Annotated in this window: 41 protein-coding genes and 3 pseudogenes; 18 read left to right on the forward strand and 26 right to left on the reverse strand. The window is 67.8% G+C overall.

Translation table 11 applies throughout. The annotated features are described in order from the left end of the window. The first annotated feature begins 120 nt into the window (after nt 1–120). The 3 genes from AZG88_RS41315 to AZG88_RS41325 are packed head-to-tail and all read left to right on the forward strand — an operon-like array spanning nt 121 to nt 2839. Nucleotides 121–1131 (forward strand): alpha/beta hydrolase, encoded by a 1011-nt coding sequence (locus tag AZG88_RS41315; RefSeq protein WP_005240600.1) that lies wholly within the window; start codon nt 121–123, stop codon nt 1129–1131. Beyond that, entirely contained in the window at nt 1128–2513 is a 1386-nt protein-coding gene (gene mtr, locus AZG88_RS41320; protein ID WP_061046016.1) for a mycothione reductase, read from the forward strand. Before AZG88_RS41315 ends, mtr begins: the two co-directional genes overlap by 4 nt. Further along, entirely contained in the window at nt 2510–2839 is a 330-nt protein-coding gene (locus AZG88_RS41325) for a YnfA family protein (RefSeq protein WP_061046015.1), read from the forward strand. The genes mtr and AZG88_RS41325 overlap by 4 nt, the downstream gene beginning before the upstream one ends. A gap of 30 nt (nt 2840–2869) precedes the next feature. On the opposite strand, the gene AZG88_RS41330 is transcribed toward AZG88_RS41325, so the two are convergent. Beyond that, nucleotides 2870–3436 carry an alpha/beta fold hydrolase gene (locus AZG88_RS41330; RefSeq protein WP_025432360.1) on the reverse strand — a complete coding sequence of 189 codons (567 nt, stop codon included), beginning with the start codon at nt 3434–3436 and terminating at the stop codon, nt 2870–2872. 103 nt (nt 3437–3539) lie between these two features. On the opposite strand from AZG88_RS41330, the gene AZG88_RS41335 reads away from it, so the two are divergent. From AZG88_RS41335 to AZG88_RS41345, 3 genes are read left to right on the forward strand one after another with little or no spacing between them, the layout of a single operon-like run. Continuing rightward, nucleotides 3540–3902 carry a GntR family transcriptional regulator gene (locus AZG88_RS41335; protein ID WP_005240593.1) on the forward strand — a complete coding sequence of 121 codons (363 nt, stop codon included), beginning with the start codon at nt 3540–3542 and terminating at the stop codon, nt 3900–3902. Next, entirely contained in the window at nt 3899–4804 is a 906-nt protein-coding gene (locus AZG88_RS41340; RefSeq protein WP_061700998.1) for an ABC transporter ATP-binding protein, read from the forward strand. Before AZG88_RS41335 ends, AZG88_RS41340 begins: the two co-directional genes overlap by 4 nt. Beyond that, nucleotides 4801–5499 (forward strand): hypothetical protein, encoded by a 699-nt coding sequence (locus AZG88_RS41345; RefSeq protein ID WP_061046013.1) that lies wholly within the window; start codon nt 4801–4803, stop codon nt 5497–5499. Before AZG88_RS41340 ends, AZG88_RS41345 begins: the two co-directional genes overlap by 4 nt. On the opposite strand, the gene AZG88_RS41350 is transcribed toward AZG88_RS41345, so the two are convergent. From AZG88_RS41350 to AZG88_RS41365, 4 genes are all read right to left on the reverse strand, one after another. After that, nucleotides 5496–7034, reverse strand: coding sequence for a cobyric acid synthase (locus tag AZG88_RS41350; protein WP_061700999.1), 1539 nt, complete (start codon nt 7032–7034; stop codon nt 5496–5498). The two genes, AZG88_RS41345 and AZG88_RS41350, sit on opposite strands and share 4 nt — an antisense overlap. Further along, nucleotides 7031–7888 carry a type I methionyl aminopeptidase gene (gene map, locus AZG88_RS41355; protein ID WP_005240585.1) on the reverse strand — a complete coding sequence of 286 codons (858 nt, stop codon included), beginning with the start codon at nt 7886–7888 and terminating at the stop codon, nt 7031–7033. The genes AZG88_RS41350 and map overlap by 4 nt, the downstream gene beginning before the upstream one ends. Nucleotides 7889–7949: 61 nt before the next feature. Then, the gene (locus AZG88_RS41360) at nt 7950–8657 is read right to left on the reverse strand and encodes a GntR family transcriptional regulator (protein WP_005240583.1); all 708 of its coding nucleotides are present in this window, start codon (nt 8655–8657) and stop codon (nt 7950–7952) included. Continuing rightward, nucleotides 8654–9211: a hypothetical protein gene (locus AZG88_RS41365; RefSeq protein ID WP_061701000.1), complete on the reverse strand. Its 558-nt coding sequence runs from the start codon at nt 9209–9211 to the stop codon at nt 8654–8656. The genes AZG88_RS41360 and AZG88_RS41365 overlap by 4 nt, the downstream gene beginning before the upstream one ends. Before the next feature lie 127 nt (nt 9212–9338). Here AZG88_RS41365 and AZG88_RS41370 point away from each other — a divergent pair, with 127 nt between their 5' ends. From AZG88_RS41370 to AZG88_RS41385, 4 genes are read left to right on the forward strand one after another with little or no spacing between them, the layout of a single operon-like run. Then, nucleotides 9339–10379: a 2-aminoethylphosphonate ABC transporter substrate-binding protein gene (locus AZG88_RS41370; RefSeq protein WP_005240579.1), complete on the forward strand. Its 1041-nt coding sequence runs from the start codon at nt 9339–9341 to the stop codon at nt 10377–10379. Between the two features lie 2 nt (nt 10380–10381). Then, a complete protein-coding gene (locus AZG88_RS41375; RefSeq protein ID WP_061701001.1) occupies nt 10382–11551 on the forward strand; it encodes an ABC transporter ATP-binding protein in 1170 nt (389 codons plus the stop codon). Then, on the forward strand, nt 11548–12453 hold the full coding sequence (locus tag AZG88_RS41380; RefSeq protein ID WP_005240575.1) for a 2-aminoethylphosphonate ABC transporter permease subunit: 906 nt from the start codon (nt 11548–11550) through the stop codon (nt 12451–12453). Before AZG88_RS41375 ends, AZG88_RS41380 begins: the two co-directional genes overlap by 4 nt. Next, a complete protein-coding gene (locus AZG88_RS41385) occupies nt 12428–13213 on the forward strand; it encodes an ABC transporter permease (protein WP_061046010.1) in 786 nt (261 codons plus the stop codon). The genes AZG88_RS41380 and AZG88_RS41385 overlap by 26 nt, the downstream gene beginning before the upstream one ends. A gap of 60 nt (nt 13214–13273) precedes the next feature. Here AZG88_RS41385 and AZG88_RS41390 read toward each other — a convergent pair whose 3' ends face one another. After that, complete coding sequence (locus AZG88_RS41390) at nt 13274–14896, reverse strand: AMP-binding protein (protein WP_061701002.1); 1623 nt, start codon at nt 14894–14896, stop codon at nt 13274–13276. Between the two features lie 109 nt (nt 14897–15005). On the opposite strand from AZG88_RS41390, the gene AZG88_RS41395 reads away from it, so the two are divergent. Together AZG88_RS41395 and AZG88_RS41400 are read left to right on the forward strand one after the other, a co-directional pair. Continuing rightward, on the forward strand, nt 15006–15881 hold the full coding sequence (locus AZG88_RS41395; protein ID WP_061701003.1) for a helix-turn-helix transcriptional regulator: 876 nt from the start codon (nt 15006–15008) through the stop codon (nt 15879–15881). Nucleotides 15882–15935: 54 nt separating this feature from the next. Further along, entirely contained in the window at nt 15936–17357 is a 1422-nt protein-coding gene (locus tag AZG88_RS41400; RefSeq protein ID WP_061701004.1) for an APC family permease, read from the forward strand. 16 nt (nt 17358–17373) lie between these two features. Here the strand turns inward: AZG88_RS41400 and AZG88_RS41405 are convergent, their stop codons facing one another. From AZG88_RS41405 to dxr, 8 genes are all read right to left on the reverse strand, one after another. Then, the gene (locus tag AZG88_RS41405) at nt 17374–17802 is read right to left on the reverse strand and encodes a GyrI-like domain-containing protein (protein ID WP_005240566.1); all 429 of its coding nucleotides are present in this window, start codon (nt 17800–17802) and stop codon (nt 17374–17376) included. Further along, nucleotides 17799–18281: a GyrI-like domain-containing protein gene (locus AZG88_RS41410; protein WP_061701005.1), complete on the reverse strand. Its 483-nt coding sequence runs from the start codon at nt 18279–18281 to the stop codon at nt 17799–17801. The genes AZG88_RS41405 and AZG88_RS41410 overlap by 4 nt, the downstream gene beginning before the upstream one ends. Before the next feature lies 1 nt (nt 18282). Beyond that, complete coding sequence (locus AZG88_RS41415; protein ID WP_037179142.1) at nt 18283–18588, reverse strand: hypothetical protein; 306 nt, start codon at nt 18586–18588, stop codon at nt 18283–18285. Nucleotides 18589–18747: 159 nt separating this feature from the next. Then, a complete protein-coding gene (locus AZG88_RS41420) occupies nt 18748–20562 on the reverse strand; it encodes a penicillin-binding transpeptidase domain-containing protein (RefSeq protein WP_179443162.1) in 1815 nt (604 codons plus the stop codon). A gap of 53 nt (nt 20563–20615) precedes the next feature. After that, nucleotides 20616–21452 carry a GNAT family N-acetyltransferase gene (locus tag AZG88_RS41425; RefSeq protein ID WP_005240559.1) on the reverse strand — a complete coding sequence of 279 codons (837 nt, stop codon included), beginning with the start codon at nt 21450–21452 and terminating at the stop codon, nt 20616–20618. A gap of 94 nt (nt 21453–21546) precedes the next feature. After that, nucleotides 21547–22704 carry a flavodoxin-dependent (E)-4-hydroxy-3-methylbut-2-enyl-diphosphate synthase gene (gene ispG / locus AZG88_RS41430; RefSeq protein WP_005240557.1) on the reverse strand — a complete coding sequence of 386 codons (1158 nt, stop codon included), beginning with the start codon at nt 22702–22704 and terminating at the stop codon, nt 21547–21549. Nucleotides 22705–22745: 41 nt separating this feature from the next. Further along, the gene (locus AZG88_RS41435) at nt 22746–23966 is read right to left on the reverse strand and encodes a M50 family metallopeptidase (RefSeq protein WP_005240555.1); all 1221 of its coding nucleotides are present in this window, start codon (nt 23964–23966) and stop codon (nt 22746–22748) included. A gap of 6 nt (nt 23967–23972) precedes the next feature. Next, a complete protein-coding gene (gene dxr, locus AZG88_RS41440) occupies nt 23973–25169 on the reverse strand; it encodes a 1-deoxy-D-xylulose-5-phosphate reductoisomerase (RefSeq protein ID WP_005240553.1) in 1197 nt (398 codons plus the stop codon). 81 nt (nt 25170–25250) lie between these two features. Between dxr and AZG88_RS41445 the strand changes: the two genes are divergently transcribed. Next, the gene (locus tag AZG88_RS41445) at nt 25251–25520 is read left to right on the forward strand and encodes a DUF2631 domain-containing protein (RefSeq protein WP_025432355.1); all 270 of its coding nucleotides are present in this window, start codon (nt 25251–25253) and stop codon (nt 25518–25520) included. 75 nt (nt 25521–25595) lie between these two features. Here the strand turns inward: AZG88_RS41445 and rlmN are convergent, their stop codons facing one another. Continuing rightward, nucleotides 25596–26705 (reverse strand): 23S rRNA (adenine(2503)-C(2))-methyltransferase RlmN, encoded by a 1110-nt coding sequence (rlmN, locus tag AZG88_RS41450; protein WP_061701006.1) that lies wholly within the window; start codon nt 26703–26705, stop codon nt 25596–25598. A 114-nt stretch (nt 26706–26819) separates the two neighbouring features. Here rlmN and AZG88_RS41455 point away from each other — a divergent pair, with 114 nt between their 5' ends. Next, nucleotides 26820–27233: a LapA family protein gene (locus tag AZG88_RS41455; protein ID WP_061701010.1), complete on the forward strand. Its 414-nt coding sequence runs from the start codon at nt 26820–26822 to the stop codon at nt 27231–27233. 83 nt (nt 27234–27316) lie between these two features. Next, on the forward strand, nt 27317–28168 hold the full coding sequence (locus AZG88_RS41460; RefSeq protein ID WP_005259336.1) for an HpcH/HpaI aldolase/citrate lyase family protein: 852 nt from the start codon (nt 27317–27319) through the stop codon (nt 28166–28168). A gap of 10 nt (nt 28169–28178) precedes the next feature. Here the strand turns inward: AZG88_RS41460 and AZG88_RS41465 are convergent, their stop codons facing one another. From AZG88_RS41465 to rpsB, 6 genes are all read right to left on the reverse strand, one after another. After that, nucleotides 28179–28880 (reverse strand): class I SAM-dependent methyltransferase, encoded by a 702-nt coding sequence (locus AZG88_RS41465; RefSeq protein ID WP_005240542.1) that lies wholly within the window; start codon nt 28878–28880, stop codon nt 28179–28181. A gap of 10 nt (nt 28881–28890) precedes the next feature. Next, the gene (locus AZG88_RS41470) at nt 28891–29817 is read right to left on the reverse strand and encodes a phosphatidate cytidylyltransferase (RefSeq protein ID WP_082833611.1); all 927 of its coding nucleotides are present in this window, start codon (nt 29815–29817) and stop codon (nt 28891–28893) included. A 28-nt stretch (nt 29818–29845) separates the two neighbouring features. After that, on the reverse strand, nt 29846–30403 hold the full coding sequence (frr, locus tag AZG88_RS41475) for a ribosome recycling factor (RefSeq protein ID WP_005240537.1): 558 nt from the start codon (nt 30401–30403) through the stop codon (nt 29846–29848). An 81-nt stretch (nt 30404–30484) separates the two neighbouring features. After that, complete coding sequence (gene pyrH, locus AZG88_RS41480) at nt 30485–31213, reverse strand: UMP kinase (protein ID WP_005240535.1); 729 nt, start codon at nt 31211–31213, stop codon at nt 30485–30487. 174 nt (nt 31214–31387) lie between these two features. Then, entirely contained in the window at nt 31388–32215 is an 828-nt protein-coding gene (gene tsf / locus AZG88_RS41485; protein ID WP_005240533.1) for a translation elongation factor Ts, read from the reverse strand. Between the two features lie 112 nt (nt 32216–32327). Continuing rightward, nucleotides 32328–33212, reverse strand: a complete 885-nt coding sequence (gene rpsB / locus AZG88_RS41490) for a 30S ribosomal protein S2 (RefSeq protein ID WP_005259344.1) — start codon at nt 33210–33212, stop codon at nt 32328–32330. 250 nt (nt 33213–33462) lie between these two features. Here rpsB and AZG88_RS41495 point away from each other — a divergent pair. After that, nucleotides 33463–34064: pseudogene (locus AZG88_RS41495) on the forward strand (M23 family metallopeptidase). Here the strand turns inward: AZG88_RS41495 and AZG88_RS41500 are convergent. Next, a pseudogene (locus AZG88_RS41500) lies at nt 34061–35340 on the reverse strand (tyrosine-type recombinase/integrase). The pseudogenes AZG88_RS41495 and AZG88_RS41500 overlap by 4 nt on opposite strands. Nucleotides 35341–35529: 189 nt before the next feature. Then, entirely contained in the window at nt 35530–35760 is a 231-nt protein-coding gene (locus AZG88_RS54720) for a site-specific integrase (RefSeq protein ID WP_197436410.1), read from the reverse strand. Nucleotides 35761–35809: 49 nt separating this feature from the next. Here AZG88_RS54720 and AZG88_RS41510 point away from each other — a divergent pair, with 49 nt between their 5' ends. Further along, the gene (locus tag AZG88_RS41510; protein ID WP_061701007.1) at nt 35810–36979 is read left to right on the forward strand and encodes a multidrug effflux MFS transporter; all 1170 of its coding nucleotides are present in this window, start codon (nt 35810–35812) and stop codon (nt 36977–36979) included. A gap of 18 nt (nt 36980–36997) precedes the next feature. On the opposite strand, the gene AZG88_RS41515 is transcribed toward AZG88_RS41510, so the two are convergent. After that, nucleotides 36998–37777, reverse strand: a complete 780-nt coding sequence (locus AZG88_RS41515; RefSeq protein WP_061046002.1) for a siderophore-interacting protein — start codon at nt 37775–37777, stop codon at nt 36998–37000. Nucleotides 37778–37849: 72 nt separating this feature from the next. Beyond that, on the reverse strand, nt 37850–39397 hold the full coding sequence (locus tag AZG88_RS41520; RefSeq protein ID WP_061046001.1) for an acyl-CoA carboxylase subunit beta: 1548 nt from the start codon (nt 39395–39397) through the stop codon (nt 37850–37852). Nucleotides 39398–39638: 241 nt separating this feature from the next. On the opposite strand from AZG88_RS41520, the gene AZG88_RS41525 reads away from it, so the two are divergent. Then, nucleotides 39639–41036: an IS1380 family transposase gene (locus AZG88_RS41525; protein ID WP_061701008.1), complete on the forward strand. Its 1398-nt coding sequence runs from the start codon at nt 39639–39641 to the stop codon at nt 41034–41036. Nucleotides 41037–42017: 981 nt separating this feature from the next. Here the strand turns inward: AZG88_RS41525 and AZG88_RS41530 are convergent. After that, nucleotides 42018–43141, reverse strand: a pseudogene (locus AZG88_RS41530) (zinc ribbon domain-containing protein); the annotation flags it as partial.

Below are 43141 nucleotides of genomic sequence, written 5' to 3' on the forward strand. Positions count from 1 at the left end.
GCCGTACGCGCATACGCCTGCCGTGTTCGCCGGATAGGTTACCCGCGCGTATGAGCGAGAATCACCTGCCCCAATTGTGCGCCTCCCCGCGCCCCGGAATCGCACATTAGATTGTGATCTGTGACTACATGGGCTCCCGACGTTCTCGGCGACGGTTATCAACAGCTGACCATCCCTCTCGGCACCGACCCCGACGGCGAGGGCGAGGTGAAGGCGACGCTGATCCGCTACCAGCCCGCGCAGGAGACGAAGAAGACCGGCCGCGCCGTGCTCTACGTCCACGGATTCACCGACTACTTCTTCCAGAAACACCTGGCCGAGCACTTCGCCGAACAGGGTTACGCCTTCTTCGCACTCGATCTGCGCAAGTGCGGGCGCTCGCTCGAACCCGGCCAGACGCCGCACTTCGTCTCCGATCTGACGCTGTACGACGCCGAACTGAACGAGGCGTTGCGCCAGGTCCGGGAACAGACCGGTGACGGGGAGGTTCTGCTGGTCGCGCATTCGACGGGCGGTCTGGTTCTGCCGCTGTGGCTGCACCGCCTGCAGCGCAGGCCGGGCGGCACCGCCGCGCTCGGCATCAGCGGGGTCATCCTCAACAGCCCGTGGTTCGACCTGCAGGGTCCGTCGTACCTGCGGAACGTGGGGACGGTGGCCGTCGACGCGCTCGGGCGCGTCAAACGCAAGTCGATCATCCCGAAGACCGGGCTCGACACGTACGGCGTGAGCCTGCACGTGGAGGGCAACGGCATCTGGAACTACAACCTCGACTGGAAGCCGCTGAGCGGTTTCCCGGTCACGTTCGGGTGGCTGCGCGCGGTACGCCGCGGCCATGCCCAACTACACCGTGGTCTCGACATCGGGGTTCCCGCCCTGATCCTCCGGTCCAAGGCGTCGTACTTCGCGCCGCGGTACGACCCCAGGGTCGACACGGCCGACGCCGTCCTCGACGTCCGGCAGATCGCCCGCTGGGCGGGGTGCCTCGGCGACCGCACCACGATCGTCCCCATCGCGGGCGCCCGGCACGACGTATTCCTGTCCGCCGATCAGCCGCGGGCGGAGGCGTTCGCCGAAGTGGACCTCTGGCTCGACTGGCTGCACGGCCACAACGCCGCGGAGGCCAACCGATGACACATTTCGATCTGGCGATCATCGGTTCAGGGTCCGGCAACTCGCTGCCCGACGATCGGTTCGCGGACAAGACGGTCGCGATCCTGGAGGAGGGCACGTTCGGTGGGACGTGCCTGAACGTGGGCTGCATCCCGACGAAGATGTTCGTCTACGCCGCTGAGGTGGCCCGGACGGTCGGCAATTCCGCGAAGTACGGCGTCGACGCGGAGCTCGAGGGGGTGCGCTGGCCGGACATCGTCAAACGGGTCTTCGGCCGCATCGACCCGATCTCGGCCGGCGGGGAGCGCTACCGCGCCGAGGACAGCCCGAACACCACGCTGTTCCGCGGGCACGCGACGTTCGTGGGCCCACGGACCCTCGACACCGGAACCGGGGAGGTCGTCACCGCCGACCAGGTGGTGATCGCGGCAGGGTCCCGCCCGATCATTCCCGACGTGGTCCGGGAATCCGGCGTGCGGTACTACACGAACGACGACATCATGCGGTTGCCGGAGCTGCCCGAGCGCATGGTGATCATCGGCGCGGGATACATCGCCGCCGAGTTCGCACACGTCTTCTCCGCGCTGGGCACCCGGGTGTCGCTGATCGCGCGCAGCGCTCACCTGCTGCGGCACCTCGACGAGGACGTCTCCCGCCGGTTCACGGATCTCGCTCAGAAGAAATGGGACGTGCACCGCGGCAGCGCCGTCGCAGCCGTGCGCAGCGACGGTGACGGCGTCGCGGTCGAACTCGAGGACGGCAGCGTCGTCTCGGGTGACGTTCTCCTGGTGGCGACCGGGCGGCAGTCGAACGGGGACGCCATCGGGGCCGCCGCCGGTGGCATCGACCTCGACGACGAGGGACGTGTCGTGGTCGACGACTATCAACGGACCAGTGCCGAAGGCGTTTTCGCGCTCGGTGACGTCTCCTCGCCGTACCAGCTCAAGCACGTGGCGAACCACGAGGCGCGTGTCGTTCAGCACAACCTCCTGCAGGACGCGTGGAGAGACACGTCGGGTCTGCGCGCCGCGGACCACCGGTTCGTTCCCGCCGCCGTGTTCACCGACCCGCAGATCGCGCACGTCGGGCTGACCGAGGCCGAGGCCCGGGAGGCTGGCTGGGACATCACCGTGAAGGTACAGGCGTACGGCGACGTCGCCTACGGGTGGGCGATGGAGGACGACGAGGGTCTGTGCAAGGTCATCGCCGAACGCGGCACCGGGCGGCTGCTCGGAGCGCACGTGATCGGCGCCCAGGCGCCCACGGTGATCCAGCCGCTGATCCAGGCAATGAGTTTCGGGCTGACGGCGCAGCAGATGGCGCGGGGGCAGTACTGGATCCACCCGGCGCTGCCCGAAGTCGTCGAGAACGCTCTCCTCGGCCTCGACCTACCGGCCGAGTGACGGTCGCCAAATCCGTCGCGCTGTTCGCCATCGCGGCGCTGTTCGAGATCGGCGGCGCGTGGCTGGTGTGGCAGGGCGTCCGCGAGCACCGGGGCTGGATCTGGATCGGCGCCGGTGTCGCGGCACTCGGGGCGTACGGGTTCGTCGCGACGATGCAGCCGGACGCCAACTTCGGCCGCGTCCTCGCCGCGTACGGCGGGGTGTTCGTCGCGGGCTCGCTGATCTGGGGCATGGTGGCCGACGGTTTCCGCCCGGACCGCTGGGACGTCTCGGGCGCCCTGATCTGCCTGCTGGGCATGGCCGTCATCATGTACGCCCCACGCTGAGCACGGTCGCACTCGGCGTGGGGCCGGGATCTACCAGGGGCTGGTGCGGAGAACGATCTCGGTGGCCAGCTCCGCCGCCGCGGCCGCCGGGACGTTGGTGACGTTGTCGAGTTGTACGACGCGGAAGTCGGAGTAGACGAAGCGTCCGCTCGCATCCGCCTCGGCACGCCGGTCGGGGCTGCCGATCATCACGGTCGTGGGGAGTTCGACCGGCGGGCAGTCGGATCCGCGCACCGCACCGGCGGCGTCGGGTGCGGCCGGATGCCCCCGGTCGGCCACCACGAGGCTGGCGAAGCGTCCGAACTGGCGAGCCGCCAGCGACCACGCCAGTTCGGCTCCTTCCCGGCTGCCGACGAGGTTGACCCACCCGACCTTCAGTTCGTCGAGCAGCGCCATGATCGTCGTCTCGTCGAGACCGGTGATGTCCTCGGGCACGATCGTGCGCAGATCGGAATTGTGCAGGCGCTCGCAGACGCCGTCGTAGACATCCGGTCCGTCGCCGGCCCCCGGTAGCAGGAGAACGGTGTGTTTGCTCTCCGGTCCGTCGATGCGGACCGTGCAGGTTCCATTTCCCACCGCCACGTGCGTCAGTTCCATGGGCTAAAAACTACGCGATCGGGGACGTCTTGCGCTCGGACCTCCCTGGTTCTATGGTTCATTACATGAGTAATGAACCGATCAACCGGCGGGGCGGGCGTCGATGATCGACAACGGCAGACCGCTGTTCCAGCAGATCGCAGAACTCGTCGAGAACTCGATCATCGACGGAACCCTTCCCGAGGAAGGCCAGGTGCCGTCCACCAACGAGCTCGCCGCCTTCCACCGGATCAACCCGGCGACCGCAGCCAAGGGACTGAATCAGCTCGTCGCCGACGGGATCCTCTACAAGAAGAGGGGAATCGGAATGTTCGTCACCTCCGGCGCCCGGAACGCGCTGCGCTTCCGGCGACGCGAGCGGTTCGCGCGCCAGTTCATCGATCCGCTCGTCACCGAGGCGGACAAACTCGGCGTCAGCATCGCCGAACTCAAGACCATGCTCGACCAACGGGAGGGAGCACGATGATCGGCACAGCGTTCGACACGAAGACGGTCGCCTCGGCGCGGGGCCTCGGCAAGAGATTCGGCGACTTCGTCGCACTCGACGGGATCGACTTCTCCCTGCAGGAGAACAAGATCTACGGTCTCCTCGGCCGAAACGGCGCCGGCAAGACCACGCTCATGCAGATCCTCACCGGCCAGGAGTTCCAGACTTCGGGCGTGGTCGAGATCTTCGGTCAGGACCCGCACGAGAATTCCCGGGTACTCACCGACGTCTGCTTCGTCAAGGAGAGCCAGAAGTACCCGGACGACTTCAGGGTCGGGCACGTCCTCGCGACCGCACGGCACCTGCTCCCCCGCTGGAACGAGGAACTCGCACAGACACTGCTGGAGGATTTCGATCTTCCGTTGTGCCGCAAGGTGAAGAAGTTGTCGCGGGGCATGACGTCCGCGCTCGGTGTGACGGTCGGTCTGGCCTCCCGCGCACCGCTCACCCTGTTCGACGAGCCGTATCTCGGCCTCGACGCGGTGGCACGGCACCTCTTCTACGACCGCCTTCTCGCCGACTACGCCGAACACCCGCGCACGGTCGTGCTCTCCACACACCTCATCGACGAGGTCAGCGACCTGATCGAACACGTGATCCTGATCGACAAGGGACGGATCGTCCTCGACGAGGACACCGACGCGCTTCGGGAAGGCGCCGTCGTCGTCTCCGGCCTGGCCCCGCTTGTCGCCGACTTCACCTCGAACAAGACTGTCCTGCACCGTGAATCGCTGGGCAATCACGAACGGGCGACCGTGCAGGCCAGCCTGTCGGACTCCGAACGGGACCGAGCGATGGACGACGGCCTGCATTTCGAGCCGCTCAGCCTTCAACAACTCGTGGTCCGCAGCACCACGGCCACCAAGGAGGACGCACGATGACGAACCGGGTCCTGACCGTCTCCCGCATCCACACCGTCGCCTGGCCCCTGCTCGTCGCGTGGCCACTGGGCGTGCTGGTCGCGTCGTTCACGATCGGGGCGGCCATCTTCGCGATGGTCGGCGACACCGGCAGCGACACCAACTTCACCGGCGGCGTCTTCTCGCTGTTCGGGTTCGCCCTCGTGTTCTACCTGCAGGCCATGACACAGACGTTCCCATTCGCACTGGGGATGAGCGTCACCCGGCGCGACTATTTCGCGGCCACCCTGATCGTCGCCGCCGTCCAGGTCTTCGTGTTCGGGGTGATGCTCTACGGACTGTCGCTGATCGAGGAGGCCACCGGCGGCTGGGGTGTCGGGATGCGGATGTTCGCGATACCCAACTACTTCACGTCCGACCCGGCGATCCAGCTGGCCGCCGATTTCGCCTTCCTGTCGCTGACGGCGGCGGCGGGAATGTTCCTGGGCGCACTGCATCACCGGTGGCGGGTGGTGGGACTCTTCACGCTCGGCGTCGGCACTCTCCTCGCCGCGGGCGCCGCCGCGTTCGTGATCACGTGGCAGAAGTGGTGGCCGGACATCGGCCACTGGTTCGCCGACGTGCCCCGGTCGGTGCCGCTGGTGTGGCTTCCGGCACTGGCCGCGGTGGCAGGGATCGTCGCGGCGTGGGCACTCGTCCGGCGCGCGACGGCCTAACGCACCAGGGTCGACGCGATGGCCGGGAGGATTTTCGGGGCGCCCGCGCCGAGGAGGTCCTCGAGGGCGCGGAGATCGAGATTCTGCTCCACCAGGTCCGCCAGCAGATCGAGTTGAGCCGTCCGGATCGCGGCGACATCCGTGTCCGGCGCAGTGACGAAACCAGTTCTCCCCGCGTGTTCGGCCACGTCGTCCAGTAGGAGCCGGCGGAAGCGGTCGGTCTCGAGCAGTCCGTGCCAGTGCGTGCCGTAGACGGCGCCGCGGATACTGCCCTCCGCGGCGCCGCTGCTCGCGTGGAGCAGCGGCTGGTCGCCGTTGCGCCGCACCCGGCCGTGATGGATCTCGTACCCGGACACCGGAACTCCGTGGGCGTCGCCGCGCGCCTGCGCGAGCACCTTGTCCGGGGCGAACTCGACCTCGAGGTCGAGCAGTCCGAGGCCGGCCACCGTACCCCGGCCGGATTCGACGTCGTCGACGATCACGGAACCGAGCATCTGGTAGCCGCCACACACGCCGAGCACCGGGCCGCCGCGTTTCGCGTGCGCGGCGATCGCATCCGCGATGCCGTTGCGGCGCAACCATTCCAGATCCGACACGGTCGACTTGCTGCCGGGCAGGACGATCAGGTCGGTGTCCTCCAGCCGCGACGGGTCGGTGACCCAGCGCACCGACACCCCGGGTTCGCACGCGAGCGCCTCGACGTCCGTCGAATTGGAGATGCGGGGCAGGCGGATCGCGGCCACGCGCAGCCAGTCGTCGCCGATCGGTGGTGCCGGACGTCCGACCGGGGCGTCCGCCACCACACCGAGCGAATCCTCCGCGTCGAGCCACAGGTCCTCGGCGAAGGGAATCACCCCGAGCGTCGGGCGTCCCGTCATGGCCGTCAACTGCTCGAGGCCCGGCGCCAGCAACGACACGTCGCCGCGGAACTTGTTGATCACGAATCCCGCGATCAACGCCTGGTCTTCGGGCTCGAGGACCGCCACGGTGCCGAACAGGTGGGCGAGCACTCCACCGCGGTCGATGTCGCCGACGACGACCACCGGCAGGTCGGCGGCCCGGGCGAGGCCCATGTTCGCGAGGTCCGTGGCTCGCAGGTTGATCTCGGCGGGTGAGCCCGCTCCCTCGCAGATCACGACGTCGTACTCGGCGCGCAGCGAGCCCAGTTCCTCGGCCACCACCGCGCGCAGGTGCTGCCGGTGCTCGATGTAGTCGCGGGCTCCGACGGTCGTCACCGCGCGGCCGCGCACCACCAGTTGCGACGTGCGGTCGCTACCCGGCTTCAGCAGCACGGGGTTGAAGCGGACACTCGGCTCCAGTCCGCAGGCCGCGGCCTGCAGGGCCTGCGCCCGGCCGATCTCGCCGCCGTCCAGCGTGACGACGGAGTTGTTCGACATGTTCTGCGCCTTGAACGGCGCCACCCGGACACCTCGCCGCGCGAGCATCCGGCACACTCCCGCGACGAGCACACTCTTGCCCGCGTCGGACGTGGTGCCGGCGACGAGCAGGGCGCCCTTCCACCGGCTCTCGCTCAAGGCAGGGTGAGGATCTCGTTGCCGGTCTCGGTGACCACGATGGTGTGCTCGAACTGAGCCGTCCACTTGCGATCCTTGGTGACGACGGTCCAGTCGTCGTCCCAGATCTCCCAGCCGATGTCGCCGAGGTTGATCATCGGTTCGATCGTGAACACCATGCCGGGTTCGATGACCGTGTCCACGGAGGGCTCGTCGTAGTGGAGGACGACGAGGCCGTTGTGGAAGGTGGTGCCGATGCCGTGTCCGGTGAAGTCGCGGACCACGCCGTAGCCGAAGCGGTGCGCGTACGACTCGATGACGCGGCCGATGACGTTGAGCGCGCGGCCCGGCTTGACGGCCTTGATGGCGCGCATCGTCGCCTCGTGGGTCCGCTCCACCAGCAACCGGTTCTCCTCGGCGACGTCCCCGGCGAGGAACGTGGCGTTGGTGTCTCCGTGCACGCCGCCGATGTAGGCGGTGACGTCGATGTTGACGATGTCGCCGTCCTGGATCACCGTCGAGTCGGGGATGCCGTGGCAGATCACCTCGTTCAGCGACGTGCAGCACGACTTGGGGAAGCTCTTGTAGCCGAGCGTCGACGGATAGGCGCCGTGATCGATCATGTACTCGTGCGCGATGCGGTCGAGCTCGTCGGTGGTGACACCCGGCGCCACCGCCTTACCGGCCTCCTGCAGGGCCCGGGCGGCGATCTTGCTCGCCACCCGCATGGCCTCGATGGTCTCCGGGGTCTGAACCCACGGCTCGTTGCCTTCCTTCGCCGTGGGCTTCCACGCGTACTCGGGACGCTCGATCCCCGCCGGTACGGCGAGGACGGGAGACACGGTTCCGGGGCTCAGTGCTGTGCGGACAGACATGGGTACCAGGTTAGCCCCGTGCACGGCCCGGTCGCCTCCGGACCCGTCGGGCGCGTCGACGTCACTCCCGCAGTGTGGTGAGGAAGGCGATCCGGTCGCCGCGGTAGAGGGAACGCACCCGTTCGATCGGCACGCCGTCGGTGTCGAGCGAGACGCGGTGGAGCCGAAGCATCGGCATCGCGGTGGTCGAGTCGAGCAGCGCGGCCTCCCGCGGGGAGGCCAGCACGGTCTCGATCCGCTCGGTCGCCGACGCGAACACCACGCCGGTCTCGCGGATCGCCGCGTACAGCGAGGTACCCGGATCGAATCGGCGCGCCATCTCCCCGAACCGGCCGGCGGGCAGATGGGTGCTCTCGAGCCCGATCTTCTCGTCGTCCGCGAGCAGGACGCGTTCGAGGTGGATGACCGGCGCTCCGAACGCGAGACCGAGCGCCTCGGCGAGATCCGCGTCGGCGCCGAGTTCCTCGAACGTCACCAGTTCGCGCCCGGGCACCCGGCCCTGACTGACCGCACCCTCGGTGTAGGACCGCAACGACAGCGGTTGCACGAGCTTCGGGCTGGCGACGACGGTGCCGCGGCCGCGACGCTCGACGCGACCCTCGACCAGCAGTTCGTGGATGGCCTGCCGCACCGTTTCGCGGGACACCGTGAACCGCAGGGCCAGTTCCCGCTCCGCAGGGATCGCGTCGCCCACCTCGAGTTCGGCGAGGATCGACTCGAGTTCGGTGCGGACCCGGTAGTACTTGGGGACGTTCGGCGTTTCCGTCATAGCGTGGCTGTCACCGCAAGCCGCACTCTGCGCGCGACGGCGATCACGTCGGGGACGCTCGGGGCCTGCGCCCCGGGGATTTTCGCGGCGTCGTCGTAGCGCCGGAGCCGGACGGCGTCGGGCCAGTACGGGTGGCCGGTGAACGCGGCGTCCACGGCGGCGCCGCCCCGAACTTCCAATGTCGTCACCGATTGCGCGGAGAGGGTTGCCGCATAACCGGATTCGGTGGCCACCAGATAGCGCTTGGCCGCGACGTGCGCCCCGGCGAGCCACCCGGCGCGTTCCCCGAATCGCGGCGTGAGCCAGTCACGCGCCTCGCGATCGTGCGCGCAGTCGTCGGGAAACCCGAGCGCGGGACTGCGGGCGATGTCGTGCAGTGCGGCGGCGAGGATCAACTCGTCGTCGGCACCGTCGTCCATCGCCCGCCCCGCGGACTGGAGGGCGTGGTCGAGTTCGTCGATCGCCTCGCCGTCGTAGACGTCGCGCAGCGACCACAGTGCCCCGGCAGTTTCGATCAGCACGGACTCTCCGGACGCGCTGCCGTCGTCGTTCATGCGGCCGAGCGTACCCGAAAAATGGTCTATACCAATTGTTCACCCGGCGTTCTCCTCGCAGTGGCCCAATGGTCTAGACCAAACGGCAAGCTCCTTTTCACAGTCCCCTCATCGTTAGGAACACCCCATGCGTCTTCGTCCCCGGATCGTCGCGGCCGCGCTGGCCGCGACCCTCCTCACCCTCGGAACCGCCTGCGGCGGAACCGGCACCGCCGCCGATTCGGGCACCGACACGGTCACCGTCTACAGCGCCGACGGGTTGTCCGGTTGGTACCAGTCGCGTTTCGACGCCTTCACCGCACAGACCGGAATCGCGGTGAACCTCGTCGAGGCCGGATCCGGCGAAGTCGTCTCTCGTCTCGAGAAGGAACAGTCGAACCCGCAGGCCGACGTCGTCGTGACGCTGCCGCCATTCATCCAGAAGGCCGACTCCCAGGGACTCCTCGTTCCGAGCGGTGTCGACACCTCCGCGGTTCCCGCGGCGGAGAAGGACGCGGCCGGTCACTACGTTCCCGTCGTCGAGAACTACCTGTCCTTCATCGCCAACCCGGCGGCCGCACCTGCTCCCCGGACCTGGGACGACCTGCTGTCCGACCAGTTCGAGGGCAAGATCCAATACTCCACCCCCGGCCAGGCCGGCGACGGCACCGCAGTGCTGCTGCTCCTGCAGCATCTGAGGGGCAAGGAGGGCGCGCTCGACTACCTCGCGAAGCTGCAGGCCAACAACGTGGGACCGTCGTCCTCGACCGGCAAGCTGCAGCCGAAGGTCAGCAACGGCGAACTGCTCGTGGCCAACGGTGACGTGCAGATGAACCTCACGTCGATCGCCGACGACGGCTCGAAATTCGACCTCTTCTTCCCCGCTGCCGCGGACGGCACCACCCGCACCACCGTCGCCCTGCCGTACGTGATGGGTCTTGCGAAGGGGGCGCCCCGCAGCGAGCAGGGCAGGCAGCTGATGGAGTTCCTGCTCGCCGAGGAGTCGCAGAAGACGGTCGCCGACGAGGCGCTCGGCATGCCGGTCCGCGAGGACGTGCGCGCCGCCGCGGGCCAGAGCGCCCCGGCGCGGGCACTGCAGGGGGTCCAGGTGTGGTCGCCGAACTGGAACGACGTACTCACCGAACTCGATTCGGACGTCGCCGCGTACCAGAAGGCCACCGGGAGCTGATCGTGTCGGGACTTCCAGCCAGGCGGGTAGACCCGTCGTACACCACCGCGGTCCGCGGAGCCACCGATTTCTCCGCGCCGGCCGTCACGTTCGACCGCGTCACCGTCGCCTACGGCCGCGGGAAGGGCGTCACCCACGCCCTGATCGATTTCAACCTGCGCGTCGGCCGCGGTGAGACGGTGGCCCTGCTCGGCCCCAGCGGGTCCGGGAAGTCGACCGCGCTCAAGGCGCTCGCGGGATTCGTCCGCCCCACTTCGGGTTCCGTGCGGCTCGGATCCCGCGACGTCACCGACCTACCGCCCGCGAAACGGGGAATCGGCGTCGTGGTGCAGTCGTACGCGCTGTTCCCGCACATGCGGGTGGCCGACAACGTCGCGTTCGGCCTCCGCTCCCATCGGGTGCCGCGGGCGGAGATCGGCGCGCGGGTGGCCGAGGCCCTCGACATGGTCGACATGGCCGCCTACGGCAAACGCCTGCCGCGTGAACTGTCGGGCGGACAGCAGCAGCGGATCGCGATCGCGCGGGCCCTCGCGATCCGGCCCGCAGTCCTGCTGCTCGACGAACCACTCGCCGCGCTGGACGCGCAACTGCGCGAGAGCATGCTCGGTGAGCTCTCGCGACTGCGTGCGGCCCTGCCCGACACCGCGATGCTCTACGTCACGCACGATCAGAGCGAGGCGCTGGCGCTGGCCGACCGGATCGCCGTCATGCGGAACTCACGGCTCGCCGACATCGACACCGCCGAGAACCTCTGGAAGCGGCCGCCGAGCAGTTTCACCGCGGAATTCCTCGGCGGTGCCAACCTGCTGCCGTGCACCGTCACCCGGGTGATCGGGACGTCGGCGCTCGTGTCGATCGGCGGTGTTCCCGTCACTGCCACCGCCCCTCAACCCGACATCGGGCACGTGGAATGGGAGTCGGACCTGCCCGCGTTCCTGTGTGTCCGCCCGCATGCGGTGACGCTGACCGCGCCCGGCGCGCGGGGTTCGTTCTCGGCGCGGATCGTCTCGACGGTGTGGCGGGGATCGACCACGCGGATCACACTCGCCGTCGACGACTTCGAGGGAGTGCAGGTGGACGCGGACGTGTCCGGTCACGACCAGCGCGCTCCGGGCACCGTCGTCGGCGTGCAGTTCCCGTCCGACGGCAGCGTCCTGGTGCCGGCGACATGACCGCGACCCTCGAGCGTCCGCCCGCCGCGACGGCCCCGCCCCGCCCCGAGCCGGTCCGGTGGCGGGGCATCGCGTGGACGCTCCCACCCCTGCTGCTCGTACTTGGACTTGCCGCCTACCCGATGGCCCGGGTGCTCACCGAATCCCTCGACTCCGATACCGGTTCGGGTCTGGACACCTGGTCCGGCGTCCTCGGGTCGGAACTGTTCCGCACGGCGCTGTGGCGGACGGTGCAGATCGCCGCCCTCTCCACCCTCGGCTGCCTGATCCTCGGCACGTTACTGGCGCTCGTGCTGGCGTTCGTCCCGTTCACGGGATCGAAGGTCGTGGGACGGCTGATCGATGCGGTGCTGTCGCTGCCGTCGTTCCTGATCACGCTGGCGTTCACGTTCCTCTATGGCACGGCGGGGGCAGTGAACGCGCTGATCGCGCGGATCACCGGCGACGCCGACGGACCGCTGAACTTCCTCGGCACCCCACTCGGGGTGATCGCCGCGGAGATCACGTTCTTCACGCCGTTCGTCGTCCGCCCCCTGCTCGCCGCGTTCACCCAGATCCCCCGCGAACAACTCGACGTCGCCGCCAGTCTCGGGGCGTCGCCGCTGCGGGTACTCCGGACCGTGGTGATGCCCGAGGCATGGCCCGCACTGATGGCGGGTGGATCGCTGGTGCTGCTGCTCACCCTCAACGAGTTCGGCATCGTCCTGTTCACGGGCGCCAAGGACGTGGTGACGCTGCCCGTCCTGATCTACACGCGCGGCATCGTCACGTTCGACCTGCCGGGCGCCGCCGTGATCGCCACCGTCCAGGTGGCGCTGTCGCTGACCCTGTACTGCACGTACCGATTCGTGTTCGCGAAGCTGACGGGAGGCAGCCGTGCTGCTGTGGACGACAAGATCTAGGGCGCTGACCCTGAGCCTGTTCGCACTGGTGGTGACCGTCGTGTTCGCGGCACCGATCGCCACCGTGGTCGCTGCCGCGCTGGCCGGATCCTGGACGGGCCCACTGCCCTCGAACCTCGGCGGCCGGAACTTCGCGGCGGCACTGTCCGACGAGAATCTCGCCAGCCTTGCCGTCAGCCTGCAGACGGCGTTCGTCGCGGGCGCACTGGCGCTGGTGGTCGGGACGTGGGCGGCACTCGCTGCGCGGGAGGCGCCGGCGTGGTTGCGCCGCATCACCGACGCCGTCTTTCACCTGCCGATCGCGATCCCGTCCGTGGCGATCGGTCTGGGTCTGCTGATCACGTTCAACTCGCGGCCGCTCCTGCTCGGCGGAACCAAGTGGATCGTGATCCTGGCGCACACGATCCTCGTGCTGGCCTTCACGTTCAGTGCCGTGTCGGCGGCACTGGACCGGCTCGATCCGGCCTACCGGCAGGCGGCCGAATCCCTCGGCGCCGGTCCCACCCGCGTCCTGCTGCGGATCACGCTGCCGCTCCTGCTCCCTGCGCTCGGCGCCGCCGCGGGCCTGTCGATCGCGCTGTCGATGGGCGAACTGGGCGCCACCGTGATGGTGTATCCGGCAACATGGAAGACGTTGCCGGTGAGCATCTTCGGGCTCACCGACCGCGGTCAGGTGTTCCTCGCCGCCGCCGACACCACCCTGCTGTTGGCGGTCACCCTCCTCGCCCTGCTGGTCGTCGGCCGCCTCCGCAGGCGCTGACGCACCCGTGCGCCTTTCCGGTAGCTGGAGCTACCGGAAAGGCGCACGGGCCCGGAGGGCCTACTTCTGGCGGAGCAGGTACCGCTGCACCTTGCCGCTGGGGGTCTTCGGCAGGTTGGGGACGAAATGCACGGTGCGCGGGTAGGCGTGCGCCGCGAACTTCTTCTTCACCAGCGTCTGCAGCTCGACCTCCAGTTCGTCGGTCCCGTCGACGCCGTCGCGCAGGACCACGAACGCCTCGAGTACCTCACCCCGCAACTCGTCGGGCATCCCGACGACCGCAGCCTCGACGACGTCGTCGTGCATGACGAGCACACTCTCCACGTCGAAGGGCCCGATCCGGTAGCCGGCCATGATGATCACGTCGTCGTCGCGGGCGGAGAAGAAGTAGAAGCCGTCCTCGTCGGTCTGCCCGGCGTCGCCGGTGAGGTACCAGCGACCGTCGGCGGTGAACCGCTGCGCGGTCTTCTCCGGGGCGTCGACGTAGCCGGTGAACCACATCAGCGGGCTGCCCAGGGTGTCGATCGCCACCCGGCCGGGGGTCCGCGGCGGGGCGATCGCGTCGGAGTCGTCCTCGAGCACGGCGCACGCCCACCCCGGCAGTGGTTTGCCCATGGACCCGTCGCGCACCTCTTCCCGCAGTCCGTCGGCCCAGGAGTTGGCGATGAACATGCCGTGCTCGGTCTGGCCGTAGTGGTCGCGCACGAACACGTTCAGGTTGGCCTCGGCCCACGAGATCACGTCGGGAGTGAGCGGTTCACCCGCCGACGACGCGCGTCGCAGTGTCACCGTCTCGGGGATCGGCGTGGGGTCGGCCCGCAGGCTGCGGTAGACCGTCGGCGCGGCGGCGAAGTTGGTGACGCCGAAGCGTTCCATCACCTGCCAGGTGAGGGGCGCGGAGAATCCGGCGTGCAGCAGGATGCTGCGGGTGCCCGCGGCGAGGGGTCCGAGCAGGGCGTAGTAGAGGCCGTAGGCCCAGCCGGGGTCGGCGGCGTTCCAGAACACGTCGTCCTTGCGGACGTCGAGGCCGAACTCCTGGTAGGCGTGGAACGACGCGAGGGCCCGCAGCCGCACCGGCACTCCCTTCGGTGTTCCGGTCGTGCCGCTCGTGAACAACTGGACGAGGGGTCCGTCGCCGCCGACCGTGACGGCCGCACCCTTCGCATCCGCGGCGTCGTGCGACTCCACCAGCGTCGCGAAGTCGAGAGCATCGCAGCCGGCCCCGCCCACGACGACGACCTGCCAGGACGCGTCCGCGGGGATGTCCTCCCCGGGGGTCAGCTTGTCGAGCTGGTTGGCGTCGGAGACGACGACCTTCGCCCCGCTCGCACCCAGCCGGAACGCGATCGCGGGCGGCGCAAACGCGGTGAACAGGGGAACGTGGACGGCACCCCGGCGCCAGATGCCGAGCAGCGCGACGACCAGTTCGGCCGACTTGCCCATCAGCGTCGCGACGTGGTCACCCGGCTCGACGCCGAGGTCCGCGAGTGCGGCGGCGAATCGCGTCGACTGCTCGCGCAGGTAGCCGTAGGTGAGGTCCGTCGACGACAGATCCGATTCGACGACGGTGAATGCCACGTCGTCGGCGGGGTGTCGATCACACAGCAGTTCCGCGGCGGACGCCGTCGGCGTGTCGTACTGGTCCAGCAGCTCACGCACGCGTGCGGTGGGATCGGTGGTCATGCGGTACTCCTTGTGCTCTCATGGCCCGTGACAGATGGTCGGGCCCTCGCCCGAACTCACTACGGTTATGATCTAGCTCACAGACCGCTGTGACTACCCCCGGAAAGGGGTGACCGACTTGGTTGCTCGTGCACCGTCGCTGCTGCGCCCTCGGGACGGGGACGCACTTCGCGGTGAGCTGCGCTCCATCGCAGCTCACGGCGTCGCGCCGGTCCTGTTCGGCGGCGAGGTCCAGGACGGCACACTGCACCTCAGCGAGTTCGTCGGCACTCGCACCAACAACCTCAAGGGCCTCGCCATCCCCTCGCGTTCCGGTCTCGGCGGCCGCGTGGTCGCCCAGCGCACACCGGCGGCGGTCAACGACTACGGCCGCTCCTCGACCATTACCCACCACTACGACCGGCCCGTCCTCAGTGAGGGGCTCCGGTCCATCCTCGCGGTACCGGTCATGGTGCGGGGCAGCTCGCGCGCCGTGCTCTACGCCGCCATCCGCGACTGCGCACCGATCGGCGACCGCACCGCCGACATCGTCGTCGCGGCATCCCGGCGCCTCGGCACCGAGATCGCCATCCGGGACGAGGTCGATCGCCGCCTCGAGATGATGAAGACGCTCGACGTGGGCGGTGCCGGCGGCGCCACCACCGAGGAGCTCCGCGACATCCACGCGGAGCTGCGGAGTGTGGCGCAGACCGTCGCCGACACCTCGTTGCAGGCCCGTCTCCGTGGGTTGTCGCAGCGACTGGCGGGCATTCTGCGGCCGGACGCCGACGGCGGCGACGAGGACCCCGGCGTCCGCCTCACTCCACGTGAGATCGACGTCCTGTCCCACGTGGCCCTGGGATGCACCAACAGCGAAGCAGCACAGCGCCTCTCGGTGGGACCCGAGACGGTCAAGAGTTACCTGCGTAGTGCCATGAGCAAGCTCGACGCACGGTCGCGGCACGAGGCGGTGGTGACCGCGCGCAGGCTCGGGCTGCTCCCCTAGCGAACACAGTCTTCTCGAACGAGGGACGCAGGCGGTAGCGAAAGGCGGTGGATCATGGGATCGACAGCGGACGCCACGAGTTCGAACGCACCGGATTCGAATTCGCCCGAACAGCCGAGCCTCAAACGGGTGATGGGCCCAGGGCTGCTGCTGTTGTTCATCGTCGGCGACATCCTGGGTACCGGGATCTACGCGCTCACCGGCAAGGTCGCCAACCAGGTCGGGGGCGCGGTGTGGCTGCCGTTCCTGGTGGCGTTCGTCGTCGCGATCATCACCGCATTCAGTTATCTGGAGCTGGTCACCAAGTTCCCGAAGGCCGCCGGCGCCGCGCTGTACACGCACAAGGCGTTCGGGGTGCACTTCCTCACGTACATGGTCGCGTTCGCGGTGATGTGCTCGGGAATCACGTCCGCGTCGACGGCGTCGCGGGCGTTCGCCGCCAATTTCGTCGAGGCGTTCCACCTCGACTTCTCCACCGGGATCGGCATCACCCTGCTCGGTCTCGGCTTCATGACGCTGGTGGGGCTCGTCAACTTCCGCGGGGTCAGCGAGAGCGTCAAGACCAACGTCGTACTCACCTGTGTCGAGCTGTCCGGCCTCCTGATCATCATCATGATCGGGCTGTGGGCCCTCGGCGTCGGCGACGGCGACTTCTCCCGGGTGGCCACGTTCGACACCGGCGACCGATCCGCACTCGGCGCGGTCGTCGCGGGAACCGCCCTCGCCTTCTTCGCGATGGTCGGGTTCGAGGACTCGGTCAACATGGCCGAAGAATGCAAGGAGCCGAGCCGCATCTTCCCCAAGGTCCTGCTGACCGGCCTGATCATCACCGGCTGCATCTACGTGTTCGTGTCGATCACCGCGATCGCGCTCGTGCCGGTGGCCGAACTCGGCGAGGGTGACACTCCGCTGCTGAAGGTCGTTCAGGCCGGGGCGCCCGGGTTCCCGATCGGGATCTTCGCGTTCATCACCATGTTCGCCGTCGCCAACACGGCACTGATCAACATGCTGATGGCGAGCCGGTTGCTGTACGGCATGAGCCGCGAGGGTGTCCTGCCTCCCCCGCTCGGCAAGGTTCACGCCACCCGGCGCACGCCGTACGTGGCCATCGTCTTCACCACGATCCTCGCCTTCGGCCTCATCACGTTCGTCGGTGAGGTCCCCGAACTCGGCGGCACCACCGCACTGCTGCTGCTGGGCGTGTTCACCATCGTCAACATCACCGTGCTCGTCTTGCGCAAGCAGCCGGTGGAGCACAAGCATTTCCGGGTGCCGACCATCTTTCCGATCATCGGCGCCCTCACGTGTGGCTTCCTCGTCACTCCTTTCGCCGACCGTCCCGCGGTGCAGTACCAGATCGCGGGCGTTCTCCTCGGAATCGGTGTCGTGCTGTGGGCCGGGACCGTCCTCGTGAACAAGAGGCTCGGCAAGGGCGGGCCCCAGATCGACCCCGAGAAACTCGCCGAGCACGAGTGACCCGCCCGGTCGCCGCTCAATGCAGTGAGAGGAACAGATCGACGGACCCGTCCGGATGATGCACCTCGAGGTCCTCGGTGAAGGCGCGTTCGATCCGGCCGCGCGCCGCCGCGTAGTCGGCGACGCTCCACGTCTCGGCGAGCGCATCCGGTTCCGATTCGTCCTCGCAACAGAATCGGGCGAAATAGCCGGAACGTACGCCGACCAGGACGTCGCCGGGCTCCATCTTGTCGGGCGAATCGCACGGATATCCGACGACCACCGTGAACGTGCGCGGCGGCGGGGAGGCCGCGTAGACGACGAAGATCTCGGAGATCCCCCGATCCCTGATCCGCTCCACCGTGTAGTCGACGAGTTCGCGGCCCGGCCCGGGTCGTCCGGGTTTGCCTTCGGGAATGGTCAGGCCCACAAACGATTCGGCCTGCCGCTTGACGATCTCGATCATCGCTTCTCACCCATCGCACTCGACGGCGCCCCGGACTCGTCCACGTGGATCGGAATGTACAGGTCCACGGCGTAGGCGTGCGGATACGCTTCGAGGTCCCCGGTGTACGTCCGCTCGATGTCGCCGTTCGTCTCCGCCTCGCTGACCTGCGCCCACAGCCGCAGCATCACGTCGGGAAACATTCCCCGCGAGGAGAACTTGGCGTACGTGCCGGGCGGGATCCGCGAAATGACGTGACCCCGCGTGGCGTCGTCCACCGTCGCGCACTCGTACCCGACGATCTGGGTGTAATACGACTCGACGTCGGGAGCGAAGTCGATGTAGGTGGAGGCGAGCGGCCCCCCGACCTCGTGGTGGAGCACTCTCGTCCATGCGCGGTCCAGGCGCGGGTCGCTCAGCTTCCCCAACGCGCGCTGGGGGCTTCGCACGGGCAGACCGGCCACCAGGGTCTCGCCGCGCTCGATGATCTCGAAGCCCATGTCAGATCGCATCTTCGAGTACGTGTGCGTCGCGAACGCCGACGCAGGGCACCCCTCGAGCCCGCGCCAGCTGCATCGCCATCGCATCGGACGGCGAACAGAGTCCGTCCAGGACGTCCTCGGTCGCGATCGCGCAGACGACGTCACCCTCACATTCGCTGATCGATTCGATTCCGCGGTCGGAAGCCCACTGCCGCAACGCAACCCACCGCGTCAGCTCGGTGCCGCCGCCCGGGCGCCCAACGAACAACACCCTCCGGGTACCGTTCGCTGTCTCCACGCGATTCACTTCTGCACTGATGGTCATGGTCCGACTTCCTGTCCACGTTGGCTTTTCGATCCCGACTGTGCGGGTTCTTCCGTCTGCAACCAACTATGGACCGCCCCGGCGGCAGCGTCTGTCCACCGATCAGCCCCTGAACAGGATGAATTCCGCTGTCCCTCGATCGGTGGACAGCGGCCCGCGTCAGTACCCCTCGGGCAGCGCGGCGAACATGTCGCGGGTGACGGCGACGGCGTTGTCGGAACTGCCGCCGCGCACCACCAGCGTCGCGAACGCGAGGTCGCCGCGGTAGCCGACGAACCAGGCGTGCGAACCGCCGTCGACCTCGGCCTCACCCGTCTTGCCGTACACCTCGCCCTGGTCTTCGATCCGCTCGGCGGTACCGCTCGTCACCACGAGGCGCATCATCCCGCGCAGGCCGTCGACCATTTCCGGGCTGATCTGCGGATGCTCGCCGTCGATCGTGGTTTCCCGTCCGGCGATCAACCGCGGCACGGGCGTCGAACCGTGCGCGATGGTCGCGGCGGCCAACGCCATCCCGAACGGGCTGACCACCACCTTGCCCTGACCGAATCCGTCCTCGGTTCGCTGCACCAGATCCTCGGCAGGCGGCACCGAACCCGAGTCGGTGGGCAGGCCCACCACTTCGTAGTCGGGGCCGATACCGTACTGCGACGCAGCGACCGTCAGCGCGTCGGGACGCATCTCGCTGGCGAGTTTCGCGAACGACGTATTGCAGGAGCGGGCGAACGCCGTGGCCATCGGCACGGTGCCGAGCGCGAATTCGTTGTAGTTCGGGACGCTGCGCTCACCGATCTCGATGCGTCCCGGACACGGCACCATCGTGTCGGGTGTCGCGATGCCCGACGAGATCGCGGCGCCCGCGGTGATGATCTTGAACGTCGAACCGGGCGGATACAGGCCGGTGAGCGCGACCGGGCCGTCCCTGTCCGCGGCCTTGTTCTGCGCGACGGCCAGGACGTCGCCGGTCGACGGCTGGATGACGACCATCATCGTCTGGTCGGTGCGAGCATTGACGGCGTTCTGCGCGGCGATCTGGATGGGACGGTCGAGGCTGATCGAGAACGACGGGGAGGTCTGCGGCGCCGTCTCGGTGAGCACGTCCGTGTCGACACCGTTCTGGTTGACCGTCACCACACTCCAGCCGGCCTTGCCGTCGACCTCGTCGATCACGGTCTTCTTCACCTGACCGACCAGATCGGGTGCGAAGTTCCGGTCGGTGGCCACGAGATCCGCCTCGTCGGACACGCTCACACCGGGAATGGCGCCGAGCACGCCGGCGACCTGTTCGTAGTCGTCCGACCGCAGCCTCGTGACGAGGTAGTCGCCCTTGACCGCCGTCGCCGATTCGGCGATCGACTGCGCAGTGAGCGTGTTGTCGAACGTGGCGAGCGCCGACGCGAGGGACTGGGCACTGCCGATCACGTTGCCCGACTGCGCCGCATCGAACTTCACGCGGTACACCACGCCGGGGACGAGGACGTCCGACCCCGAATGCTCGTTGACCCGCGCCCGCGGGGCGGCCGTGGAACGCAGCGACATCGTCTGCCGGTCACCCAGCCGGGGATGGACGTTGGTGGAACTCCAGCGCACGGCCCAGTCTCCGCCGCGCCGCCCCATCTGGAGTTCACCCGAATACGTCCACACCCGGTCCTTCGGCAGATGCCATTCGTACGTGTACCCGACGGTGGCCGTGTCACCGCTGACGTGAACGTCCGTCGTCCGGGCGTCGAGAGACTCGGCCTGCAGCGACGTCCACGCGGACTCGAGGGCCTGGCGGGCGACGTCGGGACGATCCGACAGATCGGCGGCCTGCCCCGAATCCTGCTCGGCGAAGGCCGTCAGAAACGCCTGCGCGGCCGGTTCCGGACCGTCCGGTCTCGGCGTGCACGCCGTGAGACCCACCGTCAGCACAGCGGCGCCGCACAGGGCGATCGACTGGACGACGCGTAAGCGAGAATATGGCCGCAGGTTCATCGCCGCCCATGCTATGTCGGCGGACACCGCCGACACGGTAGGCGGACAGCGAGTCAGTCCAGGAGAATTGTGGCGAACGTCGCGACCTGGCTGAAGCCGATGCGCGCGTACGCGCTGCGGGCCACCGTGTTGAAGCTGTTGACGTAGAGGCTGGCGATGCGGCCCTCCGCGATGACGGCCTCCGCGACCGTCGCGGTACCCGCCGCCCCGAACCCGTGCCCGCGATACATCGGATGCACCCACACACCCTGGATCTGCCCCACCCGGGAGGACACCGAGCCGACCTCGGCCTTGAACACCACCTGACCGTCGTCGAATCTGGCCCACGCCCGGCCGGCGGCGATGAGATTGGCGACGCGGCGCCGGTACCCTCGTCCTCCGTCGTTGGCGCGGGGATCGATGCCGACCTCTTCGATGAACATCGCGACCGCGGCAGGCAGGTACTGCTCGAGTTCGTGCATCCGCACCTGCCGGACCAAGGGGTCCGGGCGGCACTGCGGGGTACTCGCCAGCGCCAGCAGCGGCTGGTCGGGCCGGACCTCGCGGGCAGGCCCCCAATCCATCTCGAGCATCTCCCACAGCGGCAACGTCAGTTCGGCCCGGCCGACCAGCGACGAACACATGCGCGGGGTGCGACAGGCCCGGTCGGCGAACGCCCGCATGTCGTCGATGCTGCCACGCAGCGGCACGAAATTCGCGCCCGAGAAGCACAACGACTCGAGCGGCCCGCCCCGACTCCACAACTCTCCGTGGATCATCCGGGGATCGATGCCGCCCTCTTCTACGCGAGCGGCAACCATGCAGGCGGCGACAGGATCGGCGTCGAGAACGCGGAGCACGTGTGCTGCGTCCCGACTGCTCAACTGTTTGGCACCGAGGAGCTTGAGCATCTACCCAACCTTGTCAGCTAGTGGACCTGCCCACCAGATTGCCATGAACTCGCCGGAAACGGGAGACGTTTCGTTGGCCGCTGCCTGCGCCGACTCAGCTGACCGTCACGACGGGTGATCCGGACGTCGCATCACCCTCCATCTCCTCGGCGATCCGCATGGCTTCCTCGATGAGAGTTTCGACGATCTGCGCCTCCGGCACGGTCTTGATGACCTTGCCCTTGACGAAGATCTGCCCCTTGCCGTTGCCGGACGCGACACCCAGGTCGGCCTCGCGGGCCTCACCGGGACCGTTGACGACGCACCCCATGACGGCCACGCGCAGCGGGATCTCCATGCCCTCGAGACCGGCGGTGACCTCGTCGGCGAGCGTGTACACGTCTACCTGGGCGCGCCCGCACGACGGGCAGGAGACGATCTCGAGCTTCCGGGGCCGCAGGTTCAGCGACTGCAGGATCTGCGTGCCGACCTTGATCTCCTCGGCGGGCGGAGCGGACAGCGACACCCGGATGGTGTCGCCGATGCCGTCGGCCAGCAGCGCACCGAACGCCACCGCCGACTTGATCGTGCCCTGGAAGGCCGGACCGGCCTCGGTCACCCCGAGGTGCAGCGGGTAGTTGCACTGCGCCGCCAGCTGCCGGTAGGCCTCGACCATGATCACCGGGTCGTTGTGCTTCACCGAGATCTTGATGTCGCCGAACCCGTGTTCCTCGAACAGTCCCGCCTCCCACAGCGCGGACTCGACGAGCGCCTCCGGCGTGGCCTTGCCGTACTTCTGCATCAGGCGCGGGTCGAGGGAACCGGCATTGACACCGATGCGGATCGGGATGCCTGCGTCGCCCGCGGCCTTCGCGACCTCCTTGACGCGTCCGTCGAACTCCTTGATGTTGCCGGGGTTCACGCGGACGGCCGCGCAGCCCGCCTCGATGGCGGCGAAGATGTACCGGGGCTGGAAGTGGATGTCGGCGATGACCGGGATCTGGCTCTTCTTCGCGATGGTCGCGAGCGCGTCGGCGTCCTCCTGCCGTGGGCAGGCCACACGGACGATGTCGCAGCCCGACGCCGTGAGTTCCGCGATCTGCTGCAGGGTGGCGTTGATGTCGTGGGTCTTGGTGGTGCACATCGACTGCACGGATACCGGGAAGTCGCTGCCGACACCGACAGTTCCGACCTGGAGCTGGCGAGTCTTGCGGCGGGGGGCGAGAACGGCGGCCGGGCCTTCGGGCATACCCAATCCGACAGGGCTGGTCACGTGGGTGCCTTCTTTCGTAGCTTCAAGTCCGAGTTTAGCGATCACTGGAAGAGCTTGATCGGGTTGACGATGTCGGCGGTCAGGGTGAGGAGCATGTATGCGCCGCCTATGACGATCACCACATAGGTGACGGGCAGAAGTTTCATGTAGTCGACGGGTCCCCCGCTGGGCAGTCCGCGCCTGCTGCGGAACCAGTCCCGGACCCGCTCGTACACGGTGACCGCCATGTGCCCGCCGTCGAGCGGCAGCAGCGGCAGGAGGTTGAACATCCCGAGGAAGAAGTTCAGGCTCGCGAGCAGCAGCACGAACGCTTCCCAGATGCCCTGTTCGGCGATCTGACCGCCGATGACGCTGGCGCCGTATACGGAGATCGGGGTCTCCGGGTCGCGTTCGCCGCCCGTCACCGCGTGCCACAGGTCGACGGCCTTGCTCGGCATCTGCACCAGCCGCTCGGCGGTCATCACGAACATGTCGCCGGTGAACTCGAACGAGGCGGGCACCGCCGAGAGCGCCGAGTGCTCGACGACGCTCGGGGTCGCGCCGATGCCGATGGCACCGACCGTCGCCTCGTGGGGTTCGGTGTCCCCCTCCTCCTGGACCCAGCGCTGCACCTGCTGGACCGGGACGACGATCGTCTGCTCTTCGCCGTCCCGCTCGATGGTGAAGTCCACCGGACCGGACAGCGAACGCGTGGCGGCGGCCACGTCGGCGAACGAGGGCGTGTCCTTGCCGTCGACCGCGGTGATGACGTCGCCGGTCCTGATGCCCGCCTGCTCGGCGGGGCCCGGTCCGGTGCACTCGGACAGGGCGTAGTCGGGGCCGGGACCCTGGGTGGGCGCAGCACACCCGACCGAACCGACGACCGCGTCGGTGGACCGGTTGAGATCGGGCAGCCCCCACCCGACGGCGAGGACGTAGACCAGCACGAGCCCGAGGACGAAGTTCATGCCGATGCCGCCGGACATCACCGCGAGGCGCTTCCAGGTCGGCTTCTTGTACATGGCCCGGTCTTCTTCGTCCGGGTCGAGTTCGTCCAGCGCCGTCATCCCGGCGATGTCGCAGAACCCGCCGAGTGGGAGCGCCTTGAGCCCGTACTCGGTCTCACCGCGGCGGAAGGAGAAGACCTTGGGTCCGAAACCGATGAAGTACCGGCGGACCTTCATGCCGGTGGCCTGCGCCACCCACATGTGCCCCGCTTCGTGAAGTGCGATCGACAGCGCGATCCCGAGGGCGAAGAGAACAACGCCCACTGCGAACACCATGCAGTTCTAGCCTTCCTGCTTCACGAGCTGACGTGCTCGCTCACGTGCCCAGCCGTCGGCGGCCAGTACGTCTTCCACGGTAGCCGGTGGCGCCGACCACTCGTCCGCCTCGGACAGCACGGAGGCGACGGTGCGGACGATGCGCGGGAACCGGATGATCCCGTCCAAGAATGCCTGAGCCGCGACTTCGTTCGCAGCGTTGTAGACCGCGGTGAGGCATCCCCCACCCTTACCTGCCTCGCGGGCGAGGTCGACGGCGGGGAAAACCTGCGAGTCGAGTGGCTCGAACTCCCAGGTGGACGCCGTGCTGAAGTCGCAGGCCGCGGCGGCGCCGGCGACACGGTGCGGCCAGCCGAGCGCCAGGGCGATCGGGAGTTTCATGTCGGGTGGGCTGGCCTGCGCCAGCGTCGACCCGTCGGTGAACGTGACCATCGAGTGCACGATGGACTGCGGGTGGACGGTGACGTCGATCCGGTCGTAGTCGACGCCGAACAGCAGGTGGGTCTCGATCAGTTCGAGCCCCTTGTTGACGAGTGTCGCGGAGTTCAGCGTGTTCATCGGCCCCATCGACCACGTGGGGTGGGCACCGGCCTGCTCGGGTGTGACCGATTCGAGCCGTTCGGAAGTCCAGCCGCGGAACGGTCCGCCCGAGGCGGTGAGAACCAGCCGGTCCACCTCGTCCGCGCTGCCGCCCCGCAGGCACTGGGCCAGCGCGGAGTGCTCGGAGTCGACCGGCACGATCTGTCCCGGAGCCGCCGCTGCGGTGACGAGGGGGCCGCCGGCGACGAGCGACTCCTTGTTGGCCAGGGCGAGCCGCGCACCGGACTCGAGTGCGGCGAGCGTCGGCTCCAGTCCCAGCGAACCGACGAGCGCGTTGAGCACGACGTCCGCTTCCGTGGTCCGCACGAGTTCGGTGACGGCGTCCGGTCCGCTCAGCACGCCGGGCCGATCCAGCGATGCAGCCGCCCGCGGATCCGCGACTGCGACGGAGGACACACCCGTCTCACGAATCTGCCGGTTCAGCAGTTCGACGTTTCCGCCACCGGCCGCGAGTCCCACCACCGTGAACTTGTCCGGGTTGGCGGCCACCACCTCCAACGCCTGGGTACCGATCGAACCTGTGCTGCCGAGCAGCAGGACGCGAGTGGGCCTGTTTTCATCCACCCACCCATTGTTCCTGATGAAATGCGGACGGCCCGCCATGGATGGCCCCACTACATACGACGGGCAGTCGTATGTCACGATATGTCGAGTAGCGCAACCGAATCTGCAGGAGGATCGATCGTGGCCGGTACCCAGTTGGAGCCCTCGTCCAGCGACCCCATCGTGGCCGCACACATCGACACCGCGGAGGTCCCGTCGGCAGCATGGGGCTGGAGCGGTGAGGCGCCGAAGACGTTCCGGTTCTTCGGATGGTTCTTCGCCGTGTTCCTGCTGCTCATGATCATCGGCAACCACACCGGCCTGGTCGAGGACCTGTGGCTGATCGCCTGCGCGGCCCTGATGGTCCTGATCCTCGTTCGCGACATCGTCCTGCGGCGCAAGCCCCGGTAACACGAACCACGAGCGAACCCCTCGCCCCGATCACTCGGGCGAGGGGTTCGTCGTTTCTGCCTGTTCGGCGGACGCTCAGTTCTCGGCGGCGAGCTGCCCGCAGGCGGCCGCGATTTCCTGGCCGCGGGTGTCCCGCACGGTGCAGGACACACCCTGCGCCAGCACGCGCCGGACGAATTCCTTCTCCACCGGCTTCGGGCTCGCGTCCCACTCACTGCCCGGTGTGGGGTTCAGCGGAATGAGATTCACGTGCACCAGTGACCCGAGTGCCTTGCGCAGCTTCTTGCCCAGCAGGTCGGCGCGCCACGGCTGATCGTTCACGTCCCGGATCAGCGCGTACTCGATCGAGACGCGTCGGCCGGACTTGTCCGCGTAGTAGCGGGCGGCGTCGAGGACCTCCGCCACCGACCAGCGGTTGTTCACGGGCACCAGGGTGTCGCGCAGTTCGTCGTCCGGGGTGTGCAGAGACACGGCCAGCGTCACGCTGAGGTCCTCGTCGGCGAGCTTGCGGATCGCAGGCGCCAGACCCACCGTCGACACCGTCACGGAGCGCTGCGACAACCCGAGGCCGTCGGGGGCGGGCGAGGTGATGCGACGGACCGCGGCGACCACTCGCTTGTAGTTGGCGAGCGGCTCCCCCATCCCCATGAAGACGACGTTCGACAACCGGCCCGGACCGCCGTGGACGTCACCGTCGCGCAGAGCGGCCGCGGCGGCACGCACCTGGTCGACGATCTCGGCGGTCGACAGGTTGCGCTGTAGCCCGCCCTGACCGGTCGCGCAGAACGGGCACGCCATTCCGCACCCCGCCTGACTGGAGATGCACAGCGTCGCGCGGTCGGGGTAGCGCATGAGGACGCTTTCGAGCAGCGTCCCGTCGTTCGCCTTCCAGAGCGTCTTGCGGGTGTCCCCGCCGTCGCAGGCCAGGTGCTTGACGGGGGTGAGCAGCGTCGGGAACAGGGCCGCGCCCACCTGCTCGCGCACAGCGGCGGGGAGATCGGTCATCTTCTCCGGATCGGCCTCGAGCCGCGCGTAGTACTGCCGGGCCAGCTGGTCGGCCCGGAACCCGGGCAGACCCAGCTCCTTGACGGCCTCCCGCCGCTCGGCGGAGTCGAGGTCCGCGAGATGCTTGGGCGGCATCCCACGCCGGGGCGCGGTGAAAACGAGGGGAAGCGAGACAGCCATAGTTTCTCCATTGTCCCATTGATTCGGGGGTCGTTGTCGCGCGGATGCCTGATCGACGTCGATTCGCCGCCCGATGCGCATGCGCAACCCGCCCAGGTGGGTGAAGATCAACTTATGTCGACAACACCGGACGACCCCTCGAACTTCCCTCCGGACGTCCCGGCACACCGTGGTCCGAACACCGGTCCGGTGCCCACCGACCCGCCGCACGCCGACACCACACCGGCCGGCGCCGAGCATCCCGACGTCGCACGCCGCAATGGCATCAAGCACACCCGGGTGGGCGCCACGTGGACCGGTCTGGTGATCGGAATCGTCGTTCTGGTACTGCTTCTCGTGTTCATCCTGCAGAACCTCGACAGCGCGACCCTCGAAATGTTCGCCTGGGAATTCACCCTCCCGCTGGGCGTCACACTCTTGTTCGCGGCGATCGCAGGCGCGGTGATCATGGCCCTCGCGGGCGGGGTCCGCATCATCCAGATCCGGCGGGCAGCGAACCGGCAGCGGCGCCTGAACAGTAATTTCTAACTGAACATTAGTTACGCAAGTGGATTGCGCAGACCCTGAGCGAGCAGAATTACTGTCGTGGATATCACCGGAACGGCACGACTGTGAAGGCCGACATGGAGACGACTGTGGCACCGCGTATCGCAGCTGAACAAGCACGATCCTGGCTGCTGGTTCCCGCCGGCAAACCCGAGGGTTTCGAGGCGGCCCATGCCAGCGCCGCCGACGCCGTGATCCTCGACCTCGAGGACGCCGTCACCCCCGACCGCAAACCCCGGGCGCGCGCCGACGTCGTCGCCTGGCTCGGCGAGAACCGCCGCGCGTGGGTGCGGATCAACGACGCCACCACCCCCTACTGGGCGGACGATCTGGCAGCCCTGAACGGTGTTCCCGGGCTCGAGGGCGTCATGCTCGCCAAGACCGAGAGTGGAATGCAGGTCGACGCCACCGCCGAGCGACTCCCCGAGGGCACGAAGGTGCTCGCCCTCGTCGAATCCGCGATGGGACTCGAGGCGGCACCCGAGATCGCCCGGACGGAGGCGACGTTCCGGCTCGCGTTCGGCAGCGGCGACTTCCGCCGCGACACCGGGATGGACGATTCGCCGCTGGCGATGGCCTACCCCCGGTCCCGGCTGACGGTCGCCAGCCGGGCCGCCCGGATCGCACCGCCGATCGACGGCCCCACCCTCGGCACCGACGTCGACGCCCTGGTCCGCGCGTCGGCGCTGACCCTGTCGATGGGCATGACCGGGAAGCTGTGCATGACCATCGCGCAGACGGCCCCGGTCAACGACGCACTGAGCCCGTCCCCGGCCGAGGCCGAATGGGCGCGCGACGTGATCGCGGACCTCGGCGAGGACGGCTCCCGGGTGCGGGACGGCAGTGACCTCCCCAAGCTGGCGAAGGCCAAGAAGATCAACGCGCTCGCACAGCTCTTCCACATCGCACCGCGGTAACGACACCCGGTCAGAGCATCTCCAGCCCGGCGGGCTTTCGGCGAACGTGCACGCGGTAGCGCACGTCGAGAGCCACGCCGGGTGTCCGCGCGAACGCCTTCGATGCCGTCTTCCTGGTGAACTCGATACCGAGGACCCCGCGCAGCGATTCCCGGTCCGGGAATCGCCACCGCGTCTCCACCCGCATCAGGTCGAACCCCTGCGCCGCGAAGAAGGCCTCGACGGTCGCCGGGTTGTACTGCGGCAGGTCGGCCCGCATCCACTCGCCGTAGGGATGGGCCGTGGCATCGAGATCGACCACCACGAGCGCGCCGCCCGGGCGCAGCACCCGCATCGCCTCGCAGATTCCGCGGCCGCAGCCGGGACCGAAGAAATAGGCGGTCCGCGCATGCACGACGTCCACGCTCGCGTCGCCGAGGGGTATGCCCTCGGCCGAGCCGTCGATCACGCGGACGTTCGGCAGGTGCCCCACGCGGGTGCGAGCACGTTCCAGTAGCGGCGGGTGCGGTTCGATTCCGTAGACCGTGGCCGCGGACTCGGCGAAGACCGGGAGGTGGAAGCCGGAGCCGCAGCCCAGGTCGGCGACGGTGCCGCCCGTCCAGTCCACGGCCCCGCGCAGGTGCCGGAAGATCGCCCCGTCCACGTCCTGGGCACGATTCTCGACCTCGTACCACTCCGGCCAGTGCCAGATGTTCGGGCTGGGAATGGTCACGGCAGGGCGGTCAGACGAGGACCGTGAGCACCAGCCACGTCACGAACGCCGACGGCAGCAGGGAATCGAGACGGTCCATGATGCCGCCGTGCCCGGGAAGCAGGGTGCCCATGTCCTTGATGCGAAGCTCTCGCTTGACCTGGGATTCGATGAGATCGCCGAGCGTGGCGGTGACCACCAGGACGACACCGAGGAGCACACCGATCATCGAGTTCTCGTCGAGAATCAGGGTGACCGTGAGCAGGCTGCCGATGACGCAGAACAGCAGCGAACCGAAGAACCCTTCCCACGACTTCTTGGGGCTGATCGCCGGGACCATCGGATGCTTGCCGAACAGCACACCCGCCGCGTAGCCGCCCACGTCGGAGCAGACCACGCCGATCATCAGGCACAGCACCCGCCCGGCGCCGTCGTCCTGCAACACCATCAGCACTGCGAACGACGCCAGCAGCGGGATCCAGGAGGCGACGAACACGGTGATCGCGGTGTCCCGGAGGAAATTCTGCGGTGTCGCCTTCAGCCCGTGGTCGAACAGCCGCCAGACCATGCACACCAGCACGGTCCCCGCGAAGGCGCTGAGCACCCCGACCGGGCCGAACGGCCACCCCAGCCACAAAATCGCCTGACCGCCCGCGAGCAGCGGGATCCGGGGGGCGCTGATCCCGGCCTCCCGCAGGCGCTTGGTGACCTCCCAGGTGGCGACTGCCATCGCGACAGCCACCACGCCGATCCACACCAGCGGCACGTAGACGAGGATCAGGATCAGCGCGACGCCGAGACCGACGCCCACGCCGATCGCGGCGGGCAGGTTACGCCCGGCCTTCGACTTCGCGGCCGGGGCCGCCCCCGGCGCGGGCGACCCCTCGGAGACCGGTTCCGAGGGGTCGCCCTCGGAGATGGGTCCCCCTGGGGTCCCGTGTTCTGCTGGCACGGTCACTGTCCCCGATCCACTCCTCGTCTCGTGACTAAACTTCCAGTAACTCGGCTTCCTTGTGCTTCACCAGTTCGTCGACCTGCGCGACGTACCGGGCGGTCGTCTTGTCGAGTTCCTTCTCGGCCCGACCGACCTCGTCCTCGCCGGCCTCGCCGTCTTTCTGGATCCGGGACAGCTCGTCCATCGCCTTGCGGCGCACGTTGCGCACGGACACCTTCGCGTCCTCGCCCTTGGACTTGGCCTGCTTGACCAGTTCGCGGCGGCGTTCCTCGGTGAGCTGGGGTACCGAGATGCGGATCAGGTTTCCGTCGTTGGACGGGTTCACGCCCAGGTCGGAGTTCCGGATCGCCGTCTCGATGGCGCCGAGCTGCGAGGCCTCGTACGGCTTGACGACGACCAGTCGCGCTTCCGGCACGTTGATGCTGGCGAGCTGCGTGATCGGGGTGAACGCGCCGTAGTAGTCGATTCCGATGCGATTGAACATGCCAGGATTCGCGCGGCCCGTGCGGATCGATCCGAGATCGTCCTTGGCGACCGTGACAGCCTTCTCCATCTTCTCCTCGGCTTCGAAGAGAGCTTCATCAATCACGGCTGGTCCTCCATGTCGTTCTGCATCGATTCGTCACTGCCTCTGTTTCGAGAAAACCCTGTGTCGAGCGTGTCACTCGCGTCATGACTTGACGAGCGTTCCGATCTTCTCACCGGATACTGCCCGAGCGATATTCCCCTCGGTCAGCAGATTGAACACCATGATCGGCATCTCGTTGTCCATACAGAGGCTGAAGGCGGTCGCGTCGGCCACCTTGAGCCCCTGTTCGATGACCTCACGGTGCGTGATCTGCGTGTACATCGTCGCGGTCGGGTCGAGGTTCGGGTCCGCGGTGAACACGCCGTCGACGGCCTTGGCCATCAAGACGACCTCGGCGCCGATCTCGAGTGCACGCTGTGCCGCGGTCGTGTCGGTCGAGAAGTAGGGCATGCCCATGCCGGCGCCGAAGATCACGACGCGGCCCTTCTCGAGGTGACGCTGAGCGCGCAGCGGAATGTAGGGCTCCGCCACCTGTCCCATGGTGATCGCCGTCTGCACGCGGCTGTCGATACCCTCTTTCTCCAGGAAGTCCTGCAGAGCAAGGCAATTCATCACGGTGCCGAGCATGCCCATGTAGTCGGAACGCGCGCGGTCCAAACCTCGCTGCTGCAGTTCCGCACCACGGAAGAAGTTGCCGCCGCCGATGACCACCGCCACCTGCACCCCGGATCGCACGACCTCGGCGATCTGCTCCGCGACCTTGGTCACCACATCGGGGTCGAGGCCGACCTTGCCACCACCGAACATTTCTCCGCCGAGTTTGAGAAGGACTCGATGGAATCCCGTACGTTCGTTGGCTGGTTCGGACATTGCTCTCCTCAGTTCCACAGCTCTCGTCGATCTCGACAGCGGCCGAGTGCACCCACGCGCCTACTCGACCCATTCAGACGGCCATCTTCATCCTGCCTCATCAGGACGGTGGCGGTATACGTAGGCCCCGCCGGGCGAGCGCACTCGTCCGACGGGGCCATACGACTCACACGACTAGCTCGAAGCACCGACCTCGAAGCGAACGAAACGCTTGATGGTGACGCCGGCCTCGTCGAGGATCGCCTTCACGGACTTCTTGGAGTCCTGCACCGAGGACTGCTCGGTCAGCACGACGTCCTTGAAGTAGCCGTTGACGCGGCCTTCGATGATCTTCGGCAGAGCCTGCTCCGGCTTGCCCTCGGCGCGAGCGGTCTCCTCGGCGATGTGACGCTCGTTGGCGACGATGTCCTCGGGGACCTCGTCACGCGTGACGTACTTGGCCTTGAGCGCCGCGACTTGCATGGCGGCACCGCGAGCGGCCTCCGCAGCAGCGTCACCCTCACCGGTGTACTCGACGAGGACGCCGACGGCGGGCGGCAGGTCGGCGCTGCGCTTGTGCAGGTAGACCGCGACCGGTCCGTCGAACGAGGCGATCTTGCTCAGGACGAGCTTCTCGCCGATCTTCGCGGACTGCTCCTGGATGACGGTGTCGACCGTCTTGCCGTCGAGGTCGAGCGCCTTGAGCGCGTCGACATCGGCGGGCTTCGCTGCCGCGGCGACCGTGACGATCGACTCGGCGAGCTTCAGGAAGTCCTCGTTCTTCGCGACGAAGTCCGTCTCGCAGTCGAGCTCGAGCAGGACGCCGTCCTTGGAAACGACCAGGCCCTCGGCCGTGGTGCGCTCGGCACGCTTGCCCACGTCCTTGGCGCCCTTGATGCGCAGCTGCTCGACAGCCTTGTCGAAGTCACCCTCGGCCTCAGCGAGAGCGTTCTTGCAGGCCATCATTCCGGAGCCGGTGAGCTCGCGGAGCCGCTTGACGTCAGCGGCGGTGTAGTTCGCCATGGTGAGCGAGCCTCCTCATATGTCTGTCGGGACGTAAGTCAGGGTAGTACTCGGACCAGACCGTGAAACGGCCCTGACCAAAAGATCTCTGGTCAGGGCCGTGTGCATCGGATCAGGCCTCGGTGGAGGGTGCCTCAGCTGCGGGGGCCTCGGCAGCCGGAGCCGCCTGTGCCTCAGCTGCGGGAGCGGCCTCTGCGGCGGGCGCAGCCTCAGCGGCGGGCGCTGCCTGCGAGAGCAGTTCCTGCTCCCACTCGGCGAGGGGTTCGCCGGCGCCGGCCTCGGGCTTCGCGTCCTTGTCGGCGCTCAGTCCGGCACGGGCCTGCACGCCCTCGGCCACCGCAGAAGCGACGACCTTGGTGAGCAGGGCGGCGCTGCGGATGGCGTCGTCGTTGCCCGGGATCGGGTAGTCGACGAGGTCGGGGTCGCAGTTGGTGTCCAGGATCGCGATGACCGGGATGTTCAGCTTGCGAGCCTCGGCAACGGCCAGGTGCTCCTTGTTGGTGTCGACGACCCACACCGCGGAGGGGACCTTGGCCATGTCGCGGATACCACCGAGAGTGCGGTCCAGCTTGGTCATCTCACGCGTGAGCATGAGGATTTCCTTCTTGGTGCGACCCTCGAAGCCACCGGTCTGCTCCATCGCCTCGAGCTCCTTGAGGCGGAGAAGACGCTTGTGGACGGTGGTGAAGTTGGTGAGCATGCCGCCGAGCCAACGCTGGTTGACGTAGGGCATCCCGACGCGAGTGGCCTCGGCCGCGATGGACTCCTGGGCCTGCTTCTTGGTGCCGACGAAGAGGACGGTGCCGCCGTGGGCAACGGTCTCCTTGACGAACTCGTACGCCTTGTCGATGTACGTCAGCGTCTGCTGCAAGTCGATGATGTAGATGCCGTTGCGGTCGGTGAAGATGAAACGCTTCATCTTCGGGTTCCAACGACGGGTCTGGTGACCGAAGTGCGTGCCGCTGTCGAGCAGCTGCTTCATTGTTACGACAGCCATGGCTGTGTATCTCTCTTTCATTGCCGGTTGATGCAGAGCATCTCGAGACGCTCCACCCTGGCGCCCGCAGACCATCGGACTCACACCGAGATGCGAGACCAGCCGATGGCCGATAACCTGCGCGGGCGCGCGAAGTCGGACTGTGGGAGCACAGACCGCTCGATCAGTGTACGGCCTCCACGCCGAACGCCCTAACCGCCCCTGCCACACCGCGGCCCGCGGCCGCGCGTGCAAGGGTCTTGCGGGATCTGTGGACAAAGCGCGTTCGATCCACATTCTCGACCGCTGCCCGTTCATCGGCCCGGACGTGCGGGATCGTTCATCCATGACGAAGTTCGGGGCGATTCTGCGGGCGCTCACGGCGACGGCCACGGCGTCGACGCTGCTGACCGCCGCGGCGGCCTTCGCCCCGCCCGCCGATGCCGCGCCGAGCGGCGACTTCGACTGGCCGCTGCACCCACGACCGCGGGTGGTCCGGGCGTTCGACAACCCCGAGCACGACTGACTTCCCGGCCATCGCGGCGTGGATCTGGGTGGCGTGCCCGACGAGGCCGTCCTGTCGGCAGGTGCGGGTGTAGTGGTGTTCGCCGGCACGGTGGCCGGCAAGCCCGTCGTCTCCGTCGACCACCCGGGTGGGCTCCGCACCACGTACGAACCGGTGACCGCCCGGGTAACCCCCGGGCAGCGCGTGGGCCGCGGGACCGTCGTCGGCACGCTCGAACCCGGGCACCCGGGCTGCATCGCACCCGTCGCCGCGTGCCTGCACTGGGTCTTCGCCGCGACCGCGAATACCTCGACCCGCTCAGACTCGTCCGCGCGGCTCCGGTACGGCTCGAACCCGTCGGCGGCTAGCGCCACTCCGCGACGGCGTGCCTGCCTGCCGACTCCGGGAAGTCGTCCCCGACCATCGCCGCGAGTTCGACGAACGCCTTTTGCGTCGCGGGACGCAGCAGATCCAGATCCACCACCGCACCCTCGGCGAGGTGCTCGTCGAACGGCACCACCTTCACGGCCCGGCACCGGAGCAGGAAGTGATTGGTCAGTTCCGTCATGTCGATCGTGCTCGAGCCGGGCCGGGCGGCGCTGATCACGACGACCGTCCGCGAGACCAGGTGCCCGTAACCGTGGTGCTGCAACCAGTCCAGCGTGGCGGCGGCACTGCGGGCGCCGTCAATTGCCGGCGAGCTCACCAGCACCACGGAATTGGCGAGTTGCAGAACACCGTTCATCGCCGAATGTATGATCCCGGTGCCGCAGTCGGTGAGGATGATGGTGTAGTACACCTGCAGGATGTCGATCACCCGCCGGTAGTCGTCCTCACTGAACGCCTCGGAAATCGCCGGGTCCTGTTCACTCGCGAGAACCTCGAGACGGCTCGGCGCCTGCGACGTGTGGGCCCGCACATCCAAGTAACGCCGGATCGTCGACTCCGCCGCGATGAGATCACCGACGGTCGAATGCGCCTGCAGCGGCACGCGCTGCGCGAGTGTCCCGAAGTCGGGGTTGGCGTCGACGGCGATCACGCAGTCGCCGCGCAGTGACGCGAACATCGATCCCAGCCCGATCGTGGTCGTCGTCTTGCCGACGCCGCCCTTCAAGGACAGGAATGCAATTCGATAGTCCCCCTGGATCGGCTGCCGGATGCGGTCGAGCAGTGGCGCATCGCGCGCCTCACCTGCCGACTCCCCCGGATTCACCGATCCCCCGTGAGCCGGTGCAGTCCGCGCCGCCACCCTCGGCTCGGCGCCCTGCGTGCCCGTTTGAGGAGAGCATCCGCCACCAGATCCTGACTGGTCACCTGATGCCGGCTCGGCTCGGGGGCGGGACCGTCCCAGGATTGCTGCCCCCACGGATCTGCCGCGGTGTCACTGTCCGTCGCGACCGCGGGCCTGCCGACGTGCAACCAGAGGTCCACGGCGTCGGCGGCCGGTTTCCCATACGGCACGGAGCGCTCCTTGTCTCCCTTGCCGATCACACGCAGCAGCCACTGTTCGCGATCCACCGAACCGAGGTCGAGGCCGCACAGCTCCCCCACCCGTATTCCCGTCGCATAGAGCAGTTCCACGATGAGACGGTCGCGCAGGGCGATCGGATCGTTCTGCTGCGCGCCCGATCCGGCGGCATCCATCACGCCGGCCGCCTGCGACTGCCGCAGCACCGGGGGCCGCGTGCGGTGGGCCTTCGCGGCACCCAACCGGGCGCCGGGATCGGTGGCGATGCGCCGGGTCCGCAGCAGCCAGGGTGTGAAGTTGCGCACCGACGACGTCCGCCGGGCGAGGGTCGTCCGGGCGATGCCGGCCGCGGACTGGCCCGCGAGTCACGACCGCAGCACTTGGATGTCGAGCTCGCCGAGGTGTGCCTCCGGTGACGTCGACAACCAGTGCTGCAGCAGCGACTTCGCGTCCGCGACGTACGCCTTCACGGTGTGCTGCGATCGGCCGCGATCGAGCCCGAGATGCCGCGCGTACTCGTCGAGTACCAGCTCCAACGGTGCCGGCAGGTCGCTGCTCGTAGAGGTAGCAGTCGACTCGGGCGGGAGATAAATCAAGCAGCCGCGCCGCTAGAGTTCTTTTGTGCAGCGAACGATCTCCATCCCGATGTTGTGTGTCCTAGCGTTACTGTCCGCGATCGCTCCGCTGGCCACCGACATGTATCTCCCCGGTCTCCCCCTGATGACGGAGAGCCTGAACACATCCGCGCCGAGCGTGCAGCTGACGTTGACCACATTCATGGCCGGGCTCGGCATCGGTCAGCTCGTCGTGGGACCGCTGTCGGACGGCCTCGGACGCCGGCGCCTGCTGATCGGCGCCACCGTCGTCACGACCCTCGCCGCGATGGCGTGCGCTCTCGCGCCGACCGTCGAAACCCTCATCGCTGCACGACTTTTCCAGGGGCTGAGCGGTGGCGCGGCGATCGTGCTCGCACGCGCCTGCATTGCCGACCGGGCCCGCGGAGACAGCGCCGCCCGGCTCTTCAGCATCATGATGATCATCGGCGGGGTCGCGCCGGTCGTCGCGCCGCTGATGGGGGGCGCCCTGCTCGGGCCGGTCGGCTGGCGAGGGATCTTCTGGGTTCTCACTGCCGCCGGTGTGGCGATGTTCGCGGGAGTGCTGATCCTGGTCCCGGAGACGCTTCCCGTGGAGAACCGGCACGGCGGCGGGCTCACTGCACTGTTCCGGAACGTGCGCTACGTCGTCGGCAACCGTGTCTATCTGGGTTACGCGTTCACGTTCATGTTCGGGTTCGTCGCGCTCTTCTCGTACATCTCCGCGTCCCCGTTCGTCGCGCAGAACGTCCTCGGGCTCAGCCCGGGGCAGTTCTCTATGGTGTTCGCGGTGAACGCGGCGGGCATGGTGGGCGCCGCGATCGTGAACACGCGGCTCGTGGGCACATTCCACGCGCGGCAGCTGCTGGGTTTCGGGGTCACGCTGCTCCTGGCAGCGGGCGTCGTGCTGCTGCTCGCCGCGACGCTGATCGATTCGCCGCCCTGGTGGGCGATCCTCATTCCGCTGTTCGTCTCGGTGTCGAGCATCGGTTTCGTCATGGGCAATGCGACGGCGCTGGCTCAGGGTGAGGTGACCAAGGCGTCCGGCACCGGGTCCGCGCTCCTCGGTGCCGGCCAGTTCGGCCTCGCCGCGGTGGTCTCGCCGCTCGTCGGCATCGCCGGCCCCGACACCGCGGTTCCGATGGCCGTCGCGATCCCGTCGGCGGGCGCCGTGGCGATGCTGTCACTGCTGGTGCTGACGCGGCGGACGCACATCTCGTAGCGCGTCCGCCGCAGTGAGTCAGCGGGAGGCACCGTCGCTCGCGGCGAGCTCGGACTTCCACACCCGGAACCCCTCCTCGGTGCGACCGCGACGCCAGTAACCGGAGATCGACGCGGCCGACGCGGGGACGCCCCGTTCCTTGCGTACGTAGGAGCGCAGGTTGTGCATGACTGCCTGCGCCTCACCGTGAATGAACACCTGCGCCGTTCCGGGCAGCCACGCGGTGTCGCGCACCGCCGCGACGAGGGGTGCGTTGTCCCCCGACGCGTCTTCGCCGATCCGGTCCGACGTGTCGCCGCGGTGGATCCACGTGACGTCGACGCCTGCGGGCGAGCCGAAGACGATTTCGTCCTCGGGGCCGGCGACCTCGATGATCACCCGTCCGACCGCCGACGCGTCCAGCTTCTCGACGGACGCCGAGATGGCGGGGATTGCGGTCTCGTCTCCCGCGAGCAGGTACCAGTCGGCTGCCGGGTCCGGCGCGAACGCGCCTCCGGGGCCGCGCAGCCGGAGCACGTCGCCGGCCGCCGCGGACGCCGCCCACGGTCCGGCGACACCGGCGTCGCCGTGCACCACGAAGTCGATGGCGATCTCTCGCTTCACCGGATCCACCGACCGGATCGTGTACGTGCGCAGGACGGGCTCTTCGGGACCCCCGAATTCGAGTTTCGCGTACGCATCGGTGGAGGCATTGGGAACGAAGCTGTCGAATCCCGGGTCGCCGAGGAATACCCGCACCATGTGCGGGGTCAGCCATTCGGTCCGGAGCACGGTCAGTGTCGCAGTCGGCTTTGCCACAGGCATCTCTCCAATGAACTCAAGTTGGTTAGTGTTACCTAACTACGGTACAGGAGTGACTACCGACGGCGGTCAGAGCGGAATCAGGTGGTGCTTCTGCTCGCCGCGGGCGGAGTGCTTGTCGCGGAGCAACGTCAGCGCCCGCCGGATCTCGAGCCGGGTGGCGGACGGTTCGATCACCGCGTCGATGTAGCCGCGCTCGGCGGCCGAATACGGTGTCGCGACGTTCTCGTTGTAGGCGTCGACGAGTTGCTGCCGCATCGCGTCCTGTTCGTCGCCGGCGGCTTCGAGTTCGCGGTGGTAGAGGAGACTGATCGCGGCCTCGGCGCCCATGACCGCGATGCGTGCGGTCGGCCACGCGAAGTTCACGTCGGCACCGAGTTGCTTGCACCCCATCACCGCATATCCACCGCCGTAGGACTTGCGGACCACCACAGTCACTTTCGGCACCGTGGCCGCCGCGAACGCCTGCAGGAAGCGGCCGCCGCTGCGGAGCACACCGTTCCGCTCCTGTTCCAGCCCGGGCAGGAAGCCCGGCGTGTCGACGACGAACACGAGGGGAATCTCGTAGGCGTCGCAGATCCGCACGAAGCGGGCCGCCTTGTCCGCGCTGACCTGATCCAGTGCCCCACTGAGAAATTGCGGCTGGTTGGCCACGACTCCGACGGATCGCCCGTCCACCCGGGAGAATCCGGTGATCACGTTCGGTGCCGTCTGCGCGGCGAGTTCGTGAAAGTCACCGTCGTCGAAGATGTTCAACAGCAGGTCTTGCATGTCGTAGGCGGCGTTGTCCGCGTCCGGCATGAACTCGTTCAACGCCAGATCGTTGTCGGTGATGTCGGGTTCGAGGCCGGGGTTCACGATCGGCGCCTCTTCGTGCCTGCTGGACGGGAGGAAGCCGAGATACTCCCGCACCCAGGCGAACGCCGCCTCTTCGCTCGGCGCGACATGGTGGACGTTCCCGTTCTCGGCCTGAGCGCGGGCGCCACCGAGTTCGTCGAGGGTGACGTCCTCGCCGGTGACGGATTTGATGACTCCGGGACCGGTGACGAACATGTACGCCTGCTCGTCCACGGCGACGACGAGATCGGTGTTGATCGGTGCGTACGCCGCACCGCCCGCACATTTGCCGAGGAGGATCGAGACCTGCGGGCACACTCCGGACAGCGGGATCTGGCGGCGGCCCATCTCGGCGTACCAGGCGAGCGACGTGACAGCGTCCTGCACGCGTGCGCCGCCGGAGTCGTTGATGCCCACGCAGGGGCAGCCGATCCGCGCCGCGAACTCCATGATCGACGCGACCTTGCGACCGAACATCTCCCCCACGCTGCCACCGAACACGGTGTGGTCGTGCGAGAACACCGCCACCGGACGTCCGTCGACAGTTCCGTGGCCGGTGACGACGCCGTCACCGTACGGGTTGTCGGGGGCTCCCGGGTTCCTCGCCATCTGTCCGACCTCGATGAAACTACCGCGGTCGAGCAGCATCCGGATCCGTTCGCGGGGTCCGGGCAGGCCTTTCTCCGCGCGGCGCGCGATCGCCCTCGGGCTCCCCGGATTCAGCGACTGCTCGAGCCGAACCTCCAGGTCAGCGAGCAGTTCCGCCGTGGTCCTAGTCATGTGAGATTCCTCCTCAAGACGCCCCCGAGCAGACTGCACTCCCGGAGCGCCGGTAGTTCCCTCATCGGAGACCGTACGTGCACCGACCGGGCCCTATGGGTGAGCCGACTGGACTCTAACCTCGGGCTTTCACGCTGGTCATGCCCGGGCCGCGTGTTGATCATGAAGAAAGGTGCTCTGAACTGGGAGAATATGGCTTGCTGAGGGCCAATATTCACTGCGTTCGAGGAGCACCTTTCTGGTGGGCAAGTCTACTTCGTGGTACCCGTCGCTGTCCGTCGACTCCGCCGGAACTGGTGTCGTGTCGCACGCCGGGGCGATGTTGTTGCTACGCACGGCCGAGAAGTCCGGTCTGACCACCGCGTTGTCGAGCGCGCTCGAGCCGTGGCGTAAACCGACGACCTCCCACGATCCGGGCAAGATCATCGCCGATCTGACGATTGCACTCGCCCTGGGCGGCGACTGCCTGGCCGATATCGCGCTGCTGCGGGAAGAACCCGCAGTCTTCGGTCGGGTGGCGTCCGATCCCACCGTCTCGAGACTGATCGCCGCATTGGCCGCTGACGCTCCGAAAGCGTTGGCGGCAATCAACTCCGCCCGTTCGGCAGCCCGACGGATCGCTTGGAGCGCCGCCGGTGAACAGGCTCCCGATCATGAGATCGACGCCGGACATCCGCTGATCATCGACCTCGACGCGACCCTGGTGACCGCGCACTCGGAGAAGGAAAACGCTGCCGCCACCTACAAGAGAGGGTTCGGCTTCCACCCGCTGTGCGCGTTCGTGGACCACGGACCGGACGGCACGGGAGAGCCCTTGGCGATGATGCTGCGACCGGGCAACGCCGGCTCCAACACCGCCGCCGACCACATCGAGGTCATCCGACAGTCGTTGCGGCAGTTGCCGTTCACCGCCAAGGGTGGGCGGGTCGGCCGCAAGGTGCTGATCCGCACCGACGGGGCCGGCGGCACCCATGCCCTCATCGACTACCTGACTACACAGAAGTTGTCGTACTCGATCGGCTTCGGTCTGACCGACTCCATCGTCGCCGCCATCGAAACCCTCCCCGAGCAGGCCTGGATCCCCGCCCTGGGCGCGAACGGGCAACCGCGCGACGGCGCCTGGATCGCGGAAGTGACCGGGGTGCTCGATCTGCCGGGCTGGCCCGAAGGGATGCGGGTCATCGTCCGGAAAGAACGCCCGCATCCGGGCGCACAACTGCGCTTCACCGACCGCGACGGGTTGCGGTTGACCGCGTTCGTCACCAACACCGAAGGTGGTCAGTTGCCCGATCTCGAACTGCGGCACCGGCGCCGGGCACGCTGCGAGGACCGCATCCGGAACGCGAAAGCCACCGGCCTGGAGAATCTTCCGCTGCACGGATTCGACCAGAACCGGGTCTGGCTCGCCGTCGTCGCCCTCGCGGTCGAGGTCACCGCTTGGATGCAGCTGCTTGCGCTCACCGACGACCCGGCCAGTCGGTGGGAGCCGAAGCGGCTACGACTACGCCTGTTCGCGATCGGCGGGCGCATCGCCCGTCACGGGCGAAAAGTGCATCTGCGGTTGTCCGCCCACGCGCCCTGGATCGACTTGGTGATCACCGCATTGGCCCGTCTCAACGCGATCCCCGACCCCCTCTGACCAGCATCAATCCGACCACCGAGACGAAAGGAAATCAACTTTCGGGGCCCTGGACCCCGACGACCACCCGACCGCGTCGGGCGAACGCGCGTTGCCGAGCACCGAATCCACGCCCGAAATACCCAACCTGAAATTGATCAGAGCGACACATCAGACGCATGCAAGATCGAGGCTAAGTACCCACGACGGGCACAACTACCCCCTCCGGCACAACGCTGTTAGGACTCACAGACTCGATCAGGACTCGATGTCGGTCCGCGGCGTGCTCTCAGTTAGTGCTAAACCGCCGGCAAACGAACATGGCCAACCGCGCCAGGCGGACAGGGCGATCCGGGGATGACGCGGGCGGATGGGCCGGCAAATAGCTCCGCTACGAGCCGGACGCCATCAACAGGCTCAACACCTGCGCGACGAAGTTCCGCCACAATTCCTCGGTTGACCCCATATCTCACTCCTTCATGCAGTTGTGAGGTGCGCTATATGAAAGTTTCTACCCCAACCTGTCGTCGATCAGTCGCTTCGACTCGCACTACAGACACGCGAGCACGATGAAGTGTGCGCCGAGCGGACTCTCGAAGGGCTCGAGGTCTCACCTCTGCCGCGACCAGCCGGTGTCCTAGGATCCGACGAAGCACTCCGTCACGCCACCTGCGTCACCGACATCGAGCGACCATCGTCGTGCTCGGATCGGGAGACCCCATGTAGCCTCCGACCAGCTGGTACTACAACTTCGTCAACTGGTGGAATCAGTTCTAGGAGACATTATGATCGGCGTCGTGTTCGATCTTCCGGTGTACTGGCTTGCTAGTGCCCTGCGACCAGGCAGCGTTCAATCGAACATGGAATCATTTCTAGCCCAACCGAATCGAGCGGGCACCACCTCAGAATGAGAAAGATGCCGACCGGCCCGAGTCCCGCCGCCACTCGACGACCAGCAACCGGATCCTGCGCTGTGTCGCTACTTGTGCGCCACAGCAGCGTCTACGTAGATCTCATACTATCTGCCACTGGTGTGGCAGATGTTGGAGATAGACGTGTGTCACGGCTACCCGCATCACTTTGCGGTGGTGTGGGTTTGACCGTGTCCCACACCGACGCTTGTGGTGCAGGAACATGCTGTTTCGGATTCACCCCCATCCGCTGCGTGACGGTGGGCAGGCTGTGGCGGACCCGGCGGTGCCGCGGTCTGCTCGGGGTGGGAGCGTGTTTGTCGCGCGATGGCCGTACCGGCGCGTGTTCGGCGACCCGGACCGCGGGCATCTGCCCACGCCGACGAGTGGCCTTGCCTCGACCCAGCAAGGCGCGTTTGGCCAAGTTCACACCGGCTACATGGTCGCGGTTGCCGCCGACTCGGCAGCGGGAACACCACGCGGTGTGGTAGCCGCCGGGGCGGGCAAGTGGTTCGTCGCAGCCCGGGCACCATGCAGAGGATCCTCGGGAGGGCACCGAGACCACTGTTATGCCGGCACCGGCACCGGCGGCGGCGTGCGCGAGCGCAGCGGCGGCTTTGCGGCGGGCTGATTGGGCGGCCCGGTTGTTGTTGACCCGCCCGTGGTCCCGAGTCTCGAGGGTTGTGAGATCCTCCACCGCGATCACCTGCGCGTGAGCGGCGCTGGCGTACTCGGTGGCCTGGCGGGCGAAGTGGAACGCCAGTTCCCGGTTGATCCATCCACGCTTGGCACCCACCGCGGTGCGGTGCTCGTTCAGGACGGCGATCTTTGCCTCCAACTCAGCGCGGACCTGGGGTGGGGCGGTGGCGGCCAGTCGGGTCAACCGTGCGGCCTTGGCGTGCAGCAGCTGGCCTTCGGCTTGCAGGCGCGCGAGTTTGATTCCGAGGCCACGGTCGTCGTAGGTCCAGCCCCGGTAGTCCGACACCAGCCCGTCAGGGTGGTCGGTGGTGATGGCGGCGGCGCCGAGCGTGGACGGGGACCAGTCGACCCCGACCGCAACGGTCGCCAATTCCAGGTCGCCTGCGGAGACGAGTTCCGTCGCGGCGCACCGCCACAACAGGCCCTTCCGGTCGAGGATGAGGGTCGGCAGATGCCACTCGATGACAGGCCGGCCGTGCAGGTGGTTGGGGATGGCGGCGGTCAGCCGCACCCGCC

Source organism: Rhodococcus sp. LB1 (genome assembly GCF_001583455.1).
GTDB classification, from domain to species: Bacteria; Actinomycetota; Actinomycetes; order Mycobacteriales; family Mycobacteriaceae; genus Rhodococcus_F; species Rhodococcus_F opacus.

Excerpts from the sequence above, each read along its gene's own strand:
- mtr (WP_061046016.1), top strand. The coding sequence starts at position 1,128 with ATGACACATTTCGATCTGGCGATCATCGGTTCAGGGTCCGGCAACTCG.
- AZG88_RS41330 (WP_025432360.1), bottom strand. The coding sequence starts at position 3,436 with ATGGAACTGACGCACGTGGCGGTGGGAAATGGAACCTGCACGGTCCGC.
- AZG88_RS41335 (WP_005240593.1), top strand. The coding sequence starts at position 3,540 with ATGATCGACAACGGCAGACCGCTGTTCCAGCAGATCGCAGAACTCGTC.
- AZG88_RS41340 (WP_061700998.1), top strand. The coding sequence starts at position 3,899 with ATGATCGGCACAGCGTTCGACACGAAGACGGTCGCCTCGGCGCGGGGC.
- AZG88_RS41345 (WP_061046013.1), top strand. The coding sequence starts at position 4,801 with ATGACGAACCGGGTCCTGACCGTCTCCCGCATCCACACCGTCGCCTGG.
- map (WP_005240585.1), bottom strand. The coding sequence starts at position 7,888 with ATGTCTGTCCGCACAGCACTGAGCCCCGGAACCGTGTCTCCCGTCCTC.
- AZG88_RS41360 (WP_005240583.1), bottom strand. The coding sequence starts at position 8,657 with ATGACGGAAACGCCGAACGTCCCCAAGTACTACCGGGTCCGCACCGAA.
- AZG88_RS41365 (WP_061701000.1), bottom strand. The coding sequence starts at position 9,211 with ATGAACGACGACGGCAGCGCGTCCGGAGAGTCCGTGCTGATCGAAACT.
- AZG88_RS41370 (WP_005240579.1), top strand. The coding sequence starts at position 9,339 with ATGCGTCTTCGTCCCCGGATCGTCGCGGCCGCGCTGGCCGCGACCCTC.
- AZG88_RS41380 (WP_005240575.1), top strand. The coding sequence starts at position 11,548 with ATGACCGCGACCCTCGAGCGTCCGCCCGCCGCGACGGCCCCGCCCCGC.
- AZG88_RS41390 (WP_061701002.1), bottom strand. The coding sequence starts at position 14,896 with ATGACCACCGATCCCACCGCACGCGTGCGTGAGCTGCTGGACCAGTAC.
- AZG88_RS41400 (WP_061701004.1), top strand. The coding sequence starts at position 15,936 with ATGGGATCGACAGCGGACGCCACGAGTTCGAACGCACCGGATTCGAAT.
- AZG88_RS41405 (WP_005240566.1), bottom strand. The coding sequence starts at position 17,802 with ATGATCGAGATCGTCAAGCGGCAGGCCGAATCGTTTGTGGGCCTGACC.
- AZG88_RS41410 (WP_061701005.1), bottom strand. The coding sequence starts at position 18,281 with ATGGGCTTCGAGATCATCGAGCGCGGCGAGACCCTGGTGGCCGGTCTG.
- AZG88_RS41415 (WP_037179142.1), bottom strand. The coding sequence starts at position 18,588 with ATGACCATCAGTGCAGAAGTGAATCGCGTGGAGACAGCGAACGGTACC.
- AZG88_RS41420 (WP_179443162.1), bottom strand. The coding sequence starts at position 20,562 with ATGAACCTGCGGCCATATTCTCGCTTACGCGTCGTCCAGTCGATCGCC.
- AZG88_RS41425 (WP_005240559.1), bottom strand. The coding sequence starts at position 21,452 with ATGCTCAAGCTCCTCGGTGCCAAACAGTTGAGCAGTCGGGACGCAGCA.
- AZG88_RS41435 (WP_005240555.1), bottom strand. The coding sequence starts at position 23,966 with ATGGTGTTCGCAGTGGGCGTTGTTCTCTTCGCCCTCGGGATCGCGCTG.
- dxr (WP_005240553.1), bottom strand. The coding sequence starts at position 25,169 with ATGGCGGGCCGTCCGCATTTCATCAGGAACAATGGGTGGGTGGATGAA.
- rlmN (WP_061701006.1), bottom strand. The coding sequence starts at position 26,705 with ATGGCTGTCTCGCTTCCCCTCGTTTTCACCGCGCCCCGGCGTGGGATG.
- AZG88_RS41455 (WP_061701010.1), top strand. The coding sequence starts at position 26,820 with ATGTCGACAACACCGGACGACCCCTCGAACTTCCCTCCGGACGTCCCG.
- pyrH (WP_005240535.1), bottom strand. The coding sequence starts at position 31,213 with ATGTCCGAACCAGCCAACGAACGTACGGGATTCCATCGAGTCCTTCTC.
- tsf (WP_005240533.1), bottom strand. The coding sequence starts at position 32,215 with ATGGCGAACTACACCGCCGCTGACGTCAAGCGGCTCCGCGAGCTCACC.
- rpsB (WP_005259344.1), bottom strand. The coding sequence starts at position 33,212 with ATGGCTGTCGTAACAATGAAGCAGCTGCTCGACAGCGGCACGCACTTC.
- AZG88_RS41510 (WP_061701007.1), top strand. The coding sequence starts at position 35,810 with ATGTTGTGTGTCCTAGCGTTACTGTCCGCGATCGCTCCGCTGGCCACC.
- AZG88_RS41520 (WP_061046001.1), bottom strand. The coding sequence starts at position 39,397 with ATGACTAGGACCACGGCGGAACTGCTCGCTGACCTGGAGGTTCGGCTC.